60 protein-coding genes (1 of these 60 only partly in view) are annotated in these 55,740 nt (G+C 71.2%); 40 read left to right on the top strand and 20 right to left on the bottom strand.

What is annotated here, in order from left to right; translation table 11 throughout:
• Nucleotides 1-62 precede the first annotated feature (62 nt).
• Nucleotides 63-665, bottom strand: coding sequence for a DUF1992 domain-containing protein (locus M4960_RS16890; RefSeq protein ID WP_248704890.1), 603 nt, complete (start codon nt 663-665; stop codon nt 63-65).
• 13 nt (nt 666-678) lie between these two features.
• Complete coding sequence (locus tag M4960_RS16895) at nt 679-2,508, bottom strand: glycoside hydrolase family 15 protein (protein ID WP_248704891.1); 1,830 nt, start codon at nt 2,506-2,508, stop codon at nt 679-681.
• Nucleotides 2,509-3,047: 539 nt separating this feature from the next.
• Here M4960_RS16895 and M4960_RS16900 point away from each other — a divergent pair.
• From M4960_RS16900 to M4960_RS16915, 4 genes are all read left to right on the top strand, one after another.
• Nucleotides 3,048-4,214, top strand: coding sequence for an RtcB family protein (locus tag M4960_RS16900; protein ID WP_123937339.1), 1,167 nt, complete (start codon nt 3,048-3,050; stop codon nt 4,212-4,214).
• A 109-nt stretch (nt 4,215-4,323) separates the two neighbouring features.
• Nucleotides 4,324-5,157 (top strand): DUF1206 domain-containing protein, encoded by an 834-nt coding sequence (locus tag M4960_RS16905; protein ID WP_123293429.1) that lies wholly within the window; start codon nt 4,324-4,326, stop codon nt 5,155-5,157.
• Nucleotides 5,158-5,296: 139 nt separating this feature from the next.
• Complete coding sequence (locus M4960_RS16910; protein ID WP_248704892.1) at nt 5,297-6,172, top strand: SMP-30/gluconolactonase/LRE family protein; 876 nt, start codon at nt 5,297-5,299, stop codon at nt 6,170-6,172.
• 71 nt (nt 6,173-6,243) lie between these two features.
• On the top strand, nt 6,244-7,323 hold the full coding sequence (locus tag M4960_RS16915; RefSeq protein WP_248704893.1) for an alpha/beta fold hydrolase: 1,080 nt from the start codon (nt 6,244-6,246) through the stop codon (nt 7,321-7,323).
• Nucleotides 7,324-7,422: 99 nt separating this feature from the next.
• Here the strand turns inward: M4960_RS16915 and M4960_RS16920 are convergent, their stop codons facing one another.
• The 5 genes from M4960_RS16920 to M4960_RS16940 all read right to left on the bottom strand — a co-directional run bounded on the left by M4960_RS16920 (nt 7,423) and on the right by M4960_RS16940 (nt 11,288).
• Nucleotides 7,423-8,616, bottom strand: coding sequence for an FAD-dependent oxidoreductase (locus tag M4960_RS16920; RefSeq protein WP_248704894.1), 1,194 nt, complete (start codon nt 8,614-8,616; stop codon nt 7,423-7,425).
• Between the two features lie 14 nt (nt 8,617-8,630).
• Complete coding sequence (locus M4960_RS16925; protein WP_248704895.1) at nt 8,631-9,431, bottom strand: SDR family NAD(P)-dependent oxidoreductase; 801 nt, start codon at nt 9,429-9,431, stop codon at nt 8,631-8,633.
• 8 nt (nt 9,432-9,439) lie between these two features.
• Nucleotides 9,440-9,946, bottom strand: coding sequence for a Dps family protein (locus M4960_RS16930; RefSeq protein WP_123339938.1), 507 nt, complete (start codon nt 9,944-9,946; stop codon nt 9,440-9,442).
• 119 nt (nt 9,947-10,065) lie between these two features.
• Nucleotides 10,066-10,578 (bottom strand): MarR family winged helix-turn-helix transcriptional regulator, encoded by a 513-nt coding sequence (locus M4960_RS16935; protein WP_123293435.1) that lies wholly within the window; start codon nt 10,576-10,578, stop codon nt 10,066-10,068.
• A 152-nt stretch (nt 10,579-10,730) separates the two neighbouring features.
• The gene (locus tag M4960_RS16940; RefSeq protein WP_248704896.1) at nt 10,731-11,288 is read right to left on the bottom strand and encodes an NADPH-dependent FMN reductase; all 558 of its coding nucleotides are present in this window, start codon (nt 11,286-11,288) and stop codon (nt 10,731-10,733) included.
• A gap of 121 nt (nt 11,289-11,409) precedes the next feature.
• Between M4960_RS16940 and M4960_RS16945 the strand changes: the two genes are divergently transcribed.
• The 6 genes from M4960_RS16945 (at nt 11,410) to M4960_RS16970 (ending at nt 17,625) form a co-directional block, all read left to right on the top strand.
• Complete coding sequence (locus tag M4960_RS16945) at nt 11,410-13,065, top strand: glycoside hydrolase family 13 protein (protein ID WP_248704897.1); 1,656 nt, start codon at nt 11,410-11,412, stop codon at nt 13,063-13,065.
• A gap of 109 nt (nt 13,066-13,174) precedes the next feature.
• The gene (locus tag M4960_RS16950) at nt 13,175-15,139 is read left to right on the top strand and encodes a hypothetical protein (RefSeq protein WP_248704898.1); all 1,965 of its coding nucleotides are present in this window, start codon (nt 13,175-13,177) and stop codon (nt 15,137-15,139) included.
• Nucleotides 15,140-15,285: 146 nt separating this feature from the next.
• Nucleotides 15,286-15,945 carry a DUF308 domain-containing protein gene (locus tag M4960_RS16955; protein ID WP_123293438.1) on the top strand — a complete coding sequence of 220 codons (660 nt, stop codon included), beginning with the start codon at nt 15,286-15,288 and terminating at the stop codon, nt 15,943-15,945.
• Entirely contained in the window at nt 15,942-16,205 is a 264-nt protein-coding gene (locus M4960_RS16960; RefSeq protein WP_111086912.1) for a hypothetical protein, read from the top strand. The genes M4960_RS16955 and M4960_RS16960 overlap by 4 nt, the downstream gene beginning before the upstream one ends.
• Nucleotides 16,206-16,328: 123 nt before the next feature.
• Entirely contained in the window at nt 16,329-16,868 is a 540-nt protein-coding gene (locus M4960_RS16965) for an RNA polymerase sigma factor (protein ID WP_173169957.1), read from the top strand.
• A complete protein-coding gene (locus tag M4960_RS16970) occupies nt 16,858-17,625 on the top strand; it encodes a hypothetical protein (RefSeq protein WP_173169955.1) in 768 nt (255 codons plus the stop codon). The genes M4960_RS16965 and M4960_RS16970 overlap by 11 nt, the downstream gene beginning before the upstream one ends.
• A gap of 72 nt (nt 17,626-17,697) precedes the next feature.
• On the opposite strand, the gene M4960_RS16975 is transcribed toward M4960_RS16970, so the two are convergent.
• Complete coding sequence (locus M4960_RS16975; protein WP_248704899.1) at nt 17,698-18,576, bottom strand: LysR family transcriptional regulator; 879 nt, start codon at nt 18,574-18,576, stop codon at nt 17,698-17,700.
• Between the two features lie 81 nt (nt 18,577-18,657).
• Here M4960_RS16975 and M4960_RS16980 point away from each other — a divergent pair, with 81 nt between their 5' ends.
• A complete protein-coding gene (locus M4960_RS16980) occupies nt 18,658-19,941 on the top strand; it encodes an MFS transporter (protein ID WP_248704900.1) in 1,284 nt (427 codons plus the stop codon).
• A 131-nt stretch (nt 19,942-20,072) separates the two neighbouring features.
• Nucleotides 20,073-20,678 carry a hypothetical protein gene (locus M4960_RS16985; protein WP_248704901.1) on the top strand — a complete coding sequence of 202 codons (606 nt, stop codon included), beginning with the start codon at nt 20,073-20,075 and terminating at the stop codon, nt 20,676-20,678.
• 172 nt (nt 20,679-20,850) lie between these two features.
• Here the strand turns inward: M4960_RS16985 and M4960_RS16990 are convergent, their stop codons facing one another.
• Nucleotides 20,851-21,771 (bottom strand): cation diffusion facilitator family transporter, encoded by a 921-nt coding sequence (locus tag M4960_RS16990; protein WP_248704902.1) that lies wholly within the window; start codon nt 21,769-21,771, stop codon nt 20,851-20,853.
• Nucleotides 21,772-21,818: 47 nt separating this feature from the next.
• Here M4960_RS16990 and M4960_RS16995 point away from each other — a divergent pair, with 47 nt between their 5' ends.
• From M4960_RS16995 to M4960_RS17000, 3 genes are read left to right on the top strand one after another with little or no spacing between them, the layout of a single operon-like run.
• Nucleotides 21,819-22,373 (top strand): DUF4166 domain-containing protein, encoded by a 555-nt coding sequence (locus M4960_RS16995; protein ID WP_308222026.1) that lies wholly within the window; start codon nt 21,819-21,821, stop codon nt 22,371-22,373.
• 41 nt (nt 22,374-22,414) lie between these two features.
• On the top strand, nt 22,415-22,546 hold the full coding sequence (locus tag M4960_RS19490; protein WP_374203002.1) for a hypothetical protein: 132 nt from the start codon (nt 22,415-22,417) through the stop codon (nt 22,544-22,546).
• Nucleotide 22,547: 1 nt separating this feature from the next.
• Nucleotides 22,548-23,525 (top strand): epimerase, encoded by a 978-nt coding sequence (locus tag M4960_RS17000; protein ID WP_248704903.1) that lies wholly within the window; start codon nt 22,548-22,550, stop codon nt 23,523-23,525.
• On the opposite strand, the gene M4960_RS17005 is transcribed toward M4960_RS17000, so the two are convergent.
• The gene (locus M4960_RS17005) at nt 23,494-24,483 is read right to left on the bottom strand and encodes an EamA family transporter (RefSeq protein ID WP_248704904.1); all 990 of its coding nucleotides are present in this window, start codon (nt 24,481-24,483) and stop codon (nt 23,494-23,496) included. The genes M4960_RS17000 and M4960_RS17005 overlap by 32 nt on opposite strands.
• A gap of 71 nt (nt 24,484-24,554) precedes the next feature.
• Between M4960_RS17005 and M4960_RS17010 the strand changes: the two genes are divergently transcribed.
• A complete protein-coding gene (locus tag M4960_RS17010; protein WP_248704905.1) occupies nt 24,555-25,469 on the top strand; it encodes a LysR family transcriptional regulator in 915 nt (304 codons plus the stop codon).
• Between the two features lie 86 nt (nt 25,470-25,555).
• On the opposite strand, the gene M4960_RS17015 is transcribed toward M4960_RS17010, so the two are convergent.
• The 5 genes from M4960_RS17015 to M4960_RS17035 all read right to left on the bottom strand — a co-directional run bounded on the left by M4960_RS17015 (nt 25,556) and on the right by M4960_RS17035 (nt 30,111).
• Nucleotides 25,556-26,365 carry a L,D-transpeptidase family protein gene (locus M4960_RS17015; RefSeq protein ID WP_243692355.1) on the bottom strand — a complete coding sequence of 270 codons (810 nt, stop codon included), beginning with the start codon at nt 26,363-26,365 and terminating at the stop codon, nt 25,556-25,558.
• A 2-nt stretch (nt 26,366-26,367) separates the two neighbouring features.
• Nucleotides 26,368-27,636, bottom strand: coding sequence for a hypothetical protein (locus M4960_RS17020; protein WP_248704906.1), 1,269 nt, complete (start codon nt 27,634-27,636; stop codon nt 26,368-26,370).
• 134 nt (nt 27,637-27,770) lie between these two features.
• Nucleotides 27,771-29,156 (bottom strand): adenylosuccinate lyase, encoded by a 1,386-nt coding sequence (purB, locus tag M4960_RS17025; protein WP_123672158.1) that lies wholly within the window; start codon nt 29,154-29,156, stop codon nt 27,771-27,773.
• On the bottom strand, nt 29,153-29,665 hold the full coding sequence (locus M4960_RS17030; protein WP_123293449.1) for a low molecular weight protein-tyrosine-phosphatase: 513 nt from the start codon (nt 29,663-29,665) through the stop codon (nt 29,153-29,155). Before M4960_RS17030 ends, purB begins: the two co-directional genes overlap by 4 nt.
• A gap of 47 nt (nt 29,666-29,712) precedes the next feature.
• The gene (locus M4960_RS17035) at nt 29,713-30,111 is read right to left on the bottom strand and encodes a phage holin family protein (protein ID WP_111087052.1); all 399 of its coding nucleotides are present in this window, start codon (nt 30,109-30,111) and stop codon (nt 29,713-29,715) included.
• A gap of 72 nt (nt 30,112-30,183) precedes the next feature.
• Between M4960_RS17035 and M4960_RS17040 the strand changes: the two genes are divergently transcribed.
• From M4960_RS17040 to M4960_RS17065, 6 genes are all read left to right on the top strand, one after another.
• Nucleotides 30,184-31,263 (top strand): histidinol-phosphate transaminase, encoded by a 1,080-nt coding sequence (locus M4960_RS17040; protein ID WP_248704907.1) that lies wholly within the window; start codon nt 30,184-30,186, stop codon nt 31,261-31,263.
• 23 nt (nt 31,264-31,286) lie between these two features.
• Nucleotides 31,287-32,423 (top strand): thiamine pyrophosphate-dependent dehydrogenase E1 component subunit alpha, encoded by a 1,137-nt coding sequence (locus M4960_RS17045; RefSeq protein ID WP_111087051.1) that lies wholly within the window; start codon nt 31,287-31,289, stop codon nt 32,421-32,423.
• A gap of 86 nt (nt 32,424-32,509) precedes the next feature.
• The gene (locus M4960_RS17050; protein ID WP_111087054.1) at nt 32,510-33,469 is read left to right on the top strand and encodes an alpha-ketoacid dehydrogenase subunit beta; all 960 of its coding nucleotides are present in this window, start codon (nt 32,510-32,512) and stop codon (nt 33,467-33,469) included.
• A 46-nt stretch (nt 33,470-33,515) separates the two neighbouring features.
• Nucleotides 33,516-35,126: a dihydrolipoamide acetyltransferase family protein gene (locus tag M4960_RS17055; RefSeq protein ID WP_248704908.1), complete on the top strand. Its 1,611-nt coding sequence runs from the start codon at nt 33,516-33,518 to the stop codon at nt 35,124-35,126.
• Nucleotides 35,127-35,197: 71 nt separating this feature from the next.
• Nucleotides 35,198-35,779, top strand: coding sequence for a GNAT family N-acetyltransferase (locus tag M4960_RS17060; protein WP_123293452.1), 582 nt, complete (start codon nt 35,198-35,200; stop codon nt 35,777-35,779).
• Between the two features lie 129 nt (nt 35,780-35,908).
• The gene (locus M4960_RS17065) at nt 35,909-36,643 is read left to right on the top strand and encodes a GntR family transcriptional regulator (protein WP_123293453.1); all 735 of its coding nucleotides are present in this window, start codon (nt 35,909-35,911) and stop codon (nt 36,641-36,643) included.
• Between the two features lie 88 nt (nt 36,644-36,731).
• Here the strand turns inward: M4960_RS17065 and M4960_RS17070 are convergent, their stop codons facing one another.
• Together M4960_RS17070 and M4960_RS17075 are read right to left on the bottom strand one after the other, a co-directional pair.
• Nucleotides 36,732-37,184, bottom strand: a complete 453-nt coding sequence (locus tag M4960_RS17070; protein WP_123293454.1) for a glucose PTS transporter subunit IIA — start codon at nt 37,182-37,184, stop codon at nt 36,732-36,734.
• Complete coding sequence (locus M4960_RS17075) at nt 37,181-37,417, bottom strand: PTS transporter subunit EIIB (protein WP_071293232.1); 237 nt, start codon at nt 37,415-37,417, stop codon at nt 37,181-37,183. The genes M4960_RS17070 and M4960_RS17075 overlap by 4 nt, the downstream gene beginning before the upstream one ends.
• A 178-nt stretch (nt 37,418-37,595) precedes the next feature.
• Here M4960_RS17075 and M4960_RS17080 point away from each other — a divergent pair, with 178 nt between their 5' ends.
• The 12 genes from M4960_RS17080 (at nt 37,596) to M4960_RS17135 (ending at nt 47,955) form a co-directional block, all read left to right on the top strand.
• A complete protein-coding gene (locus M4960_RS17080) occupies nt 37,596-38,861 on the top strand; it encodes a PTS transporter subunit EIIC (RefSeq protein WP_123672150.1) in 1,266 nt (421 codons plus the stop codon).
• 187 nt (nt 38,862-39,048) lie between these two features.
• A complete protein-coding gene (locus M4960_RS17085) occupies nt 39,049-39,960 on the top strand; it encodes a metal ABC transporter solute-binding protein, Zn/Mn family (RefSeq protein ID WP_248704909.1) in 912 nt (303 codons plus the stop codon).
• A gap of 47 nt (nt 39,961-40,007) precedes the next feature.
• Nucleotides 40,008-40,853: a metal ABC transporter ATP-binding protein gene (locus M4960_RS17090; protein WP_123937638.1), complete on the top strand. Its 846-nt coding sequence runs from the start codon at nt 40,008-40,010 to the stop codon at nt 40,851-40,853.
• The gene (locus M4960_RS17095; protein WP_248704910.1) at nt 40,853-41,824 is read left to right on the top strand and encodes a metal ABC transporter permease; all 972 of its coding nucleotides are present in this window, start codon (nt 40,853-40,855) and stop codon (nt 41,822-41,824) included. The genes M4960_RS17090 and M4960_RS17095 overlap by 1 nt, the downstream gene beginning before the upstream one ends.
• Nucleotides 41,821-42,264, top strand: a complete 444-nt coding sequence (locus M4960_RS17100; protein ID WP_123293457.1) for a Fur family transcriptional regulator — start codon at nt 41,821-41,823, stop codon at nt 42,262-42,264. The genes M4960_RS17095 and M4960_RS17100 overlap by 4 nt, the downstream gene beginning before the upstream one ends.
• A gap of 10 nt (nt 42,265-42,274) precedes the next feature.
• Nucleotides 42,275-42,967, top strand: coding sequence for an alpha/beta fold hydrolase (locus M4960_RS17105; protein WP_134195459.1), 693 nt, complete (start codon nt 42,275-42,277; stop codon nt 42,965-42,967).
• A 230-nt stretch (nt 42,968-43,197) separates the two neighbouring features.
• A complete protein-coding gene (rpmB, locus tag M4960_RS17110) occupies nt 43,198-43,434 on the top strand; it encodes a 50S ribosomal protein L28 (protein ID WP_111085377.1) in 237 nt (78 codons plus the stop codon).
• Nucleotides 43,434-43,604, top strand: coding sequence for a 50S ribosomal protein L33 (gene rpmG, locus M4960_RS17115; protein ID WP_017886456.1), 171 nt, complete (start codon nt 43,434-43,436; stop codon nt 43,602-43,604). Before rpmB ends, rpmG begins: the two co-directional genes overlap by 1 nt.
• A gap of 2 nt (nt 43,605-43,606) precedes the next feature.
• A complete protein-coding gene (gene rpsN, locus M4960_RS17120; RefSeq protein ID WP_111085378.1) occupies nt 43,607-43,912 on the top strand; it encodes a 30S ribosomal protein S14 in 306 nt (101 codons plus the stop codon).
• A 278-nt stretch (nt 43,913-44,190) separates the two neighbouring features.
• A complete protein-coding gene (locus tag M4960_RS17125; RefSeq protein ID WP_111085379.1) occupies nt 44,191-44,478 on the top strand; it encodes an HU family DNA-binding protein in 288 nt (95 codons plus the stop codon).
• A 208-nt stretch (nt 44,479-44,686) separates the two neighbouring features.
• Nucleotides 44,687-46,624, top strand: coding sequence for a cytochrome c oxidase assembly protein (locus M4960_RS17130; RefSeq protein ID WP_248704911.1), 1,938 nt, complete (start codon nt 44,687-44,689; stop codon nt 46,622-46,624).
• Nucleotides 46,621-47,955, top strand: coding sequence for an ATP-dependent RecD-like DNA helicase (locus M4960_RS17135; RefSeq protein ID WP_131844769.1), 1,335 nt, complete (start codon nt 46,621-46,623; stop codon nt 47,953-47,955). The genes M4960_RS17130 and M4960_RS17135 overlap by 4 nt, the downstream gene beginning before the upstream one ends.
• A gap of 63 nt (nt 47,956-48,018) precedes the next feature.
• On the opposite strand, the gene M4960_RS17140 is transcribed toward M4960_RS17135, so the two are convergent.
• Nucleotides 48,019-48,468, bottom strand: coding sequence for a DUF4383 domain-containing protein (locus M4960_RS17140; protein WP_165901145.1), 450 nt, complete (start codon nt 48,466-48,468; stop codon nt 48,019-48,021).
• A gap of 238 nt (nt 48,469-48,706) precedes the next feature.
• On the opposite strand from M4960_RS17140, the gene M4960_RS17145 reads away from it, so the two are divergent.
• Complete coding sequence (locus tag M4960_RS17145) at nt 48,707-49,606, top strand: phosphatase PAP2 family protein (protein WP_131844768.1); 900 nt, start codon at nt 48,707-48,709, stop codon at nt 49,604-49,606.
• 85 nt (nt 49,607-49,691) lie between these two features.
• On the top strand, nt 49,692-50,831 hold the full coding sequence (locus M4960_RS17150; RefSeq protein WP_123339972.1) for a CE1758 family FMN-dependent luciferase-like monooxygenase: 1,140 nt from the start codon (nt 49,692-49,694) through the stop codon (nt 50,829-50,831).
• Between the two features lie 218 nt (nt 50,832-51,049).
• Here M4960_RS17150 and M4960_RS17155 read toward each other — a convergent pair whose 3' ends face one another.
• Nucleotides 51,050-51,409 (bottom strand): multidrug efflux SMR transporter, encoded by a 360-nt coding sequence (locus M4960_RS17155; RefSeq protein ID WP_248704912.1) that lies wholly within the window; start codon nt 51,407-51,409, stop codon nt 51,050-51,052.
• A gap of 1 nt (nt 51,410) precedes the next feature.
• On the bottom strand, nt 51,411-51,725 hold the full coding sequence (locus M4960_RS17160) for a multidrug efflux SMR transporter (RefSeq protein ID WP_248704913.1): 315 nt from the start codon (nt 51,723-51,725) through the stop codon (nt 51,411-51,413).
• A 96-nt stretch (nt 51,726-51,821) separates the two neighbouring features.
• Between M4960_RS17160 and M4960_RS17165 the strand changes: the two genes are divergently transcribed.
• The 4 genes from M4960_RS17165 to M4960_RS17180 form a co-directional block, all read left to right on the top strand.
• Nucleotides 51,822-52,400 carry a TetR/AcrR family transcriptional regulator gene (locus tag M4960_RS17165; protein WP_248704914.1) on the top strand — a complete coding sequence of 193 codons (579 nt, stop codon included), beginning with the start codon at nt 51,822-51,824 and terminating at the stop codon, nt 52,398-52,400.
• A 166-nt stretch (nt 52,401-52,566) separates the two neighbouring features.
• The gene (locus M4960_RS17170) at nt 52,567-53,586 is read left to right on the top strand and encodes a permease (RefSeq protein ID WP_123672144.1); all 1,020 of its coding nucleotides are present in this window, start codon (nt 52,567-52,569) and stop codon (nt 53,584-53,586) included.
• The gene (locus M4960_RS17175) at nt 53,573-54,409 is read left to right on the top strand and encodes a TIGR03943 family protein (protein ID WP_133937529.1); all 837 of its coding nucleotides are present in this window, start codon (nt 53,573-53,575) and stop codon (nt 54,407-54,409) included. The genes M4960_RS17170 and M4960_RS17175 overlap by 14 nt, the downstream gene beginning before the upstream one ends.
• A protein-coding gene (locus M4960_RS17180) for a hypothetical protein (RefSeq protein WP_248704915.1) crosses the window boundary here: on the top strand, nt 54,399-55,740 show its 5' portion. 116 nt of this gene lie beyond the right edge of the window; only the first 1,342 of its 1,458 coding nucleotides appear in the window; its start codon is at nt 54,399-54,401; its stop codon lies beyond the right edge, outside the window. The genes M4960_RS17175 and M4960_RS17180 overlap by 11 nt, the downstream gene beginning before the upstream one ends.

Consider the following 55,740-nt stretch of genomic DNA (forward strand, 5'->3'; position numbering starts at 1 on the left):
ACGCACCACCGCACCACTCGTGAAGGGCCGCCCCGGGCAACCGGGACGGCCCTTCACCACGTTCAGTGACGCCGGCGCCACCACCGACGAGGTCGGTCGTCAGACCCGGCCGCCAGTGCGGCCGCAGCCGCTGCGGCCGCGGCGAGACGGGCCTCCCGGCGGTCACGCCACGCGGTGACCTCGTCATCGACGTCCCGCAGCGGCGTCACGACCGGCGGCCCACCGAGCAGCTGACGTCGGGCTTCCTTCACCCGGGCGTTGAAGTCCACCAGGACATCGCGCACGTCGGCCTCCGTCGACAGTGCGTCGAGGGCATCGTCGAGTTCCGCGTCCTCGGTGCGGAGTGCGAGGGCAGGCGGAGCGATACCGCGGATGTCCTCGCGTTCGATCTTCGAGCGAATCCACCAGTCCGGGTCGTGCTGCCCGTCGTTCCCGGGCAGGGGCTTGCCGTGGTACGGATTGCCCTCGAAGACGCCGCGACGCTCGGCCTCCTCGATCTGCGCCCGAGCGTGGGCGGCGACGTCGGCCGCCTTCAGCAGGCGGCGTTCCTCACGCACCTCGTCCGGATCGAGCGACCCCCGCTCGATCTCACTGTCGACCAGCTGCTGGTAACGGTAGCGAGCGGCCCTGCGGAGCCGGTCCATCCGTGCATCGACGTCGTTCATGACCCCTCCATGATCACTCCGAGTGGTCGTCCTCGCCAGTCAGCTCCTCGATGGTCAGCGCTGCCTGGATGAGCGCCAGGTGCGACAGCCCCTGGGGGAGGTTGCCCATGAACGAGCCGTCCTCGCTGATCATCTCGCTGAACAGCCCGACGTCGTTCGCCTGGCCGACCATCTCGTCCATCAGGGTCCGTGCGTCGTCGATCCGGCCCGTGCAGGCCATCGCGGCAGCGAGCCAGAACGAGCACGCGACGAAGGGCGACTCCTCGTCCTCGATGCCCGAGTAGCGGTACACCAGCGGTCCGCGCTGCAGCTGCTCCTCGATCGCCCGGATGGTCGACGCCATGCGTGGACCGCGGTCGAAGGAGCTCATCGCGTGCAGCAGGATCGACGTGTCGAGCGCGTCCGAACCCGGGTACATCACGTAGTGACCGCGTTCCTCGTCCCAGCCGTGTTCCGCGACCCACTGCGTGATCAGTTCGCGGTTCTCGACCCACTTGGCGCGCGGCCCGTCGATCATGCCAGCATCGTGGAGGTCCACCGCGGCGTCGAGGGCCTGCCAGCAGCCGATCTTGCTCGTGACGTAGTGCTGGGTGTCCTCGAGCTCCCACATGCCGGAGTCCGGTTCCTCCCACCGGTGGCAGGCGTCGTCGGCGAGTTGTTGCAAAACGGCCGCGGTCTTCCGGTCCAGGACGTTGCCGGCGTTCACGTACTGACGCAGGATCTCGAAGACGTCACCCCAGACCCCGAGCTGCAGCTGGTCGCCGGCGCGGTTGCCCACCGTGACCGGGCCGATGCCGTTCCACCCGGGGACGTCGCGCTCCTCGACGTCGTCGCTCTTCGTGCCGTCCAGCTCGTAGAAGATCGGCATGTCCTCGTCGTGCTCGGCGATGGTGCGCATCACCCACGACACCGCCGCGTGGGTCTCCTCGCGCAGGCCGAACCGGGTCAGGGCGTGCACGGTGTACGACAGGTCGCGCACCCAGGCGAACCGGTAGTCCCAGTTCTTGCCGCCGGTCCGGTCCTCGGGCAGGCTCGTGGTCGGCGCCGCCGCGATCGCACCGGTCGGCGAGAAGATGAGCAGCTTCAGGGCGAGGGCGCTGCGCTGCACCGCCTCGGCCCAGGGGCCGTCGTAGGAGAACTCCTCCGACCACGTCGCCCAGTTGTCGATCGTGCGGTCCATCGCGGCGAGTGCACTCTCCGGCCGCGGCATGAAGATCGGCTCGTCGTGCGTGCCCACGATGGTCAGGATGTGCTTCGATCCGTCGCCGGTGGTGAACCGGCCGGAGAAGCGCGGGCGGTCGTCGTCCACCGGATCGAACCCCTGCTCGACGATCGCGATCGTGATGCCGTCGATGCCGATGACGGCGCCGTTCGCGGTGTCGAGGCGCTTCGGCTCAGCGGTCCCCAGCAGGGTGCCGGGCACGACGGCCCACTCGAACTCCACGGACCCGTTGACCCCCTGGACACAGCGCGCGACCTCGGCCCACGGCAGGCGGCCGGCGACCCCGGTGACCATCGCGTCCGTCACCGTCGCCCGCCCGGACGGTGTCGTCCACGTGGTGACGAGCACGTTGGTGCCGGGCAGGTACTCGCGGGTGACCTCGGCCGATCGGTCCACCGGGCGGAGCGCCACGTGGCCGCCGTGTTCGGCGTCGAGGATCTCCGCGAACACGGGCGGCGAGTCCATCGAGGGGATCGGCAGCCAGTCGATCTGTCCGTCGCGGGCGATGAGCGCGACGGTCCGACCATCGCCGATCGCTCCGTAGGTGCGGAGCGGGGCGTAGCCGTCGGTGCGTGCGTGGGTGTCGACCGCGTCGAGGGTGTCTTCGGTGCGCTCCGTCATGCACCTAGACTGCCCGCGCCCGAGGCGCGACCATCAGGCGGACGTACCCCGCTGTGGAGGACGCGGGACGGACCTCCCGACTGTGGACGACCGCGACACGCCCGGGTGAGTTGCGCATCCCGGGCGTGTCGCACTACTGTGGCTCTCCTGCCCAACGGCAGGAACGCCAGCGGCACCAACGCCGCCGGCAGGAACGCCAGCGGCACCAACGCCGCCGGCAGGAACGCCCGCCCCGGGCACACCGGAAGGACCGCGCATGCGCGCCGTGCAGCACAACGAGGAACGCGTCGAGCTCCAGCTCGACGCGACCGCCGTGCTGCCCGAACCGCAGCAGCAGTGGTCCCTCCGCTATCCCGCGTAGGCACGGAACGTCCCACGACGCCCCGTGCCCGCCCGGCCCGGGGCGTTCGTCGTCCTGCTCATCCTCGCCACGTCGCGCTCGACGTCGCCCGGAGCGCAGGCCGGACACCGTCCCGGACCGTCATCGAAGACCGTCCAGACGACCGTCCAGACGACCGTCCTGAAAGCGAGACGAAGCAATGAAGAAGATCAACGACCGGCTGCTGAGTTGGGCCTCGATGCTCGAGGACAACACCGAGCAGCAGGCCCGCACGACCGCACGCATGCCGTTCGTGTTCCCGCACCTGGCCCTGATGCCGGACGCCCACCTCGGCCTCGGCGCCACCGTCGGTTCCGTCATCCCGACCCTCGGCGCGGTCATGCCGGCGGCCGTCGGCGTCGACATCGGCTGCGGCATGATCGCGGTCCGGACCCAGTTCACCGAGGCCGACCTGCCCGACGACCTGCAGGAGCTGCGCGAGCAGATCGAGCGCGCGATCCCGCTGTCGGCCGGCGCGTCGAACCGCAAGATCGTCGCGACCGCCGAGCCGCGGATCGCCGAGCTCGAGGCGATGGCCGACGCCGCCGGGTTCGACCCCGCGCAGGCGCACGGCGGCTGGCGCAACCAGCTCGGCACGCTCGGCTCCGGGAACCACTTCATCGAGGTCTCCCTCGACGAGCAGGACCGGGTCTGGCTCTTCCTGCACTCCGGATCGCGGGGCGTCGGCAACAAGATCGCACAGCGGCACATCACGGTCGCCAAGCGGCTGATGGAGCGCTGGTGGATCCAGCTGGCGGACCCCGACCTCGCCTACCTGGTCGAGGGCACGCCGGAGTTCGACCGGTACATCGCCGAGCTGCGGTGGGCACAGCACTTCGCCCTGCTCAACCGCGAGGAGATGATGGACCGCGTCGTGCGACAGCTGTCCGAGGTCGTCGGTACCCCCGTCGACGAGCAGGAGCGGATCAACTGCCACCACAACTTCACGCAGCGCGAGACGCACTGGGGGAAGTCCGTGTGGGTGTCCCGCAAGGGCGCGATCCAGGCGACGGCAGGTCAGGCCGGCCTGATCCCCGGGTCCATGGGCACGGCGTCGTACGTCGTCGAGGGCCTCGGCAACAAGCCGTCGCTCGAGTCGTCGCCGCACGGAGCCGGCCGGCTGTTCTCGCGGAGCGCGGCACGGCGGACCTTCACCCACGACCAGCTGCGGGAGGCGATGGTCGGCATCGAGTACCGCGACACCGACGCGTTCCTCGACGAGATCCCGGGCGCGTACAAGCCGATCGACCAGGTCATGGCGGATGCGTCGGACCTCGTGTCGATCCGGCACACGCTGCGGCAGGTCGTCAACGTGAAGGGCGACTGACGGGAGGCGCGGGTGCAGCCCGCCCCCGCGCCGCCCGTCCGACGTCGGTCCGCGTCCACTGCCCGGCGCGGCCCGGACAGACCGGCCCGCGTCGGGCACGCTTGACCGGATGAGCGACACAGCAGAGCACGCAGCACGGGAGACCGGACGACAGGTCCGACGAGCGGCGGACAGCCGCTGGTTCGAGCTGACCGCTCGCGCCGGCTTCGTCGGCAGCGGCATCGTCCACCTGCTGATCGGGTACCTCGCGATCCTGCTCGGCATCGGCAACGCGTCCTCCGGCGGTGAGACCGACCAGTCCGGAGCACTGCAGCAGATCGCTGCCGTGCCGGGCGGGGTCTTCCTGCTCTGGCTGATCGCGATCGGTACGGCCGCACTCACCGTGCGGCTGATCGTCGAGGCCGTCGTCGGCGGCCGGTCGGACAGCACGCGTGGGTGGCTCGCCCGGGCGAAGGACGTCGCGAAGGCCGTGGTCTACGGCATCATCGCGTACTCGTCGGCGTCGTACGCCCTCGGCGCCGGGTCGAGTTCCAGCAGCTCGTCGCAGAGTGCCGCGGCGAAGACCCTCGCGACGCCCGGAGGGGTGTTCGTGCTGCTCCTCGCCGGCGCGATCGCGGTCGCGGTCGGCATCGGGCTCGTGGTCATCGGGTGTCGGCGGACGTTCCGGAAGCAGATCACCCGACCGTCCGGGACGCTCGACCGGGTGGTCACGGTGCTCGGGGTCGTCGGGTACGTCGGCAAGGGCATCGCCGTGGTCATCGTCGGTGTGCTCATCGGTGTGGCCGGACTGCGGAGCGACCCGGAGCAGGCGACGGGCCTCGACGCGGCGTTCGACGCGGTGCGCTCGATGCCCGGTGGCGTGTTCGTCCTGGTCGCGATCGGCATCGGGTTCCTCGCCTTCGGCGTCTACAGCTTCTTCCGCGCGCGGTACGCCCGCCTCTGATCGAAGCGGGGCCTGCGGACTTTCGTGCCAGGCGACACTCCACGCGACCGCGGTCCCGTGAGGTGTCGCCCAGCGCGTGAGCTGGTGGGCAGCGCGCCCGACTGAGGGAGCACGGAGCCGGCGCCGGTAGACCGGTCCGATGAACACCAGCGCGACGACCGGGCCCGTGACCGTCTTCTCCGACGCCCGGGCGGTCCTCGCCGAGAGCATCGTGTGGGACCCGTCGGCGCAGCTGCTCCGCTGGACCGACATCACCCTCGGCACCCTCGTCACCGCGCAGTCCGACGGCGCCGTGGTGTCGACGGTCCCGCTCCCGCCGCCGCTCGCGAGCTTCCAGCCGCGGGCCTCTGGCGGCTTCGTCGCGGCGCTCGGGGACACCGTCGTCGTGACGGACGAGCACGGGGTGGTCGAGCGTGAACTCACCCGCGTCGAGCACGCCACGGCCGGGCTCCGGTTCAACGAGGGCAAGTGCGACCCGTTCGGCCGGTTCCTGGTCGGCAGCATGAACCTGACGACGGGCGAGCCGGACGGTGCGCTGTACTCGGTCGAGGCGGACGGCACGACGCGACTGCTCCGTGGCGGCTTCGGCGTGACGAACGGCTTCGAGTGGTCGGACGACGGCACCGTGATGTACGTCACCGACACGAGTGTGTCGACGATCTACCGTGGGTCGTACGGTCCGGACGGCGAACTCGGCGAGCTCGAACCGTTCGTCGTCGGCCACGCCCACGACGGTCTGGTCCGCGACGACGAGGGCTGCTCGTGGAGTGCGGTCTACGGCGGCGGCCGGGTGGAGCGGTACGGCCCTGACGGATCGCACCTCGAGACCGTGGAGCTGCCCACCCCGAACGTGACGTCGGTGGCCTTCGGCGGCCCCGACATGTCGACGCTGTTCGTCGCCTCGGCACGGGAGAACCTCACCGAGGAACAGCTCGAGCAGCACCCGTCCTCGGGGGCGATCCTGGCGGTGCCGACGCGGGTGCACGGGTTCCCCGCGAACACCTTCAGCGGCTGACCGGGCGGGAGCGCACGCTGCGGCGGTGTCCGCGGGTATCGTGGGCGCTCGCCCGACCCGAGGAGACCCACGTGAACGACGAGCGCACGGCAGCCACCCCGGACCCGGCCAGCGAACTCGTGGAGGCCGAGAACGCCGACGTCACCGTGGAGGTGGACCGGGTTGCGGTCGACGGCACGTACGTCCGCGTGAGTTCGATCGGCGCGCCGGGGGAGCGCGCCTTCCTGCTCGTCGCCGGCCTCGGCATCGCGGCCACCTACTACGAGCGGCTCGCCCCGCACCTCAACGAGAACGGCCCGGTGCACGCCCTCGACCTGCCCGGCTTCGCGGGCGTTCCCCGGTTCCGCGGGAAGGTCTCGATCGAGCGCTACGCCGACGCCGTCGAGAAGGTCATCGACGACCTCGGCCTGGTCGACCCGGTCCTGGTCGGCCACTCGATGGGCACCCAGGTCGTGACCGAGGTCGCGGCGCGTCACCCGGAGATCTCGGACCTCGTGCTCATCAGCCCGGTCGTCGACTCGCACGCGCGCACGGTCCGCCAGTCCGCGTTCCGGTTCCTGCGGTCGACCCTGCACGAGCCCTCGGCGGTCCGGTGGCACGGCATCACGGCGTACGCGCTGTGCGGATGGCACTGGTTCTCGAAGGTGCTGCCACGGATGATCGCCTTCCCGATCGAGGAGCGTGCGGCCCACGTGCAGGCGCGCACCCTCATCGTCCGCGGCGAGCACGACGCGATGGTCCCGCGGGACTGGATCCGACGGCTCGCGCGGGTGTTCCCCTACGCGGTGCTGCGCGAGGTCGTCGACGGCGCCCACTCCGTGATGCACGCCCAGGCCGACGCGGTCGCGCAGCTGGCAGTCGCGCACGTCGACCACCGGCTGCCGGACCGCGGGGTCGGTTCGCTGCAGCGGGTGCGCGACGACTCGACGGCGTCCGACCTGTCGCGTCTGAGCCCGAGTGAGGCGTGGATGCTCGTGAAGTCGCGCTTCGTCGAACTGGTCGGAATGGCGAAGAACGACGACGAGACGCTCGAGGCGGCGAAGTCCGCCCACGCGGTCGCGATGGCCGACGGGGACGACCTGCCGGTCGACCCCGCCGACCGCAAGGCGGTCGTCGACGCCGTCGCACCCGAGGCCGACCCGAACCGCTGACACCGGGCACTGCACGCGACGGACAGGAGGCCCGGTGCCGGTTCTCGGAACCGGCACCGGGCCTCCCGTCGGTCGCGTCCAGGGCGACCCGTGCGCCGGTCAGGCCGTGATGCGGCCCGGCAGCATGTCCGACGTCAGGGAGTTCGCCTCGGCGAGGACCTTGCGGGCCTCGTCGGTCTTGTCCCACACGTTCCAGAGCAGCACGCCGCGCACCGTGTCGTCGTCGTCCAGGTAGTAGACGACGCCGGTGACGGTCGGGTCCTGCCAGTCCTCGACGGTGCGGAGCTTCGTGGAGACCTGCCCCACCGCTTCGTACCCCATGTCGAAGACGTCGGAGTAGAACATCGGCGTGTGGTCGTAGGTCTCGTCGGCGTCGGCGAGGTTTCGGCCGACCTGTCGACCCTGCTGCTGCGCGTTGTCGACGTGCTCGACCCGGCGGGTCCCGAGGATCCGGTCCGGGTACTCGGCGACGTCGCCGGCGGCGAAGACCGAGTCGTCGTCGGTGAGCAGCGTCGACGAGACGACGATGCCGTCGCGCACGGTCAGGCCGGCGTCGGCGGCGAGCTGGGTGGCGGGCTCGATGCCGAGTCCGGCGACCACGGCGTCTGCCTCGAGCACGGAGCCGTCGTCGAGCGTGAGCGTGACCCCGTCGGCCGTCTGCGTGCCGGACTCGACCCGACGTCCGAGTCGGAGGTCCACGCCGGCGTCGACGAAGCGCTGTTGGAACGCGCGCGCGAGGTCGTCCGGGAACATCCGGCCGCCCACGATGTCGTCGGGGTCGACCAGGGTGACGCGGGCGCCGTTCTGCACGACCCCCGCGGTGATCTCCTGGCCGATGTAGCCGCCACCGACGACGACCACGTGCGCACCGGCGTCGGCGAGCTCGCGGAGCTTCCGGTAGTCGTCGGCGCTGCGGTAGTCGAGCACGCGGTCCGAGGGCTCCAGGCCCGGCAACCCGCGGGGCTTGCCGCCGGTCGCGATGAGCAGCCGCTCGTAGCCGTGGGTCTGGCCGTCGGCCGTGGTCACGGTCTTCGCGGCACGGTCGATCCCCGTCACCGCGGTGCCGAGGACGAACGACGCCCCGGTCTCCTCGGTGTGCAGGTCGACCTTCTCGTCCCAGCTGAAGTCCGGGTCGGTCCACAGCTTCTTCGACAGGGCCGGGCGGGCGTAGGGCCGGTCGACGTCCTCGCTGAGGATGCCGATCGTGCCGTCGGCGTCGAGCTCGCGGACACCGCGGGCGGCGGCGTCGGCGACCATCCCGCCGCCGATGATGAGGTATCGGTAGTCGGTCACGGTGCCTCCCGGCGTCAGATCGTGGCGACCGAGCCGGAGTCGACCCGGTAGTTGGAGCCGTTGACGAAGCTCGCGAGGTCGGAGCAGAGGAACGCGATGACGTTCGCGACCTCTTCCGGCTCACCGCGGCGCTTCAGCTCCATGTAGGGACGTTCCTCGTCGAGGAAGCTCGTGATCGCGTCGTCGAAGCTCTGGTTCGTCTCCTTGGCGCGCTTGTTCATCATCGCGTCCGTCATGGGCGTGTGGATGAACGCGGGGCTGACGGTGTTCACGAGCACGCCCTCCTTCGCGTAGGTGCGCGACAGGCCCTTCGCGAACGACAGGACCCCGGCCTTCGCGGCGCAGTAGGGCAGTTCGTCGTCGTAGGGCTGCGAGGCGTCCTCGGACACGAGGTACACGATCCGGCCCCAACCGCCCTGCCGCAGGTCGCCGATGAACTCGCGCGTGATGCGGACAGGACCCATCAGGTCCACGTCGATGGTGTCGGCCCAACCCTGCTCGTCGATCTCGTGGAACAGCCCCTGGGCGCCGGTGACGCCCGAGGACTGCACCAGGATGTCGATCGCGCCGACGGCGTCCCGCACCTTGCCGTGCAGGTCCGCCAGGCTCGCCGCGCTCGTGACGTCCGCGGCGAACGCGTGCAGTCTGCCGAGCGGCGCCTCGAGCTGGTCGGCGCTGTTGTCGAGCTGCGCCTGGTCGAGGTCGCTCACGACCACGGTCGCACCCTCCGCCAGGAGGATGCGAGCCGTGTTCCAGCCGATGCCGGAGTCGGCACCGAAGACGAGCGCGGTCTTGCCCTGGATGCCGAGGTCCACTCGGTCCCCTAGGCGTGCGCCGACGCGTCGGCGACGGCAGGCGTCGTGGCGGAGGCCAGCGGCGTGCTCGGCGCGCGGTTCTCGGCGGAGACCATCCACGCGAGCTGCTCGAGGCGCTCGATGAAGCCGTGGAGCAGGTCCGCGGTCGTCGGGTCCTCTTCGTCGACCTCGTCGTGCACGTCGCGCATGGTGCCGGTCGCCTGGTAGAGGCGGAGCGTCACCTGGTCGATGGCGTCGTGCGTCGTGATCTCGCCCTCGGGGAACTGGTCGAGGTGGCTCGACGCAGCGACCGTGCTCGAGCGTCCGTCCGGCACGGCGTACAGGGCGCGCATGCGCTCCGCCGTGTCGTCGGCGAACTCGCGTGCGGCGTCGACGATCTCGTCGAGCTGCAGGTGCAGGTCGCGGAAGTTCGTGCCGAGGATGTTCCAATGGGCCTGCTTGCCCTGGAGGTGCAGGTCGATGAGGTCCACGAGGACCGCCTGGAGGTTCTTGGCCATCTTGTCCGAAGCGTGCATGGTGGTGGCTCCTTTCGCGTCGGTGACCCTTCCGGTCTACGCGGTGCGGCCGAGACCACTCTCAGTGCGCACGGAACCGCACTGTCCCCCGGGCGTTCCACCGGGTGTGTTCGCGCCGGTCAGTGGGCCGGTGCCGGGTCGACCTGGTCGACGGCGCCGCGCATCTGCTCGAGGAACGACGCGACGATGCGCGCCTCGTCCGCTGGCAGTCCCTCGGCGATCGACATCATCCGGCGGTGCATGATGCCGAGGGTCGCGCGGACCTCGTCGTCGGTCTCGGTCGTCGGGGTGATCACGAGCGCTCGACGGTCGGTGGGGTGCGGGTCGCGACGTACGTGGTTCGACTTCACCAGGCGGTCGATCAGGATCGTGGTCGAGGCCGACGAGATCTTGAGGTAGGCGGCGAGGTCCTTCGGGCTGACGCTGCGGCCCGAGCGCTGCGACTGCAGCAGGAAGCGCACGGCGAGCAGGTCGGTCTCGCCCATGCCCATCGAGTCGCGGGTGCGACGGCGCATCGCGGTCTCGGCGGCCCGGTAGCGTCGCAGGGCGTTGAGCACGGCGACCCCGCGCTGGGTCGCGTCGTCGTCGGGGAACCAGTACCCGGACGCCTCGGTGATCTCCTGCGTTGCCATTGCCACAGGCTAGTCCGTCTCGTATGGAGGCCGTCTAGCGACTTCCTGTGGGTGTGCCTGCTTCGTTCCCGCGTGCAGGACGGGAGGCCCGTGGCGGGGTCGCCACGGGCCTCCCGTCCGTCCTGTGGTGCGGTCGACCGCACCCGTTCGCTCTACGCGGCGGCCTGCTCGGTCGAGGCGTCGGCGAGTGCGTTCAGCGCGCCCTGGACGAGCGAGGTGACCTCGGCGTCCTCGCGCGGGTGCGTCTCCGCGAAGCGGACGACCGACTGCGGGATCGCGACCTTGACGTCCTCGAGGACCTTCGCGCCGGCGATGCCGGCGACCTTGCGGGCGTCGTCGTGGGCCCACACGCCGCCGTACTGCCCGAACGCGGAACCGATGGCGGCGAGCGGCTTGCCGGACAGCGGCGAGGCGCCGAACGGACGCGATGCCCAGTCGAGGGCGTTCTTCAGCACGGCCGGGATCGTGCCGTTGTACTCGGGGGTGACGAGCAGGACGGCGTCCGCGGCGGCGATCGCGTCGCGGAAGGCGACCGCTGCGGCCGGCGGGGTGTCGCCGTCGATGTCCTCGTTGTAGAACGGCAGGTCGACGATGCCGTCGAACGTGGCGACCTCGATGCCCTCCGGCGCGTGGTGCGCCGCGGCCTCGGCGAGCTTGCGGTTGATGGAGTCGGCGCGGAGGCTGCCGACGAGTGCGAGGACGTTCGTCATGGTGATCCTTCTGGTTCGAGACGTTGTTCTGGGACGGAAAGGTGTCTGCGACAACCAATCCGAGCGTACGGCGTGCTATTCCCAGACCGCTGGGTACGGTGGCGATGGGTACGGTGGCGACGTGAGCACGCTTCGGACGCCGGCCAGCACGCCCCGCACGACGAACCCGGACTGGTGGCGCGACGCCGTCGTCTACCAGGTCTACCCACGCAGCTTCGCGGACTCGAACGCCGACGGCCTGGGCGACGTCGCGGGCATCACCAGCCGCGTGCCCTACCTGGCCGCGCTCGGCGTCGACGCGATCTGGCTCTCGCCGTTCTTCCCGTCGCCCCTCGCCGACGGCGGGTACGACGTGGCCGACTACCGGGCGGTCGATCCACGACTCGGCTCGCTCGAGGACCTGGACGCCCTGCTCCGGTCCGCGCACGAGCACGACCTGCGGGTGATCGTGGACATCGTGCCGAACCACACCTCGGACGAGCACGAGTGGTTCCGGGCGGCGCTCGCATCCGCGCCCGGCTCGCCGGAACGGGCGCGGTACGTGTTCCGCGACGGAAGCGGCCCCGCCGGGGAACTGCCGCCGAGCGACTGGGTGTCGAACTTCGGCGGAAGCGCCTGGACGAGGGTCCCCGACGGCCAGTGGTACCTGCACCTGTTCGCGCCCGAGCAGCCGGACCTGGACTGGTCCAACCCTGAGGTCCGTGCGGATTTCGAGGACACGCTGCGCTTCTGGTCGGACCGCGGGGTCGACGGGTTCCGGGTCGACGTCGCACACGGCCTGGCGAAGGACCTGTCGACGCCGTACCGCCCGTCGAACGAGCACGCGCTGCCGCTCGACGGCTCCGACCCGCTGTACGACCGCGACGAGGTGCACGAGGTCTTCGCGTCCTGGCGCACCGTGCTCGACGAGTACGATCCGCCCCGTGCCGCCGTCGCCGAGGCCTGGGCACCGGCACCGCGACGCGTCCTGTACGCCCGGCCCACCGAACTCGGGCAGGCGTTCAACTTCGACCTGCTCGAGGCGCCGTTCGAATCTGCTGCGTTCCGGAGCATCATCGAGCGGAACCTGGCGGCGTCCGAGCAGTCCGGTGCGTCGAGCACCTGGGTGCTGTCGAACCACGACGTCGTGCGGCACGCCAGCCGGTACGGCCTGCCGGACGACACCGACACCGACGCCTGGCTGCTGACGGACGGCACCACGCCCGAGCTCGACCGCGAGCGGGGCCTCCGCCGTGCCCGCGCCGCGACCCTGCTGATGCTCGCGCTGCCCGGGTCGTCGTACGTCTACCAGGGCGAGGAACTCGGCCTGCACGAAGCCGCCGCGATCCCGCGTGACCAGCTGCAGGACCCGAAGTGGCTCCGCTCGGGACACACCGTGAAGGGACGGGACGGCTGCCGCGTGCCGATCCCGTGGACGACCTCCGGGCCGTCGTTCGGCTTCGGCGACGTCGCGCCGCTGCTGCCGCAGCCGGCGGACTTCGGAGCGTCGTCGGTGCAGGCGGAGGACGGCGATCCCACGTCCACCCTGACGCTGTACCGGGCAGCGCTGGACGCGCGTCGCCGGTTGCAGCAGGGCGAGGAGCTCACCTGGTTGGAATCCGACGACGGCGTCGTGGCCTTCGCCCGGCACGACGGGTGGCGGTCGGTCACGAACTTCGGCACGACGCCGGTGCCGATGCCGTCGGGTGACGTCGTGGTCGCGTCCGGGCCGCTCGGTGACGCGGCCGGCGTGCTGCCGGGTGTCCTCCCCGGCGAGACGACGGTCTGGTTGGCCTGAGCGGACCAGCTCCGTCCGTTCTCCTCCACAGCCAGGAGGCCCGCGGCCGCGTTCCACAGATCGGTTCCGGCCCGCCGTCCGGTGACGCCCGGATCGCGACGATCGGGGCATGACAGAACCCACTGCTCCAGCATCCGTCCCACGTCCGGCCCGGTCGCGGGTGGCCCGTCGCCTCGCAGCGGCGTGCACCGCGCTGACCGCGCTCGCCGTGCTCGCGGCACCGACGATCCTGCCCACGGGGTCGAGTGCGGCGACGCTCGACTTCCCCTACGTCAACCAGTTCTCCAGTGCGTCCGGCGGCGCCCTGCACGGTGACGCCGCGGTCTCCGGCGGGCGACTCCGGCTGACCACGGACGTCCGCAACCAGGCCGGCGCCTGGTCGACGAACGACACGTTCCCCTCGGACACCGGGCTCGAGATCGAGTTCACCTACGCGATGCACACCGCGAAGGACGACCCCGGGGCCGACGGCCTGCTGCTGTACCTCGCCGACGGTGCAGCGGCGCAGGGCGTGGGGTCGTTCGGCGCCGGGCTCGGGTACGCCTGCCGCAAGGAGGCCACCGAGGGCGGCGGGCGGCTGTGCGACCTGCCGGGGGTGCCCGGTGGCTTCGCCGGGATCGCGATCGACCACTACGGCAACTTCTCGTCGCGCATCAACGCCTCCGGACCGGGAGCCCAGCCGGACCACGTCGTCGTCCGCGGCTCCGGCAACGGGCTCGAGGGCTACCGGTACGTCGCCGGGGCTCCCGCTCCCGGCGGCACGGTGACGAACGGGTCGACGCCGCGCACGGTGCGCATCACTCTGCTGCCGGGGGACGCCGGCGAGCTCTCGATGACCGTCCGGCTGCAGGTCGGTTCGACGATGCGCACCGTGCTCGACGCGGTCCCCCTGCACGGGGACGACCAGGCGCCGCTGCCGAGCACCCTCCGCCTCGGGTTCGCCGGCGCCACCGGCAGCCACGTGAACAACCACGAGGTCGACGCCCTCAGGGTGTGGAAGCCTGCCGACCTGTCCGTCGAGCACGACCTGCCCGCCACCGCCGTCGCCGGGGAACCCGTCCGGTACACCGTCACGGCGCGCAACCCCGGACCGAACGCCGCCGACCCCAGCCCGCTGCAGGTGGACGTCCCGGACACGATCGAGGGCGCTTCCTGGACGTGCGAGGCGGCGGAGGGCTCTGGCTGCGCCACCCCGTCCGGGCAGGGCGACGTGGCGACCGACCTCGACCTGCCCCGCGGTGGTTCGGCGGTGGTGACGGTCGAGGGGCGGATCGCCGACGGCGTCGAGGGGCCGGTCGAGAGCGTCGCCACCATCGCACCACCGACGTCGTTGTCCGACACGAACAAGTCCGACAACACCTCGCGGGCGAGCACGACCGTCACCACGCCGCCGGTCGTCGCCCACGTCGAGACGGACAAGACGGTGTCGCCGTCCACCGTCGAACCCGGCGACGAGGTGGAGTACACCGTGACCGCACGGAACCGCGGACCGTCGGTCGCCCAGCAGGTCGGCGCGGTGGACGACCTGCCCGAGGCGATGCGCTTCGTCGGGTCCGACGACGGCTGCACGGCCGAGGGGCAGCGGGTGACCTGCCGGTCCGACGTGGCGCTCGCCGTGGGGGAGACCCACGACTTCCGGCTCCGTGCCGTCCTCGACCCGGAGTACCAGGGGGACGGGTCCGACGTGGTGAACGTGGCCACAGCGACCTCCCCGACGGACCCGGACGGCGGCGACCCGTCGACCGAGGTCGCGATCGTCGTCGAGCAGGACGACGACGGGCCCGCGCCGAGCCCGTCCCCGTCCCCGGCGCCCGGACCCGACGACGACGACGAGGCAACAGTGCCGGATGCGCCCCGCAGCGACGACGGCGACGGCGACCGGGATCCCCGTAGCCCGGTCGCCGACGCGGGACCGCAGGCTGCACGCGGCGCCCTCGCCTACACCGGCGTCGACGACCTCGGGCTGCTCGCCGCGCTCGCCGCGGTGGTCGTCGCGGCCGGTTCGACCTGCTGGTGGCTCGCTCGTCGGCGTGCACGGCGGTCGGTGGTGCCGGACGACCAGCAGCGGTCCTGATCCAGCGACCGGGGTGGCGTCGCTCGGGCGGCGCCACCCCACCGGGCATTCGAGCATCCTCAGTGCTGCGGAACCCCCGGCGGTCGGTCGGCTGCCACCGCGGCGGTAGGATCGATCTCACGATCCGCATGCCTGAAAGAGGTCCCGTGTCCGACACCGTGGACGACGCCACCACCGTGAACGAGGCGACCCAACGCGCGCGGTACTGGCCGATCCCGATCCTCCGGGCCGTGCCCGCCGCGGTCGTCGCGCTCGTCATCACCTTCTCGACGAACCACGCCGCCGGCTACGGCCTGCTGCTGTTCGCCGGCTTCGCCCTGGTCGAGGGACTCGTGCTCCTGTGGGCGGGCGTCGCGCGGCTCCCGCTCGACGGTCGGTCCCGCCGCACCACGTTGCTGCAGGCCGTCATCACCCTGCTCGCCGCCGTCGCCGGGTTCGCCGGCAACGGTCTCGGGCTGCCGGCGTTCATCTCGGTCATCGTCGCCTTCGCGGTGCTCACCGGGGCCCTCGAGCTGGCACAGGGGCTGCGGGCACGTCGTCGTTCCCCCTTCGCGCGGGACTGGACCACGATCGGCGCACTCACCCTGCTGCTCGCGATCGCGTTCCTCATCACCCCGCCGGACTACTCGCAGCAGCTCGGTGGTGTGGAGCAGGTCACCGGCACGCTGGACGCCTCGATCGTCCTGGTCGGCCTGCTCGGCGCCTACCTCGCCATCACGGCGGTCTTCCACGTGATCGCCGGCCTCTCGCACAAGTGGGGCACGGCCACGCCGGCCGTCGCCCCGGACGGAGCACCACACGCATGACCACCCCCAGCCGTCGTGACCGTCTGCGCCCGGTCGAGCTCCTCGGGATCTCCGCGATCATCGCGGTGTTCACCGGGCTCGTCGTGCTGTTCTCGACGCGGGAACTGCAGCTGGCCGTGATCTTCCTCGGCGTCGCGTTCATCGTGGTGGTCGTCGTGCTCGCGATGCTCCAGCTCGCGTCGACCAGCGACCAGGACGACAACGACATGCTCGGCGGGCACAAGACGCCCGGCGACGGCGAGGGCGACGACTTCCACTGATCCACTGCGGGCGCCGTCGCGCGCATCGCTGTGCGGACACGCCCGGGATCACGTTTCCGCCACGGTCCTGTCAGGATCGCGCATCCTGCCGACACCTCTGGGTGAAGGAGGTGGGATGTGGACGTGACGACCGGCACCGACACGGACGAAGGACTCGTCCGTGCGATCGCGCAGGGGGACACCGGTGCGCTCGCACGGGTGTTCGACCGCTACGCCGCCACGCTCACCCGGTACGCCTGGGCACTCGTCGACGACCGGTCCGACGTCGAGGAGATCGTGCAGGACTCGTTCCTGACCCTCTGGCAGCGGGCGGTGACGCTCGAGCTCCCGGCGGACACCGTGCTGCCGTGGCTGCTCGTCGTCTGCCGGAACCACGCCTTCAACACCGGCCGGAAGCAGGCGCGTCGGCGCGCTGACGAGCTGCCCGAACACCTGGCCGCTCCCACCGACCAGGACGAGGCCCGTGACCTCCTGCGCTGGGTCCGCGACGAGATCGCCGCACTCCCCGCCATCGACCGCCGCATCTGCGAGCTCTGCCTGCTCGAGGGGTACTCGTACGCCGAGGCCGCCGAGATGCTCGGACTCAGTGTCGGAGCGGTCACGCAGCGGGTCTCCCGCAGCCGACGCCGACTCAAGAAGGTGGTGACGCACGATGAACACTGAACCTCCCGAGGGAGACGACCTGCAGCGCATGCTCGTCTCGATGAAGCAGAACGTCCTCGAGCGCGCCACCCCGCGGGCGAGGCGGGGTCGTGGCCGATCCGGCATCGTCATCGGTGTCGTGGCGCTCCTGGCCGTGGGCACCGCGACCGGAGCCGTCGCCCTGACGCTCTCCCAGCAGGACACCCCGGTCGCCGCGCCCACCCAGACGCAGGCGCCCGAGCCCTCGCCCACCGCGACGACCCCGAGCTCCGCGCCGATCACCGGCGCACCGACCCCGACGTCGACCCCGAGCGCCCCGGTGGACGTGGCGACGATACCGACGGACTGTCGCGCGCTCGTCTCGGCAGCGGACTACGACCGCTTCTTCGGGGACACTCCGTTGACGCAGGCCGATCCGCCGTCGGGAACCGATCGGGTCCCCGACGGCCAGGACCCGGCAGGCGTCGAGTCGAAGGTCTCCTGCACGTGGCGTGACCCGCGCGCGGACGTCTCGGGGATCGAGGTCCGGGTCGGGACCGCCACCGAGGCCGCCATCCAGCAGGAGATCGACGAGTTCCCGGCGCACGACGGCGGGGGGACGTGCACCGAGCGCGACGGCGGGACGTTCTGCCAGTCCCGCGGGATCGTGGAGCCCTACGGCGTGGAGAAGGCGTACACGTACTTCGCCCGAGGTGACACCTGGATCACCATCGAGCAGACCAACGTCCCGACCGACGGGCTCCTGCCCGCTCTCATCGCGACGATCTGGGGGGACTGACGGCCGGGAGGCCCGTGGCGGACCCGCCCCGCGCCTCCCGTCCGTCGGTGGGACCCACCAACCGGCGCCGCGTCACACGACGCGCGCGGCGACGAGGTCGCGCGCGAGCGTCCGGACGGCACGGTTCGGCTCCGGACTCGTGCGGATCGCCAGGCCGATGCGGAGCGGTTCGACCGCGTCCTCGAGCTCGAAGACCGCGCCGTCGTGCCGCACCCCGGAGTCCGGCACGACCCCGACCCCCAGCCCCGCCGAAGCGAACCGGATCACCGCGGGCATGTCGTTCATCTCGGCGACGATCCGCCGCCGGATCCCGAGCCGTTCGAGTGCGCCGTCCAGGATGATCCGGTTGCCGAACCCGTGCGCGGTGTCGACGAAGGGCTCGTCCGCGAGCTCGGCGAGCGACACCGAGGCGCGCCCCGCCAACGGGTGGTCCGACGCCGTGAAGACCCGGAACGGCATCTCGCGCAATGGTTCGACCACCACACCGGCCGGCACCGTCGGCAGCCCCGTGTACGCGAGGTCGAGGCGCCCGGCGACGAGGTCCTGCACGAGCCCGGTCGTGCCGGACGGCGAGGTCATGAGCTCCACGGTGACGAGTGGGTGCCGCCGCCGGAACCGCTGCAGCACGCCGGTCAGGTCGACGATGTCCATGCTCGTGAAGATGCCGAGCCGCACCCGTCCGCGCAGGTCGGCGTCGTCCACGATCGCCAGGTCGCGCATCCGGTCGAGCGACTCCAGCACGGCGCGGGCGTGTGGGAGCAGGTCCTCGCCGGCGGTCGTGAGGACGAGGTGCCGTCCGGTGCGGTCGAACAGCCGCACGCCGAAGGTCCGCTCGAGCGAGGCGATCCCGGCCGACACCGTGGACTGCGCCGCCCAGAGGCGCTCGGCCGCCCGGGTCACGCTGCCCTCGGCGGCGACGGTCACGAACTGTTCGAGCAGGCGGGTCTCCATCACCCCATCATCGATCCGATCGATGGACGGCATCAACAGCGTCCGTTGGACTCGATGTGTTGTGCGCGCGATCATCGGAGCATGTCAACCGTGACCGACACCCCGACGGGCGCTCTCCCCGCCACTGCATCCGCTCCCGCGAGCGACCGCGTCCCGGCCCCGCGTGGCCGTCGAGCGCACACCCGTCGGCGCCACGGCTTCGGCTTCTGGGCCGTCGCCTTCGCGTTCCTGTCGGTGATGGCCTTCGCGACCGTCCCCGCACCGCTCTACGTCATCTACCAGGCACGAGACGGCTTCCCGACGTTCACCACCACGATCATCTTCGCCGCGTACGGCGTCGGGGTCGTCGGGTCCCTGTACCTGGCCGGGCACCTCAGCGACGTGCACGGGCGGAAGCCGCTCATCCTCGTGTCGATCGCGCTCGAGCTCGTCGCCGCCGTGCTGTTCCTGGTCTGGAACGACGTCACCGGCCTGATCGTCGCGCGGCTCGTGACTGGCCTCGGCGTCGGCACGCTCACCGCCACGGCGACCGCCCACCTCGGTGAGCTGCGGGTCCGTGCGACCGGTTCGTCCGACTCGGCGAAGGGCGCGAGCGTCGCCGCCGGTGCCGTGAACCTCGGCGGGCTGTCGCTCGGCGCCCTCGTCGGGGGTGCGCTCGCCGAGTTCGTCGGAGCGCCGCTCATGGTGCCGTACGTCGTGTTCGTCGTCGCGCTGACCGTGGCCTTCGTGCTCGTCCTCGTCGTGCCGGAGACCGTCGCCCGCCCCGAGACCCGTGTGCGCTACCGCCCGCAGCGCATGCAGGCGCCGGAGGGCAAGGCCGCCGCGTTCTGGGCAGCCGGTGCCGCAGCGTTCGCGGCCCTCGCGGTCCAGGGGCTCTTCACCTCGGTCGCCCCGACGTTCCTCGGCACCACCTTCCACGTCACCGACCGACTGGCGGCCGGTGCGACGACCTTCGGGGTGTTCGCCGCGAGCGCCGTCTCGCAGATTGTGTTCGCCCGACTGACGCAGCGCACGCAGATCCGACTCGGCATGGTGCTCCTGGTCGGCGGTCTGGCGGTGCTGGCCGTCGCCGCGGTCCTGCTGCAGGTCGCCGGCTTCATCGGCGGTGGCGTCGTGGCGGGCGCCGGGGTCGGGCTGCTCTTCCGGGCCAGCATCGCGAGTGCCGGAGCCCTGGTCGGTCCCGAGCGTCGCGGCGGGGTGCTCGCGGCCACGTTCCTCATCGCGTACGCCGGGCTGACGGTGCCGGTCGTGGCCGTCGGGGCGGCGCTCCTGGTGATCCCGACCCTGCCCGTCCTGATCGGGTACGTGGTGCTCGTCGCCGTCCTGGCCGTCGTCGCCGGCACCCGACTGGCCGCGCGCGCCTGACGCGGGGCGGGCCTCCCGTCCGCCCGTCGCATCCCGGAACCAGGTTCCGGACACCGCAGCACGCGATCGCGCGGTGTCGTGTCCGGAACCTTGTTCCGTCGTGCGGGTCGCACTCCCGGCATACTGGGCGCGTGCCCCAGAACCGCAACCGTCCCGTGATCACGGGGATCGCGGCCGTGGTGGCCGCCGGTCTCCTCGCCGGCGGGCTGTTCCTGACGGCGCGGCAGGGCGCGGACGACCCGACCATCGGCGCCGGATCGAGTTCCGGGACGCCGAGCGACGCTGCGACCGCCTCCGGCGACGGCACCGTCACGATCACCCGCGCCGGGCCGGACCTGCCCGGCGACACCACCCTGGCGCGGTGCGACTCCACGACCCAGGCGGCCGTCGCCCAGTACGACACCGCGGCGCTCGGGCGGGTCACGCTGCAGTGCGGCACGTCGGCGCAGGGCTACGAGCACATTCGGCAGCGACACACCGCCGACTGGCAGGAGGTCGTCGCGGGCCACGGCTCCCGCGACTGGGACGACGCGATGCTCACGGCCGTGCAGACGGCGCTGGTCGCACCGCGAGCGGGGTTCCCGGTCGACGCCGGCGACGGCAAGGTCTGCTACGCGGCGCCGGTGCGGTTCGACGACGGGTCGCGCCCGGATGCGGACCCGTTCGTGAAGGTCATCGTCTCCGCCACCACCGACCGCGTCATCACGGCGTACCCGACGCGCACCGACGACTGCTGACGCGGGCGGGGCGAACGCCGACCCCGAACGACACTCTCGATGTCGTACGACGTCGAGGATGTCGTCTCCGGGCACCGGCAACAGTGCGCGCGTGCAACGAACGACGAAGCCGATGTCGTACGACGTCGACGAAGTCGTTCCGCGTCGACACGCACAACGCCCGCCAGCACCGCTACGCGTGCACCTCGTGCTCGTGCCGCCGGTGCGACGCGGGCTCCAGCTGGAAGGTCGAGTGCTCCACGGGCACGTCGAAGTGCTCCGCCACGCACTGCTGCAGCTCGTCGAGGATCCGCGGAGCGTGCGCCGTCGAGAAGCACTCGTCGTCCACCACCACGTGGGCGGTCAGGTTCGGGACCCCCGTCGCCACCAGGGTCGCGTGCAGGTCGTGCACGGCGATGACGTGCTCGAGCTCGAGGATGTGGCCCCGCACGTCGTCGAGGTCGAGCCCCGGCGGCGTGGACTCGAGCAGCACGTTCGCGGTCTCGCGCAGCAGCCGGATCGCCCGCGGCAGGATGAGCAGGCCGATGAGGATCGCAGCGACCGAGTCGGCACGCTCCCACCCGGTGAGCATGAGCACGACCGCGGCGGCGATGACGGCGACCGAGCCGAGGGTGTCGTTGAGGACCTCGAGCCGGGCGGCGCGCGAGGTGAAGCCCTCGCCGGAGGCCCGCAGCAGCACGCCGTAGGCCACCAGGTTGCCGACGAGGCCGATGATCCCGAACACGAGGAGCGGTCCGGAGTGGATCTCGGCGGGCACGAACAGCCGTTGGATCGCGGAGATGATCACGAAGACGCCGACCGCGAGCAGGATCGCCGCCTGCGCCGTGGCGCTGAGCACCTCGGCACGTTGGAAGCCCCACGTGCGCTGCGTCGTCGGGCTGCGGCGGGCGAGCCGCGTCGCGACGAGTCCGATGCCGAGCCCACCGGTGTCGACGACCATGTGCCCGGCGTCGACCAGCAGCGCGAGGGAACCCGTGACGACGGCACCGACGACCTCGGCCAGCAGGATCGTCGCCGAGATGCAGAACGCGATGAGCAGTGCGCGCTCGGACGCGTGCCCGTGCGAGTGCCCTGCTCCGTGGTCGTGACCCATGTGCCACATCGTAGGGATCGGCACCGACGACATGCCAGGATCGGGACGTGACCCGGTCGCCCTACGAGCTGTCCACACCATCCGACGTGCTGGCTCGGTTGCACCCGCGACTGTCGACGTACTTCGGCGCGATCCCGCCCGGCCACGTCGGCCGTGGTGAAGGGGTGTTCGACGTCGTCGGCACACCGCGCCGGTGGCTCTGGCCGCTCCTCGCCTGGTTCGCCCGCGATTCCGTCATGTTCCCGGTCTGGGAACGGGACGTCCCCTTCACGGTCGAGAACCACCCGGCTCGCGTCCGTCGTGGTCGTGCCGGACGGGAGGCCCGCCCCGCGGTCCGCGCGCACCGCACCTTCCGGTTCCGCTCCGGCAGCCGCACGATGGTGGACGCCATCACCGCCGAACCGGACGGCCTGGTCGACCACCTCGGTCGCCACGGGCGCGTCAGCGCCCGGCTCCGGGCGGAGGTCGACGCGGACGGGCCGGACGCGGGCGCCCTGCGCCTGGTCTCCACGCGCGTGACGTTCCGTGCGCTGGGACGCGAGGTGACCGGGCTCGCAGGCTCGCTCGGCGCGGCCCGCGCGCCGCTGGCGCGTCGCCGCTGAGCGGGCCGCGCCCGGCCGCCCTGTCACCACGTGTGACGCTGATGGAACGATTCGATGACGAAGCGGCCCTCCAGCGCGTGTCCCTGGTGCTCTCGGCGCCGGTGCTCGGCACGCTGTACCGGTACGAGGGGGCGTTCCGGTACGAGATCGCGCCGGACACAGAACGGGGATGAGATGAGCGACCAGAAGGGCCGCGTCGTGATCGCGGGCGCGAGCGGGTTCGTGGGGCAGTACCTGCGGGACGCCTTCACCGAAGAGGGCTACCAGGTCGTCACGGTCGGCCGGACCGGTGACGCGGTGTGGGGCAACACCCTGCGCATCCGCGAGCTCGTCGACGGTGCAGCCCTCGTCGTGAACATGGCGGGCAAGAGCGTCAACTGCCGGTACGGCCGCCGGAACCGTGCCGAAATCACGCGCTCGCGGGTGGACACCACGCTCGAGCTCGCCGAGGCGATCCGCACCGCCGAGCAGCCGCCACCGCTGTGGCTGAACGCCTCGACCGCGACGATCTACCGGCACGCCGACGACCGCGCACAGGACGAACTGACCGGCGAGCTCGGCGAGGGCTTCTCGGTCTCGGTGGCGCGCGCGTGGGAGGACGCCTTCTTCGGCGCGGACCTGCCGTCGACCCGCCGGGTGGCACTCCGGATGGCGATCGTGTTCGGCGACGGCAGCGCACTCGTGCCGCTCCTCCGGCTGGCGCAGACGGGCCTCGGCGGGCCACAGTACGACGGCGCCTGGGTGCCGACCCGGTCCCGGCTGCGGGCGGGGACGTACCACCACCACCGACCGACCCGCGGCCGACAGCGGTTCAGCTGGGTGCACATCGCCGACGTCCTCGGCTCGATCCGGTTCGTCCGCGACCACCCGGAGCTCGAGGGGCCGGTGAACGTGTCGAGCCCGAACCCGTCCGACAACCGGACCGTGATGGCGACGATCCGCGACGCCGTGGGCCGCCGGTTCGGACTGCCGACGCCGCGGTGGATGCTCGAGGTCGGCTCCTTCGCGATCCGCACCGAGACCGAACTGGTGCTCAAGAGCCGGTGGGTGGTGCCGACGCGGTTGACCCAGGCGGGTTACGAGTTCCGCTACCCGCACCTGCGCGGTGCGCTCGCCGGGATCATCGCGGAGCGTCGCCAGCACCGGGGCTGAGCACCGGCACCGGGACTCCGTCGACCGGCGTCGGCACCGGGACCTCGGAAGGCGACGAGTGCGACGGACCCGACGCGCGTGCCGGTCGCGACGCGCGCGCCGGTCGCGACGACCACAGCACCGCCCCGACCACGACGGCGCCGGCGAGCACCTCGACCAGGTCGGGCACCTCGCCGAAGGCCGCCCACGATGCGAGCACGCCGACGACCGGCACGAGCATCGAGAACGGGGCGACCGTGCTCGACGGGTAGGTCGCCATCAGCCGCGACCAGATCCCGTAGCCGACCAGGGTCGCGACCAGCACGATGTAGAGCAGGCCGAGGTCCGCTGGCAGGGCGTCCGCGGTGAAGGCCGTGCCGAGTGCGGCACCGATGCGGTCCGGCCCCTCGACCACGAACGACAGCACGGCCATCGGGATCGGCGGCACGACCGACCACCAGAGCGTCAGGTGCAGCGGGTTCGCGGCTCCGGCTCGTCGTGTCGCGACGTTGCCGATCGCCCACCCGAGGGCACCGCACAGCGCCAGCACCACCGGCAGCAGGGCCGCCGTCTGCGACCGGTGCAGGGCGATCAGGCCGAGGGCGGCGACCGCGATCGTCACGCCGATGACCTGTCGTCCGGTGAGCCGTTCGCGCAGGAACACGCCGGCGAGCACCACCGTGAACGGCGCCGAGGCCTGCAGCACGAGCGAGGCGAGCCCGGACGGCATCCCCGATGCCATGCTCAGGTACAGGAACGAGAACTGCAGCACCCCGAGCCCGAACCCGACGAGCAGCAGCCGCCCGAACGGGATCTTCGGCCGCGGCACGAACAGCAGCGTCGGGATCGCCAGGATCGTGAACCGCAGGGCCGCGAGCAGGAACGGCGGGAAGTGCTCGAGGGCGAGCGCGGTCGCGGGGAAGTTCAGGCCCCAGACGACGGCGACGACCAGGGCGAGGAGGCGGTCACGGTTGGTCATGCTCCGATCGTGGTGGCTCCGAAGGTGTAGGACCAGCGAATTGTTCGCAACCGACGTTGTAGCCTCCCTGCATGGTCGACTTCGACGTGCACCTGCTCGCCGTCCTCCGCGAACTCGCCGAGCGCGGCAGCGTCACCGCCGTCGCCGAGGCCACGCACCGCACGCCCAGCGCGGTGTCGCAGCAACTGCAGACGCTGCAGCGGCAGGTGGGCGTTCCGCTCGTCGAGCGCATCGGACGCGGCGTCCGGCTCACCGCCCACGGCGAGGTGCTGGCCGGCCTGTCGGCCGGCGTCGCCACGGCGATCGCCCGGGTCGACGCCGCGTGGCAGGAGTACCTGGGTGGCGCGACGGGCCGCGTCGACCTCGCGATCTTCCCGTCGGTGGCCGAACTGCTGCTGCCCGGAGTCCTCACCCGGATGCGCGCGCACCCCGGCATCGAGTTGGCCCTCGTCGACGTGGACGTCAGCGAGGGGGAGTTCGCACCCCTGGCCGCCGACCACGACGTCGTCGTCGGACACCGGTCGGACGGGGTGCGGCTGGCGGACCAGGGATCGGTCGAGACGGTGCCGCTCCTGCGCGAACCGCTCGACGTCGCGGTGCCGCCGGGGCACCGGCTCGCCGGTCGCGAGCGGGTCGGGATCGACGAGGTCGTCGGCGAGACCTGGATCGGCGTGCCCGAGGGCTACCCGATCGACCGGGTCCTGCAGGCGATGGCGGCGGCGTCGGACGCCCCGCCGAGCGTCGCCTTCCGGACGATCCACCTGCCCGTCATCGAGAACCTGGTCGCAGCGGGCCACGGCGTCGCGCTCGTGCCGCGGTACACCTCGGGCACCCGGGCGTCCGGCCGGTTCCACCTGGCCGAGCTGGCCGACGTGCGTGCGGGGCGCCGGATCGAGGCGCTGGTCCGCCCCGACCGTGCGGTCCGCCCCGTGGTGCGCACCGTCCTGGAGGCGCTGGTCGCCGAGGCCCTGGACGTCACCACCTGAGACGGTCGCGCCCACTGCCGGGCGCACGCCGTGCCTCCAGTCCGGGTGTGCGCCACGGCAGACCCGCTTCGTGCGCGGAAACGCGCTCAGCGCACCTGGAACGGTGTGCCGAGCGGCAGGAGCTCGGCCAGGGCGCTGATGTCGGCGTTGTGCATGCGGATGCAGCCGTGCGAGGCAGCGGTCCCGATGCTCGAGCTGTCGTCGGTGCCGTGCAGACCGATCTGGCCCGGGCCGCCGCCGAACGAGTTGAGGACGTCCGAGAACGCCGTCGTGCCGTACGCGTACGGGCCGTAGCCGCTGTTCGTCGGGGCGAGCAGCTCGGTCAGGGCGAAGCGGCCGGTCGGCGACGGGGTGCCGCCGGTGCCGGTCGCGACGGGGTAGCTGTCGACGACCTTGCCGTCCTTGTACAGGTCGAGCGTGTTCTCCGCGCGGGTGACCACGATGGCGTACGGGTCCTCGGTGAGGGTGACCGCGCTCGTCGGGACCCACCCGGTGCTGCCGTTCGGACGCTGTGCGAGCTGTACCTGCGCCCAGCCGTCCCGCTGGTCGACCACACGGAAGACGAGTGGTGCGCCGGACTGCTGCGGGTTCGACAGGGTGGTCGTGGCCGCGCCGCCGGGCGTACGGCTGACCGGCACGCTGTCACCGCGGACGGCCGCGACGGTCGTGCTCGCGGGCGCGTCGACCGCATCGGTGGGGCCTGCGGAGCGCGTCGGGCCCGGTGTCGCCGTGGGGGTCGGCGTCGCGCTCGCGGCGACGGACCGTGTCGGGGTCGGCGCGGGGGCCGCCGACAGGGGGCCGAAGGCGACGAACGCCACCGCCCCGGCGCAGACGACGGCCACGGCGGCGGCGATCAGTGTCGCGCGCCGCCGTGGCTCGGTCGGGAGGATCGGCAAGATCAGCCCGTGAAGGTCGCCGTTCCGGGCACCGGCACGGCGACCGGCGCCGTGGCGGCGTCAGCCGTCACGGTGAGCGTCGTCGCGGCCGTCTGCCCCGACGACAGGCCGACGAGACCGAGCACGTAGGTGCCGGCCGAGTCGACGAGGTCGGCGGGCAGGACGATGGTCCCGGAGACGTTGCCGTCAGCGTCGGCGCGGAACTGGACGCCGGGGATCGCGACGGCGTCGGCTGCGTCGCCGACGGCAGCGGTGACGACCTCGTTCGGGGCGAAGCCCGAGCCCTGCACGCGGACACCGGTGGTGGTGGCCTCGGTCAGCGTGGCGGAGGTGGTGAGCAGACGTGCTGCCGCGGTGGGCTGCGGCGTGAAGTACGTCGTGGTGTCGTCGATGCGCAGGGCCGAGATCGAACCGCTGGCGTCGGCGGCGAGGGCCTGGGCGTCGGACTCGAGCGGCGAGGCGAGGCTCTTCAGCTCGCCGCCGGGGGCTTCCTCGACCGGGGTGGTCGGGGCCGTGGTCGGCTCATCCGTCGGCTCGACCGTGGGCTCGTCCGTCGGGACGGGCGTCTCGGTCGGAGCCGGCGTCTCGGTCGGGGCGGGCGTCTCGGTCGGAGCGGGCGTCTCGGTCGGCTCGTCGGTCGCGGGCGGTGCGGGGACCTCGGCGGTGATGTCGATGCCGACGTAGACGACGTAGCCGACGACCTCGGCGTCAGCCGCCTTCAGGTCTGCAGCGAGGTCCGCGGTCGACTCGGTGGTCCCGGTGCTGGGGTCGATCCACTTGGTCGAGGTACCGCTGAGGCCGGCGTCGCCGTCGCCCGCGGCGAAGACGACGGTCTGCGCGCTGGTGTCACCGCCCTCCTGGATGGCGAGACCGAAGGTGGTCGCGCCGGTGGTCTCGGCGCCGGCACCGGCGACGAGCGCGCCGAGGTTGCTCGGGGCGACCGGGTTGTTGAGACCGCGGACCAGGCCGACGCCCTCGCCCTCGGAGACCGAGACGCCGTCCTCGTCGAGCGTGGCGAAGTCGGTGATCTTCCCGCCGGCGGTCGGGTCGGACAGTGCCGCCCAGTACCACTGGTCGGTCAGCGGGAACTCGCCCTCGGGCGCCGCCGTGAAGTCGGCGGCCGAGTCGGTCCAGGTGACGACGGCCGAAGCGGCGCCGTCGGACACGTCGGCGGTGGAGACGGTGGGGACGAGCGCAGCGGTGACGCCGAGCACGGTGGCGCCGACGGCGGCCGCGGTGATGCGGGAACGAAGCACGGTGTGGAGATCCATCCGGTCAGAGGACAGGGGTCGTCCTCTGTGACGCCCCCGTGCTGAGACGATGCTCAGCGGAACGAACCTACCGACTTCATGAGGATTCCGCACCCCTTTGGAGCACAGTGTTCACATCGTGCAGGTGAACAGCGTCAGACGTCGAGGTGGTCGACCAGCTCGTCCGCCAGGCCCGTGTACGTCGCCGGCGTCAGGTTCGTCAGCCGGGCCTTCGCACCGTCCGAGATGTCCAGACCGTTCACGAACACGATGAGGTCCTGCTGGGTCACCCGCTTGCCGCGGGTGAGGTCCTTGAGCATCGCGTAGGGGTCCTCGATGTTCGACTGCCCGGCGGTGACCTCGGCACGGATGACCGTCTGGATCGCCTCGGCGAGGACCTCCCAGTTGTGGTCGAGGTCGTCGGCGAGCTTGGCCTCGTTCACCGAGATCTCGCCCAGGCCGCGGCGCAGGTTGTCGAGCGCGAGCAGCGAGTGCCCGAACGCGACGCCGATGTTCCGCTGCGTGGTGGAGTCGGTCAGGTCGCGCTGCAGGCGGCTCGTCACCAGGGTCTCGGACAGGGTGGAGAACAGCGCCGACGAGATCTCGAGGTTCGCCTCGGCGTTCTCGAACTTGATCGGGTTGATCTTGTGCGGCATCGTCGACGACCCGGTGGCACCGGCGACCGGGATCTGCGTGAAGTACCCCATCGAGATGTAGGTCCACACGTCGGTCGCCAGGTTGTGCAGGATGCGGTTGGCGTGCCGGATCCGGTCGTACAGCTCGGCCTGCCAGTCGTGCGACTCGATCTGCGTGGTGAGCGGGTTCCAGGTGAGTCCGAGGCCCTCGACGAACTCGCGCGACAGCGTCGGCCAGTCGGCCTCGGGGTCGGCGGCGAGGTGGGCCGAGAAGGTGCCGGTCGCGCCGGAGAACTTGCCGAGGTACTCGCCGCCCTCGATCTGGGCCAGGACGCGCTCGAGCCGGTAGACGACGACCGCGAGCTCCTTGCCGAGCGTCGACGGGGTCGCGGGCTGCCCGTGCGTGTGGGAGAGCATCGGGACGGCGCGCAGCTCGACGGCGAGCGTCCGCAGCTTCTCGAGCACGGCACGGTACGCCGGCAGCCAGACCTGGTCGACGGTGTCGCGCACGGTCAGGGCGTACGACAGGTTGTTGACGTCCTCGCTCGTGGCGGCGAAGTGGGTCAGCTCGGCGATCGCGTCCAGCCCGAGCTCCGAGAGCCGGCGGCGGACGAAGTACTCGACGGCCTTGACGTCGTGGCGGGTCGTCGCCTCGATCTCGGCGAGTTCGGCGATCTGGTCGTGGCCGAAGGTCTCCACGATGCGCCGGAGCGCGGCCTTGTCGTCGACGCTGAGCGGCGAGGTGGTGAACATCGCGTGGTCGGTCAGGAAGACCAGCCACTCGACCTCGACCACGATGCGCGCGCGGTTGAGCCCGGCCTCGGAGAGGTGCTCGCCCACCGTGTGCACGATCGGGTAGTAGCGCCCGTCGAGCGGGCTGATCGGCTGCGGGGGAAGGGGGGTCATGGGGCTCCCTGACGGACGGCCGGCTCGAGCTGGTGGAAGAGCGCCCGGCAGGCCCGTTCGACGGTCGAGAGCACTCGGTCGAACTCGTGCCGGTCCGCGTAGTACGGGTCCGGCACGTCGGTCTGCTGGGGCCAGGCGTCGTCGTACCGCAGCAGGAGCGTCACCTTGGCGGAGTCGTCCATGGTCGGTGCCCACGATCGCAGGACGCGTTCGTGGGAGCGGTCGAGTGCGACCACCAGATCGAGGTCCGGGAACCGGTCCGGGTCGAACTGACGGGCGCGATGCCTGCTGCCATCGTATCCGCGTGCCGCGAGGGCTGCGATCGTGCGCTCGTCGGCCGGTTCGCCGACGTGCCAGTCACCGGTGCCGGCCGACTCGACGTGGAAGCGCTCGGCGAGCCCGGCGTCCGCGGCGATCTGCGCGAAGACGACGCCGGCCATCGGGGACCGGCAGATGTTGCCACTGCAGACGAACGAGACGCGGAACGGGGCGTCGACGTCCGGGGCCATGGTCACATCATGACGCAGGGAGGGTTCCTCCGCGAGGTCCGTCCGCGTCACGCCCGCTGGCGGTTCAGCACCGGACGGACGAACAGCCCGATCAGCCAGGCGAAGACGGCGAGCACGAAGGCGCCGACGATGCCCCAGCCGAACGACTCGACCTCGAGCCCGAAGCCGAACGCGTCCGAGATGCCCGCGACGATGAGCAGCAGGATCGCGTTCACGATGAAGGAGATGAGCCCGAGGGTCAGGATGTAGATCGGGAACGCCACGATCCGGATCAGCGTGCCGATCACGGCGTTGACGAGCCCGAACACGAAGGCCACGAGCAGGTAGGTGAGCACGGTCGCCGTGGTCCCGCCGTCGCCGAACGCGGTGACGGAGACGCCGCTGACGATGAGCGTGGTGAGCCAGAGGGCCACGGCGTTGACGACGAGGCGGACGAGGAATCGCATGCACCCATGATGCCCTCCGACACCCGCGCAGTCACCGACACTGCCCGCACGGCCGCGGGTTAGCCTGTGCAGGTGACTGACGAGCGTGTGCACATCCGGCCCGAGATCGCCGTCCTCCCCGCCTACAAGCAGGGATGCCAGGCCGCCGACGACGCCTTCAAGCTGTCCAGCAACGAGAACCCGTTCCCACCGCTCCCCGGGGTGGTCCAGGCCGTGCAGGCGCAGACCGCGTTCAACCGCTACCCGGACGCCACCGCCCTGGCCGTCCGTGCCGCGCTCGCGAACCGCTTCGGACTGACCGCCGACGAGGTGCACGTCGCACCCGGCAGCGTCGCGATCCTGCACGAGCTCGCCCGCGCGACCTCCGGCCCGGGCGACGAGATCGTCTACGCCTGGCGGTCGTTCGAGGCCTACCCCGGCGTCGTCACCGTCGCGGGTGCCACGAGCGTGCAGGTGCCGAACCGGCCGGACGGCGGCCACGACCTCGACGCGATGGCCGCCGCCGTCACCGACCGCACCCGCATGGTGATCGTGTGCACGCCGAACAACCCGACCGGCCCGATCGTGACCGAGTCCGAGTTCGCGTCCTTCATGGCCGCGGTGCCGCAGTCCGTGCTGGTCGTGCTCGACGAGGCATACGCCGAGTTCGCCACCGACGAGGCCGCCGTGCACGGACACCCGTTGCTGGCCCGCTACCCGAACCTGGTCGTCCTCCGGACATTCTCGAAGGCGTACGGTCTCGCCGGGCTGCGCGTCGGCTACGCCCTCGGCCCGGTGTACGTGCTCGAGGCGGTCCGCGCGTGCGCGATCCCCCTCTCCGTCACGGCCCAGGGGCAGGCGGCCGCACTGGCCAGCCTGGAACGCGAGGGCGAACTGCTCGAGCGGGTCTCCGAGATCGCCGCGCTGCGGGACCGCATCGTCACCGAGCTCCGCGAGCAGGGGTGGGCCGTGCCGGACGCCCAGGGCAACTTCGTCTGGCTGCCGACGGGGGACCGCACGGTCGCTGCGGTCGCCGCCTTCGAGGAGGCCGGCATCATCGTGCGGGCCTTCCCGCCGGAGGGCATCCGCATCTCGATCGGCGAGCACGAGGCTGTGGAAACGCTCCTCGAAACGGCCCGCTCGCTTGTGGGGGACCTCCAGGTGGCCGACTGATGCCTGCCGCTACGCTGGCCCGCATGTCATTCCGCGCCGCGGCTCCCGCGACGACCACCGTCCGGCTCCTCGACCCCGAGGGTCGGTTCGTGGAGTCCGACGAGAACGCCGAGTTCGCCGCCGCCGCGCGGGCGATCCCCGACGAGACCCTGCTGGCGATGCACCGCCGCATGGTCCTCACCCGACGGTTCGACCACGCCGGCCACAACCTGCAGCGCACCGGCCAGCTCGGCCTCTGGGTGCCCAGTCACGGGCAGGAAGCGGCGCAGACCGGTTCCGCGTTCGCCCTGCGCGCCCAGGACCACGTCTTCCCCTCGTACCGCGAGCACGCCGTCACGATGCAGCGCGGTGTCGAGCCGATGGAGATCATCGCGATGTACCGCGGGCAGACCCACGGTGGATGGGACCCGGACCAGCGCGGCAACACGCACATCTCCACCCTGGTGATCGGCTCGCAGACCCTGCACGCCACGGGCTACGCGCTCGGCCAGAAGCTCGACGGCGACGTCGGCACGGGCGACCCCGACCGTGACGCGTGCTCCATCGTCTACTTCGGCGACGGCGCGACGAGCCAGGGCGACGTGAACGAGGCGTACGTGTTCTCGGCGTCGACCAAGGCCCCCGTCGTCTTCTTCCTGCAGAACAACCACTGGGCCATCTCGGTACCGGTGTCGGTGCAGTCGCCGACGCCGCTCGTCGACCGTCCCCGCGGCTTCGGGATCCCGAGCGTGCTGATCGACGGCAACGACATCCTCGCCTCGTACACGGCCTCGGTCGTCGCCACCGACCACGCCCGCAGCGGCCAGGGTCCGGCCTTCATCGAGGCCGACACCTACCGCATCGGTGCGCACACCAGCTCGGACGACCCGAGCCGCTACCGCGCGGACGGCGAGCTCGAGGACTGGGTCCGCCGCGACCCGATCGTCCGCTCCGAGGCGTACCTGCGCTCGAAGGGCGCGACGGACGAGCAGTTCGCCGCGTTCGACGAAGAGGGCGAGGACATCGCCGCCGACGTCCGCCGCCGCACCGTGGCGCTGACCCCGCCGTCCGTCGACGTCATGTTCGACAACGTCTACCGCGAGCCGCACCCGCTGGTCGCCGAGCAGAAGGCCTGGCTCGAACAGTACGAGGCCGGCTTCGAAGGGGGCGCCCACGCATGAGCACCACCGAGCAGCTCTTCGACTACACGCTGCGCTCCCACCCGGGCGCCGGCGAGGTCCCGAGCGACCCCACCCCGACCCTGCCGATGGCGAAGGCCCTCAACGCCGGGCTCGCCGCGGCGATGCAGGCGGACGACAAGGTCCTGCTGATGGGCGAGGACATCGGCCAGCTCGGCGGCGTCTTCCGCATCACCGAGGGCCTGCAGGACCGGTTCGGCCCCGAGCGCGTGCGGGACACCCCGCTCGCCGAGGCCGGCATCATCGGCACCGCGATCGGCCTCGCCCTGCGCGGCTACCGCCCGGTCGTCGAGATCCAGTTCGACGGCTTCGTGTGGCCCGGCTTCGACCAGATCACCTCGCAGCTCGCGAAGATGGCGAACCGGCTGCCGGCGCACATGTCGCTGCCCGTCGTCATCCGCATCCCCTACGGCGGCCACATCGGCGCCGTGGAGCACCACCAGGAGTCGCCCGAGGCGTACTTCGCGCACACCCCCGGTCTGCGCGTGGTCAGCCCGAGCACCCCGAACGACGCCTACTGGATGATCCAAGAGGCCATCGCCTCGAAGGACCCGGTCGTCTTCCTCGAGCCGAAGTCGCGCTACTGGCCCAAGGGCCAGGTCGACCTCGTCGACGGGCACGTCCCGATGCACACCACGCGTGTGGCACGCACCGGCACCGAGGTCACCCTCGTCGGCCACGGTGCGATGGTCGCGACCCTCATGCAGGCCGCCGAGCTCGCCGAGTCCGAGGGCACGAGCTGCGAGGTCATCGACCTCCGCTCGATCTCGCCCATCGACTGGGACCCGATCCTCACCTCGGTCCGCAAGACCGGTCGCCTCGTCATCGCGCAAGAGGCGTCCGGCTTCGTCAGTGTCGGCAGCGAGATCGCCGCCACCGTCGCCGAGAAGGCGTTCTACACGATGCAGGCGCCGCCGCTGCGGGTGTCCGGGTTCGACATCCCGTTCCCGGTCTCGAAGCTGGAGCACCTGCACCTGCCGGACGCCGACCGCGTCCTCGAGGCCGTCGACCGCGCCCTCGCATACTGATCCAGCTCGACTGACCCAACTCGTCCGAACGCCGAAGGAGCCGTAAGTGGCCGTCGCCGAATTCCCCCTGCCCGACGTGGGCGAAGGCCTCACCGAGGCCGAGATCGTGCAGTGGCGCGTCGCGATCGGGGACGAGATCACCGTCGACCAGGTCCTGGTCGAGATCGAGACCGCGAAGTCGCTCGTCGAGCTGCCGTCGCCGTTCGCCGGAACCGTCACCGGGCTGCTCGTGTCGGAGGGTGACACGGTCGAGGTCGGCAAGCCGATCATCCGTGTCGAGTCCGACGCGTCGGTCGCGTCCGGTGCGCCGGTCGCGGCTCCGGCGGCGCCGGCGGTTCGGCCGGGAGGCCCGGCACCGGTCGCCGACAGCGTCCCGACCTCGCCCGTGGTCGCCCCGACCCCGCCGGCAGCGCCCGCCCCGGTGGCTCCGGTCGCGCAGACCCAGCCCGCCCCCGTGGCGGCCCCGGCACCTGCTGCTGCACCTGCTCCCGTCGTCGCTGCCGCGCCCACGGCTGCACCGGCAGCACCGGTGCAGCCCGTCGCCGACGGCGCCTCCGTCGTCGGGACGGACGAGTCCTCCGGCGCCGTCCTCGTCGGCTACGGCTCAGCGACCTCGTCGCCGTCCCGTCGCAAGCCGGGCGCCCGCCGGGCCGCAGCCCTGGCGGCCGAGGCGAGCCGTGCCTCCAGTGTGGATGCGCAAGCAGCGGCCGAAGCGGCCAGCGATCCCGGTGAGGACACCACAGCCGAGGCGATCGCCGGTCTGGCCTCCGCGCCCGCGCGGAAGCAGACCCTCGCGACCAACGTGCTCGCGAAGCCGCCGATCCGGAAGCTCGCGAAGGATCTCGGTGTCGAACTGACCGAGATCGTCGCGACCGGGTTCGCCGGCGAGGTCACCCGCGACGACGTCATCCGGCACGCGAAGCAGGCCAGCGTCTTCCGCAACATCGAGACGCCCGAGTGGGGCGAGGTGCGCAGCGAGACGATCCCGGTCAAGGGCGTCCGCAAGGCCATCGCGACCGCGATGACCACCTCGGCGTTCACCGCACCGCACGTGTCGCTGTTCGTCGACGTCGACGCGACCCACACGATGGAGTTCGTCAAGCGCCTCAAGGCCTCGCCGACGTTCGCCGGCGTCAAGGTCTCGCCGCTGCTCATCGTCGCGAAGGCGGTCATCTGGGCCGTCCGCCGCAACCGTTCGGTGAACTCGACCTGGACCGACCGCGAGATCATCGTCCACCACTTCGTGAACCTCGGCATCGCCGCGGCGACTCCTCGTGGGCTCATCGTGCCGAACATCAAGGACGCGCAGGACATGTCGCTGCTCGAGCTGGCGCAGGCGCTCGAGGAGCTCACCCTCACCGCCCGTGACGGCAAGACGACGCCGAAGCAGATGGCGAATGGCACCGTCTCGATCACGAACATCGGCGTGTTCGGCATGGACACCGGAACCCCCATCCTCAACCCGGGCGAGGTCGCCATCGTCGCAATGGGCACGATCAAGCCGAAGCCGTGGGTCGTCGACGGCGAGGTCCGCTCGCGCATGGTGACGACCATCGGCGCCTCGTTCGACCACCGCGTCGTCGACGGCGACGTGGCGTCGCGGTTCGTGCACGACGTGGCCTCGGTGCTCGAGGAGCCGGCGCTCCTGCTCGACTGAGTGCGTGTGGCCTTCCGCAATCGTCGCGTGGTGTTCACACGGATGTCGGTGGTGCGGGGGATGATCGGGGCATGGTCCACCAGCTCCTGACCCCCTCGCAGGAGATCCGAACGGATCGCCTCCTGCTCACCCCGCTCACGCCGGCCGACATCGACGACGTGCACGCGGTGTTCGCCGACGCCCGCACCTGGCAGCACCTGCCGAGCGGACGGCACGTCGCCCGGAGCTCGAGCGTGGACCTGGTGCAGCGGAAGATCGGTGGTCGGGCCCGACACGGACTCGGTTCGTGGGCCGTCCGCACGGCTGCAGACCACGCGTTCGTCGGGGTCGGCGGGGTCGACATGACCGCCGGTGGGGTCTGGAACCTCGGGTACCGGTTGGCTCCCGCGGCCTGGGGGCAGGGCTTCGCGTCCGAGATCGCCCTCGCTGCCGTGCGAGCCGCCGGCGAGACCGCGCCGGACGTCCCCGTGACGGGTCGCGTGCTCACGAACAACCCCGCGTCCGCCGCGGTGCTCCGTCGTGCCGGGCTGTCACTCGTGTGGCAGGGGGCTCCCGGGGTGCAGACGTCGTCCGCCGCGGGGGTCGAGGGGCAGGTCTGGACCGACCGGCTGCTCTCCGACGAACAGTTCGCCTGGCTCGTCCGCAACGCCTGAACCCTCCCGCCGGTCCACGCGGAACGTCACGCACGTTGGCGTTCCGAGGTCGACTCGCTACTGTGATGGGAACTGGTCATGTCCGCGCATGACCACCACCCAGGACCAGCAACGGAGCACGAGGGACGCATGACGAGCCGCATCACCGAGGGTGCCGAACCGAAGCACCAGCAGCTGCGGCGCATCCTGCTCGACCTCGCTACCGCCCGTCTGGCCCCCGGCGCCGCGATCCCGTCCGAACGCCAGCTCATCGCCGAGTACGGCGTCTCACGGATCACCGTGCGCGAGGCACTCGGGCAGCTCGTCAACGAGGGCTACCTCGAGCGTGTGCGCGGCAAGGGCACCTTCGTGGCGCACCGCCCCGTGCAGTCGACGCTGCACCTCGCCTCGTTCACCGAGGAGATGCGCGCGATGGGCCACGTCCCGACCACGGTGGTCCTGGTGCGCGAGGAACGTGTGCCGCCGAGTGACACCGTGGCGGCGCTGCGGCTCGACGCCGAGGTGTCGGCCTTCCACGTGAAGCGACTCCGGATGGCGGACGGCGCTCCGGTGTCGATCGACGACGCCTGGCTCGTGGCCGATGCGTTCCCGGGGCTGCTCGACCACGACCTGTCCGGGTCGGTGTACTCGATCATCGCGAACGAGTACGGCACGCCGATCGACCGGGCACAGCAGACGGTGGCCGCGAACCCGGCCGCCGACGACGTCGCGACCCTGCTCGGCACGAAGACCGGGGCCCCGGTGCTCGAGTTCGACCGGGTGTCGTACGCGGGGGAGCGCCCCGTGGAGCACACCCGCAGCTGGTACCGCTCGGACCGCTACCGGGTGCAGATGGAGGTCACCGCGACCCCGGCGGTCGCGTAGTCCGGCACGAACGCGAAAGCGACTCTGTGCTGCGAACGTTCCGCAGCACAGAGTCGCTTCGGCAAGGAAGAACCGGGGTGCGCCCGGGTCAGACCTCGAACAGGGTGTCGCCGTCGAGCACCGAGGTGCCCACCGTGCCCTGGTCGACGGTGTCCGGCGCGGAGCCGAGCACCACGACGGGGCAGATCGGCGAGTAGCCGGCGGCCGAGATCACCGACGGGGTGAACCGGACGACGGGGTCGCCGGCCGTGACCGTCGAGCCCTCGGTGGCGAGGAGCTCGAAGCCCTCGCCCGACAGCTTCACGGTGTCGATGCCGACGTGCACGAGGACGTCCGTGCCCGCCGAGCCCTGCAGCGCGAACGCGTGCGGGTGCAGCTTCACGATGGTGCCGTCGACCGGGGCCACCGCGGTGACCGCGCCCTCGACGCCCGTCGGGTCCACGGCCACACCGGCGCCGACGAGCTGGCCGGCGAACACCGGGTCCGGCACGTCAGCGAGGGCGACGACCGGGCCGGCGAACGGCGTGCGGACCGCCGTCACAGTTCGTCCTGGATGTCCTGCGCGAGGTTGTCGGCGATGGTGCCGACGATGACCTGCCAGCCGGTGCCGCCGCCGACGACGGCCTGGGCGCCCGCAGCCTGCAGCGCGGCCTTGTCGACGAGGTCGCCGTCCTCCACCTCGACACGGAGGCGCGTGATGCAGCCCTCGACCTCTTCGATGTTGTCGGCACCGCCGAGCGCGGCGATGATGTCGGCTGCCTTGATGTCGGCCATCGTTTCCTCCTCGTTAAGGGTTTTCGTACCAGGTTGACACGGGACCGGTCTCGGTTCAGACTACGGAACTGGTCATGACCGGACAGGACCGGACCTGGCGACACCGCCGAGGTTACCTGCGCTGGCTGCACGACTCAACTCACCCCGACAGCTCCACCCAATGACGAGAGGACCTCCGATGAGCGCCACCACTGCCACGGACGTGCCGGAGAAGAAGAAGCCGAAGAAGCAGTCCCGGCTGTTCGCGCAAGCTCAGCGCCTCGGACGGAGCCTGCTCCTGCCGATCGCGGTCATGCCCGCCGCGGGCATCCTGCTGCGCCTCGGCCAGTCCGACATGCTCGGCGCGATCCCCGGCTTCGAGCAGGGCGCGACGATCATCGCCGCCGCAGGCAACGGTGTGTTCACCTGGCTGCCGCTGCTCTTCGCGGTCGGCATCGCGATCGGGTGGGCGAAGAAGTCGGACGGCACGACCGCGCTCGCGGCCGTCGTCGGCTACATGGTCATGTACCAGGTGTTCGCGGCGATGTCGCCGATCGTCCTTGCCGGGGTGAAGGACGCCAACGGCGACCAGGCCACCATCAACTTCGGTGTCCTCGGCGGCATCGTGATGGGCCTCGTCTCGGCGGTCATGTGGGAGAAGTTCCACCGCACGAAGATGCCCGACTTCCTCGGGTTCTTCTCCGGCCGTCGCCTCGTCCCGATCCTGACCGCGGTCGCTGGTCTGGTCATCGCCGTCCTGATGTCCTTCGTGTACCGCTACTTCGACATCGCGCTGACCGCCGCCGGCCAGGCCGTGGCCGACAACGCCGTCATCGGTGGCGGCATCTTCGGGTTCGTCAACCGCATGCTCATCCCGATCGGGCTGCACCAGCTGCTCAACTTCTTCCCGTGGTTCCAGCTCGGCAGCTTCACTTCGGGCGGGGTCACCTACCACGGCGACATCGCGCGCTTCCTCGCCGGTGACCCGACCGCTGGCATCTTCCAGGCCGGGTTCTTCCCCATCATGATGTTCGCGCTACCGGCCGGTGCGCTCGCCATCTGGCGCAACGCCAAGCCGCAGAACCGCAAGCTCGTCGGCGGCATCATGCTCTCGGCCGCCCTGACCTCGTTCGTGACCGGCATCACCGAGCCGCTCGAGTACTCGTTCATGTTCGTGGCGTTCCCGCTGTACATCATCCACGCGGTGCTCACCGGGACCTCGCTGGCGCTGGTCAACGCCCTCGGGATCCACGACGGGTTCTCGTTCTCGGCCGGTGCGATCGACTACGTGCTGAACTTCGGCAAGGCGGACGGAGCGATCTGGCTCATCCCGATCGGCCTCGGCTACGCGGTCGTGTACTACTTCCTGTTCAGTTTCGTGATCAAGAAGTGGAACCTCCGCACGCCCGGGCGTGAAGAGGACACGATCGCCGAGAACACGATCGACGCGGCCACCAAGCCGTAGACGTCACCACGTGACGGACAGGCGCGCCCCGCTCAGCGGCAACGCGAAGCGTTGCGCGGGGCGCGCCGACCGAGCCTGCGAGGGAGGCGGTGCCAGCTGGCACCGCGCCTCCTGTCCGTCTGTCGTCACCACCAAAGCGCTGATACCGGTTTTGACAATCGTTATCAGCAAGCGCTACCGTCGGAGCATGCACAACCGCCTCCTCGCCCTCCCGCTCGTCGCCGGCGCCGCCGCGCTCGCCCTGACGGGCTGCGCGACCTCCTCGGCCTCGGGCAACGCCAGTAGCGACGGGAAGATCGCCGTCGTCGCCTCGACCAACGTCTACGGCTCGATCGTCCAGTCGATCGGCGGCGACCAGGTGTCGGTCACGAGCGTCCTGAACGACCCCTCGCAGGACCCGCACTCGTTCGAGTCGAGCGCCCGCACCCAGCTCGCGGTGTCGAAGGCCGACCTGCTCATCGAGAACGGCGGCGGGTACGACGACTTCATGACCACGCTCGCCGACGCCTCGGACACCAAGGCCGACACCATCAACGTCGTGAAGCTCTCGGGCTTGGACAAGGGTGGCGACGCCGAGTTCAACGAGCACGTGTTCTACAGCTACCCGACGATGGTGAAGCTGGTCGACGACGTCACGAAGCGCCTGTCCGCGCTCGACGCGGGCGACAAGACCACGTTCGAGCAGAACGCCGACGCGCTCACGACGAAACTCGAGGGCCTCGAGTCCCAGACCGCCGACCTGAAGAAGACGTACGACGGCGAGAAGGTGGCGTACACCGAGCCGGTGCCGGGCTACCTCTTCGACGCGATCGGTCTCGACAACGTCACCCCCGAAGCGTTCTCCGAGGCGATCGAGGAGGGCGACGACGTCCCGCCGGCAGCCCTCAAGGACACCCTCGCGCTGTTCAGTGGCAAGAGCGTGGCGCTGCTCGCCTACAACGACCAGACCTCGAGTGCCGAGACCGAACAGGTCAAGAAGGCCGCCGACCAGAACGACGTCCCGGTGGTCGGTGTCACGGAGACGCTCCCCAAGGGGCAGGATTACGTCTCGTGGCAGCAGGCGAACATCGACGCGGTGCAGGCGGCGCTCCAGAAGTGACGACCTCGACCGCAGCAGCGACGACCGACAGCCCGGCGACCACCTCGGTGGACGACCGGGCTGCGGCCCGTCCGGTCCTGGCCCTGCGCGACGCCGGGCTGTCCTTCGGCGAACGGAAGCTCTGGGGACACCTGGACCTGGACATCGCGCCGGGGGAGTTCGTCGCGGTCCTCGGCCCGAACGGCGCCGGGAAGACCTCGCTCCTGCGCACGGTGCTCGGGCAGCAGCGCCTGACGAGCGGCACAATGTCGTTCCTCGGCCAGCCCGTCCGTCGTGGGCACCGGAAGATCGGCTACATCCCGCAGCAGCGGCTCATGGAGGCCGGCACCCCCCTGCGCGCGCGGGACATGATCGCGCAGGGCGTGACGGGGCACCGGTGGGGCGTCCTGCCGACGTCGAAGGCCGACCGCGCCCGCATCGACCGGATCCTCGACGAGGTCGGCGCCACCGCGTTCGCGGACGCCCCGGTGGCCGAGCTGTCCGGCGGCGAGCAGCAGCGCACCCGCGTCGGTCAGGCCATCGCCGCCGACCCGGCACTGCTGCTGTGCGACGAGCCCCTCATCTCGCTCGACCTGCGGCACCAGCGCGGCGTCACCGAGCTCATCGACCGGCAGCGTCGGCAGCACGATGCAGCCGTGCTCTTCGTGACGCACGACGTGAACCCGATCCTCGACGTCGTCGACCGTGTCCTGTACATCGCCGGTGGCCGGTTCCGGATCGGTTCCCCCGACGAGGTCCTGCGTGCCGACGTCCTGAGCGACCTGTACGGCACCCCCGTCGACGTCGTCCGCACGATGGGCCGCATCGTCATCGTCGGCGCGAACGACGCGCACGACCACCACCACGGCGAGGTCGACCCGCACGCCCCGGCGTCGGACGAAGGGCGGATCTGATGGACGTCCTGTCGACGGTCTTCTCGTTCCAGGACTACGGCGAGCTCGTCTCCCTGGTGCAGAACTCGATCTGGGCCGGCGCGGTGCTCGGCATCGTCGGCGGGCTCATCGGCCCGTTCGTCGTCGCCCGGAACATGCCCTTCGCGGTGCACGGCATCTCGGAGCTGTCCTTCGCCGGAGCGAGCGCGTCCCTGCTGCTCGGTGTCAACGTCGTCACGGGCTCGCTCGTCGGGTCGGTGATCGCGGCGCTGCTCATCGGGGTGCTCGGCTCGAGAGCGCGCGACCGCAACTCGATCATCGCCGTGCTCATGCCGTTCGGTCTCGGGCTCGGCATCCTGTGCCTGGCGCTCTACAAGGGGCGTGCGGCCAACAAGTTCGGGCTGCTCACCGGCCAGATCGTGTCGGTGGACAACCCGCAGCTGACGTTCCTCATCATCATCGCCGCCATCGTCGTGGCCACCCTGCTCGTCATCTGGCGGCCGCTCATGTTCGCGTCGGTCGACCCCGACGTGGCCGCGGCCGCCGGCATCCCGGTGCGGACGCTCGCGATCGTGTTCATGCTCGTCCTCGGCCTGGCCACCGCGGTGTCGGTGCAGATCGTCGGCGCCCTGCTCGTGCTGTCGCTGCTCGTCACCCCGGCTGCCGCGGCACTGCGGCTCAGCTCGCACCCGGTCGTCGTGCCGGTGCTGTCCACGGTGTTCGCCGTGGTGTCGGTCGTCGGTGGCATCCTGCTGGCACTCGGCGGCGGCCTGCCGATCAGCCCCTACGTGACGACCATCTCGTTCGCGATCTGGGTGGTCTGCCGGATCGTCGGGGCCCGGCGCGACCGCCGTGGACGCGATCGGGTCGTCCGCCGCGACCAGCGTGGCGGGGGCACACCGGGCCTCCCGTCCGGAACGAACGGAACCGGAACCGGAGCCGGAACCGGCTCTGGAACGTCAGCCGAAACGAAGGTGGGTGCACCAGCATGAACGCCGTGCAGAAGGTCAAGCGGAACACGTGGCAGCGCGAAGCGGTGCGCGGTGCCCTCGACTCCACCGAGGGGTTCGTCAGCGCGCAGGCGCTGCACCAGCACCTGCGTGACGAGGGCTCGACCATCGGCCTCGCCACCGTCTACCGGGCGCTCGCCGACCTGGCGACCGAGGGTGACGCCGACTCGTTGCAGCAGGACGGCGAATCGCTGTACCGGGCGTGCACGACGGACGCGCACCACCACCATCTGATCTGCCGGAACTGCGGCCGGACCGTCGAGATCGAGGCGGACCCCGTCGAGCAGTGGGCGCAGGACGTCGCCGCCGCCAACGGGTTCACGAACGCCAGCCACGTCGTCGACATCTTCGGCGAGTGCGCGGTGTGCACGGCATCTGCCGCCGCAGCCGGACCGCGGACCGGCGACGCCGACGGCGAGTAGCGTCCGCGCCATGCACGTCATCCTGGTCCCCGGGTTCTGGCTCGATGCGAGCGCGTGGGACGACGTCGCCCCGGTGCTGCTGCAGGCGGGCCACACGGTCGAGGCGATCACCCGCGACGGCGACACGCTCGACGAGCAGGTCGCGGCGCTCGTGGAGCGCCTGGACGACGTCGCCAGCCCGGACGAGCCCGTCGTGATCGCCGGACACTCCGGTGCCGGACCGATCGCGTACATGGCCGCCGACCAGCGGCCCTCGCTCGTCGCACACCTGCTCTACGTCGACACGTTCCCCGGTCCCGCCGGCGGCTGCGTGAACGACGAACTGCCCGTGGTGGACGGTGTGGTGCCGCTGCCGTCGTGGGACGTCTGGGAGCCGGCCACGGTGCGCGGGATGACCCCGGCGTTGCGGGAGTCCTTCGAGCATCGCGCGATCCCGGAGCCGGCCGCCGTGCCGTCCGACCGGTTCCACTACGCCGACGCCGCCCGCCACACGATCCCGGCGACGGTGATCACCTGCGAGATCCCGGCGACCGAGCTCGCGACGATGGTGGCCGACCACCAGACCTGGGCCGCGGAACTCGTCGAGACCGAGGAACTCAGCATCGTCGGACTCGAGACCGGACACTGGCCGATGTTCACGGCGCCGCGCGAACTCGGCGAGCTCATGGTGCGTGCGCTTGCGACACGCCCGGAGCTCGCGTAAGCTCTTCCCTTGGTCCTCCACGTCCGCGTGGTGGACCCGTTGTTCCAAGCCCTCCGACCGTCGCGAACGCCGCGGTCGCGTGGTGTCCGTTCCCCCTTCGACAGGGGCTGCGGGCCTGGGCGGTGTGCACAACCCCCTCGCATGCACCACTCCGGTGGTCCTGCGCGTGCGCACCAGGCAAGTGAACTTGGGTGCGGCCGTCCGGTCGCACGGTACCTCAGGAGGAAACCATGGCAGCAGTGTGCCAGGTGACCGGCGCCGTTCCCGGCTTCGGTCACAACATCTCGCACTCGCACCGCCGGACGAAGCGCCGCTTCGACCCGAACGTGCAGAAGAAGACGTACTACGTGCCGTCGCTGCGTCGCAACGTGACGCTCAACGTCAGCGCTAAGGGCATCAAGGTCATCGACGCGCGGGGCATCGAGTCCGTCGTCAAGGACGTCCTCGCCCGTGGGGAGAAGATCTGATGGCGAAAAAGGGTCAGGACATCCGTCCGATCATCAAGCTCCGCTCGACGGCGGGCACCGGGTTCACGTACGTGACCAAGAAGAACCGTCGGAACAACCCCGACCGTCTCGTGCTGAAGAAGTACGACCCGGTGATCCGCAAGCACGTCGACTTCCGTGAGGAGCGCTAAGCATGGCGAAGAAGAGCAAGATCGCGAAGAACAACCAGCGTGCCGTCATCATCGCGCGCTACGCCGAGCGTCGTCTCGAGCTGAAGAAGGCCCTCGTGGACCCGAACGGCTCCGACGAGTCGCGTGAGGCCGCTCGCGTGGGCCTGCAGAAGCTGCCCCGCGACGCATCCCCGATCCGCTACCGCAACCGCGACGCGATCGACGGCCGCCCCCGTGGCCACCTGGGTGAGTTCGGCATCAGCCGTGTCCGCTTCCGCGACATGGCCCACCGTGGAGAGCTCCCCGGCATCACGAAGAGCTCCTGGTAAGCACTCGCAGTACCCGACGCCCCGTCACCTCCTGGTGGCGGGGCGTTCGCTGTGTCCGGGGTACAAGGGCGCCTCAGGGGTCACATCTGCCCCGTTGGACCCGCGACAAGCCCGGAAATCCGGGCGAGTCGGCTGAAAACGTCCGATGTGGCTGGTAGGTTCAACTCCGGTTCCGCCGGGCCCTCGGCCCACTGGCACCGTGGCACGGGGCAACCGCTCCGGGCGCCGGACGGCACGTCCGTCCGACCGATACTGCAAGAAGTCCGAGGAGGACATCCATGGCTGACAAGTCACTGAACCGCACCGAGCTCGTCGCTGCCGTCGCCGCCGAGTCCGGCCAGAGCCAGGCCACCGTCAACGGCGTCGTCGACGCGCTCTTCAGCGTCGTCTCGTCGTCCGTCGCGGACGGCACGAAGGTCACGATCCCCGGTTGGATCGCCTTCGAGAAGACGCACCGCGCCGCCCGCACCGGCCGCAACCCGCAGACGGGTGAGGCCATCGAGATCGCCGCGAGCGACTCGGTCAAGGTCAGCGCCGGCTCGAAGCTCAAGGCTGCGGTCAAGTAAGACTGTTCCGCGCATCGGGAGGGACGGCTTCGGCCGTCCCTTTCGTCGTTTCCAGGGTGCGTTCGGTGCGTCGGGTCGCGTTCGTCGGGTCGCGTTCGTCGTGTCGGGTCGCGTTCGTCGCGCTGCGTCGACCGGGAGGCCCGTGCCGGTTCCCACAGGTCGGCCCGGCCGGTTCGGTGGCCGGGTGGGCACCGCCTAGGCTTGACGGGTGAATCGGATCGCGCGCATCGCCGGTCCCGCCGTGCTCCTGCTCGTCGGGTTCGTGGCGCTGCTCACGGCACTCGTCATCGGCGGTGGTGCGAACGCAGCGCTGATCGCGGACCCCGGTGCCCTGGTCCGGTTCGGCCTGCCGATCTCCCGGCTGGTCGTGGACCTGTCCGCCGCTGCGACGATCGGCGGCCTCGCGTTGGCCACCGTCGGACTCTCGCGCTCCGGCCCGGAGTGGAACCGCGCCATCGACGTCGCGGCCGCCGCCAGCGGGCTCTGGACGGTGTCGTCCGCGGTCACCACCTTCTTCACGTTCCTGAGCGTCGCCGGCTCGAAGATCAGCATCGACGAGCAGTTCGGCCAGTCGATGGGCGTGTTCCTCACCGGCACGGACCTCGGGCTCGCCTGGCTCGTGACGGTGCTCGTCGCCGCCGCCGTCACGGTGCTCTGCTTCGCCGTCCGTTCCCGGGGCATGGTCGCCCTGACCGCCGGTGTCTCGATGATCGGCCTCATCCCGCTCGCGCAGCAGGGCCACGCCGCCGGCACCGCGAGCCACGACGCCGCCGTGACCGCGCTCGGGCTGCACCTGGTCGGCGCCGCGCTCTGGGTCGGTGGCCTGACCATGCTCGTGCTCCTGCGCGGCGTGCTGCCCGGTGACCGCCTGGCCGTGGTCGTGGCGCGGTACTCGAGCATCGCGCTCGGGTGCTTCGTGCTCGTGGCGGTGTCGGGTGTCGCCTCGGCGCAGATCCGCGTGGGTGCCCTGTCGAACCTGTTCACGCCGTACGGCACCCTCGTGCTGGTCAAGATCGGCGCGATCGTCGCCATCGGGGTCCTCGGTGCCGTGCAGCGTCGACGTGCGATCCGCTCCCTGACCGAGGCGCCGGCACGGCACCGCCCGTTCTGGACCCTGATCGTGGTCGAGCTCGCCGTGATGGGTGTCGCATCGGGCTTCGCCGCGGCGCTCGGCCGAACGGCCACCCCGGTCGACCAGATCGCGCTGAGCAAGACGACCGACCCGAGCCCCGCCGAGCTGCTCACCGACGACCTGCTGCCGCACGCGCCCGGGGCCTGGGGCTGGCTGACGCAGTGGAACATCGACCTGTTCTGGCTGATGGCCGCCGTGCTGCTCGCTGCGACCTACGCGGCCGGTGTCGTGCGCCTGCGCCGCGCCGGGGTCCACTGGCCGGTGCGCCGTTCGGTGGCGGCGGCCCTCGCGATCATCTCGCTCGTGGTCGCGACGTCCGGTTCGCTGCACCAGTACGACCGGTTCCTGGTGTCGGCGAACGTCGGCGCGCACGTGCTGCTCGGCCTGGTGGTGCCGGCGCTGGTGTGGGCGGCGGCTCCCGTCGTGCTCATCCGGGCCGCGGTGCACCCGCGCGACGACGACAGCACCGGCGTGCGCGAGTGGACCGGTGTGCTGGTCGACAACGCCGCGGTCCGCTACCTGGTGCAGCCCTTCCCGGCGTTCCTGCTCGCCGCAGCGGTGTGGTGGGCGTACTTCGCCACCGATGCCGTCCGCTGGTCGGTGAGCGACTCCACGGGGCGCACGGTCATCGACGTGGGTTTCCTGCTCGTCGGGCTCCTGGCGATGCCGACGCTGTTCACCCCGATCGCGGCCGGCCAGCAGTACCCGACCCGCGCAGCAGCGATCGTCCGGATCGTCGGGGCCGCGGTCGTCGCCGCCGGAGCGGTGTCGCTCGGCGTCGCGATGCGCGGGCCGCTCGGACTGCTGCAGGCGTCGTGGTTCGGGGCGATGGGGCGGACCTGGGGGCCCGATCCGCTCGTCGACCAGGCCCGTGGTGGGCTCGTGCTCGTGGCCGCCGGGGTGCTGCTCCTGGTGGCGGTCGTCGTGGTGGTGCTCGTGCAGCTGCGGCGGGCTGGATCGCCTGCGCGCACGCTCGGAGCGGACGCGCGCACCCTCGTGCAGGACGCACGATGAGCGTCGAGCTCAGCGACGAGCAGCGGGCCGTCTTCGAGTACATCGAGCACACCCGCGACCACGTCTTCATCACCGGTCGTGCCGGCACGGGCAAGTCGACCCTGCTCAACCACCTGTCGTGGAACACCGAGAAGCAGGTCGTGATCTGCGCACCGACCGGGGTCGCGGCCCTGAACGTCGGTGGCCAGACGATCCACTCGTTGTTCCGCCTGCCGATCGGGCTCATCGCCGATGCCGAGCTGCGCCAGGGACCGGACACCCGCAAGCTCCTCAACACCATCGACACCCTGGTGATCGACGAGGTCTCGATGGTGAACGCCGACCTGCTCGACGGGATGGACCGCTCGCTCCGCAAGGCCCGCGGGCGGCAGTTCGAGGCGTTCGGCGGAGTGCAGGTGGTCATGTTCGGCGACCCGTACCAGTTGCCGCCGGTCCCGGGCGGTGCCGACGAACGCGCCTACTTCACCGACCACTACCGGTCGATGTGGTTCTTCGACGCCAAGGTGTGGCTCGAGGCGAAGCTGAACATCATCGAGCTCGCCACCGTGCACCGCCAGCGCGACGACGCCTTCGCCGCCATGCTCACGGCGGTGCGGCACGGCCGGGTGACCGCCGAGATCGCCGACCAGCTGAACACCGCGGGCGCACGGCCCTCGCCCGACGACGCCATCACCCTCGCCACCCGGAACGACACCGTCGCGCGCATCAACAAGGCGGCGCTCGAACGGTTGCCCGGCAAGGTGAAGACCGCGAAGGCCGACGTCAACGGCGACTTCGGCGGGCGGAACTTCCCGGCCGACGAAGCCCTCGAGCTCAAGCCCGGCGCGCACGTGATGTTCCTGCGCAACGACGCCGACCAGCGATGGGTGAACGGGACGCTCGGCATCGTCACGGCGATCCGCGACACGGTGTGGGTCGACGTCGACGGAGAGTCGTTCGAGGTCCAGCCGTCGGTGTGGGAGAAGTTCAAGTACTCCTACGACGCCGACAAGAAGGAACTCAAGAAGGACACCGTCGGTGAGTTCCAGCAGTTCCCGTTGCGGCTCGCCTGGGCGGTGACGATCCACAAGTCGCAGGGCAGTACCTACGACCGCGCGGTGGTCGACCTGGGCAACCGGGTGTTCAGCGCGGGACAGACGTACGTCGCGCTGTCACGCCTGACCTCGCTCGAGGGGCTGTACCTGACCCGGCCGCTGCGGCCGCAGGACATCATCGTCGACACGGACGTCCGACGCTTCATGTCTGAGGCGCCGCGCATCGTCGCGACGGCACTCGAAGCCCGGAAGCCGGAGCCGGACGACGACCCCGACGACTCCGACGACGACGCCTGACGCACACACGACGACGCCCGCCTGCCGGAGCGGCAGACGGGCGTCGGGGATCGTGTCGGTGCGTCAGGCGCGAGCCGCCGCACGCAGCGCGCGGAGGTTCTCCTTGTCGGCACCGAGCGCCGTCAGCAGCAGGATGACCCCGACGATCGCGTGGAACACGTTGTCGGTGGTGTTCAGCGCGAAGATGTTCGCCGAGGTGTTGACGAAGACGAAGCCGTAGACGGCCAGCACCACGAGCACGGCGCCGACGACCAGGTTGCCGTTCCGCGAACCGATGGTGGTGCCGAGCCCGGTGATGAGCAGGACCGCGGCGAGCAGCACCCAGATGAGGGCGAGCGGCGGGTTCACCCCGAAGGCGTTCCAGAGCATCCCGCCCTGGCGGCTGAAGAAGCCGGGGTCGCCGTCGGCGGCGAAGAAGAAGCCCAGGATGCCCCAGAGTGCGAGGACGCCACCGACCGTGAGCGCGAGCCCGCGGTTCGGTGAGGCGGTGATGCCCGGTTCCTTGATGGCCACTTCGGTCTCCTCCTCGTACACTGCCGACGCGACGTGCGTCAGTCCGGCGGTGCCCGCCGGACTGAGCGGCGCGGCACTGAGCGGCACAGCGCGGGATCCGCGGGTGACGGCCGCGCGGTTCCCAGCCTCCGGCCGGTGAGCCAACGGTATCGTGTCCGACCCCGACCGTCCGAATCGCAGCGCCGTCACCAGGCGTGCGACGAGACCGACGACGACCACTCCGAGGAGGACCAGCCCGGTGACCTTGACACCCGAGCGCAATGCACCGGAGTCGCGTGGACCGAGCGTCTCGCGGCGGTTGCGGTGGGGTGTGCTGGCGGCTCTGGGGTTCGTGATCGTGCCTTCCGTCTACGCGGCCGCGGTGCTGACGCCGGTGGGGCAGCGCATGGAGGACGCCGCGCTCGGCGGGGTCCGTGAGTCCGACCTGTTCAGCTCGGACACTGCGCTCAACGTCATCTCGGTGCCGGTGATCCTGTTGCTCGTTGTCGTGATCGTCGCGGTGGCATTCGCCAGGCGACGGCTCTCGGTGGGGCTCGGCGCGGGTGCAGTGGTGCTCGCGTCGGCGGCCACCTCGACGCTCGTCAAGCGTATCGCCGAGCGCCCGGAGATCGCCCAGTCGACGACGCCGAACTCGTTCCCCTCAGGCCACGCGACCATCGCGCTGGCCGCGCTGTTCGCCGTCCTGATGGTCACGCCCCGTCGCTTCCGGCCGATCGTCACCCTGCTCGGTGCCGCCTACGCGGTCTTCGTCGCCAACCAGACGGTCGTCTACGGCTGGCACCGGGTGAGCGACATCATCGGGGCGTGCGCGATCGCGATGTTCTGGCTCGGCGTCGTCCGGGCGTTCGGTCCGAGGGTCGACCGGGGCCTCCGAGGTGACCGGGACGGCCGTCGGGGTCCGCGCCGGGTGGTCAGCGTCGTCCTGCTCGTCGCCACCGGGGTCACGCTGGCCGTCGGCGTCGCCGCGCTCGTCGTCGGCCTGACGGGGGACGGCGCTCACGACCACGCCGCGATCCTGATGGCCGGACGACTGGCCTCGAGCGCGAGCGTCCTGGCGGTGGTGACCGCGGTGTGGTTCCTCGACGGCATGCACCACGCGGCCCGGACCGACCCCGCAGCACTGCCCGCAGCGCGCTGACGCCTGGTGGGAATGCACCGGCGTACGCTACGTTGTACCCAGCAAGTCGATGCAAACGCATCGATATCGCGAAAGGCGGCGCATCATGCAGTTCGGCATCTTCACGGTCAGTGACGTCACGACCGACCCCACGACCGGCACCACGCCGGACGACACGCAGCGCGTCCGTGACATCCTCACGATCGCGCAGCACGCCGACCAGGCCGGACTCGACGTCTTCGCCACCGGCGAGCACCACAACCCGCCGTTCGTCGCCTCGTCGCCGACCACGTTGCTGGCCTACCTCGCGGCGAAGACGAAGGACATCACGCTCTCGACGAGCACCACGCTCATCACCACGAACGACCCGGTGCGCATCGCTGAGGAGTACGCGATGCTCCAGGTGATCTCCGACGGCCGCATGGACCTCATGATGGGTCGCGGCAACACCGGCCCGGTCTACCCGTGGTTCGGCCAGGACATCCGCCAGGGCGTCAACCTGGCGATCGAGAACTACGCGCTCGTCCGCCAGCTCTGGGAGAACGACGTCGTCAACTGGCAGGGCAAGTTCCGCACGCCGCTGCAGGGCTTCACCTCGACGCCGCGCCCCCTCGACGGCGTGCCCCCGTTCGTCTGGCACGGCTCGATCCGCACGCCCGAGATCGCGGAGCAGGCCGCGTACTACGGTGACGGCTTCTTCCACAACAACATCTTCTGGCCGATCCAGCACACCGAGCAGATGGTCGGGCTGTACCGCCAGCGCTTCGAGCACTACGGTCACGGCCGTGCGGACCAGGCGATCGTCGGTCTGGGCGGGCAGTTCTTCGCCCGGAAGAACTCGCAGGACGCGGTCAACGAGTTCCGGCCCTACTTCGACAACGCCCCGGTCTACGGGCACGGCCCCTCGATGGAGGACTTCGCCGCCCAGACCCCGCTCACGGTCGGTTCGCCGCAGCAGGTCATCGACCGGTACGCGGCCATGAAGGACCACGTCGGCCACTACCAGCGCCAGCTGTTCCTGGTCGACCACGCCGGGCTGCCGCTCAAGACGGTGCTCGAGCAGATCGACATCCTGGCCACGGACATCGTCCCCGAGCTCCGCAAGCTGAACGACGAGGGCCGTCCGTCCGACGTGCCGTCGAACCCGCCGAGCCACACGGAGCGCGCCGCCGCGGCGCTCGCCGCCGGCACGGTCGGCAGCGACCACGTCGCCGCCGAGGACGAGTGGACGGGCGCCTCCGTCTGACGCTCCCAGCGCTCGGTTCGTGAGCAGGAACGGTCGGGTCCCGCGAGGTGACCCGACCTTTTCTGCTCACCATGCGGGGTGGGCGCGACCACAGGCGGACGGGAGGCACGGCGCCAGCTGGCACCGGGCCTCCCGTCCGTCCCGGCGCGCGTCCACGGCGCGAGTCGGCTTTCGGGGTCAGCGACAGATCACGGGGCCGGCGGCGCGTGAGCTGTCGCTCAGCGCGAGAGCTCGGCGGGGGCGGTGGGCTCGGTGACCGGACGGGCCGGCACGAGCTTCAGGCCGACGACGCAGCCGACGATCCCGGCGATGAACAGCACGCGCAGCAGGGTGACGGGCTCGGCGCCGGTGGCCATGCCCCACAGCACCGTCAGGGCTGCACCGGTGCCGGTCCACACGGCGTACGCGGTGCTGATCGGGATGTGCTTGAGGACGTAGCCGAACGCGCCCAGGCTGACCACGATCGTGATCGCGAACACGAGCGTCGGGCCGGGTCGGGTGAAGCCGTCGCTCTCGCCGAGGGCGGTCGCCCACACGGTCTCGAGCGTGGCGCTGAGGAACAGGACGATCCAGGCCACCTCAGTTCACCACCTTGAGGCCGACGACGCAGGCGACCAGGCCGAACACGAGGCCGAGGCGTGCGAGCGACGCGGCTTCCTGCCGGCGCAGGATCGACACGACGACCGTCAGCGAGGCGCCGATGCCGACCCAGACGGCGTAGGCGGTGCCCACCGGGATCGACTTCATCGCGAACGCGAGCCCCACCATGCTCAGCGCCATTCCGGCGATGAACACGATCGTCGGCACGACCTTCTTGAAGCCGTTCGAGGCGCTCAGTGCGGTGGCCCAGACGGCCTCGAGCACGCCGCTCAGCACGAGGATGACCCATGCCATGACGATGTTCCCTTCGTTCGGTCGCATAGTCGCACGACTGTGCGACAACGACCTCGACGGTAGCACGAGTTCGTACGACTGTGCGAGTATGGCGTCGTGGCCAGGAGCATGGACGTCGAGCAGCGGCGCCGCACCGTGTCCGAAGCGGCGTGCCGGGTGCTCGCCCGCGACGGACTCGGGGCGCTCAGCGTCCGGAACGTCGCGGCGGAGGCCGGACTGGCGCCGAGCACCGTCCGCTACACCTTCCCGACGCAGGCGAGCGTCCGCTCGCACGCGCTCGAGCTCGTGTTCGACGCGACCGCGGCCCGGATCGACGCCGTGCCCGCGGACCTGCGGGGCACGGCGTACGCGCACGCGGTCCTGCTCGAGCTCCTGCCCCTCGACGAGGAGCGACGCATCGAGCTCGACGTCTACCTGGGCCTCGGCACGGCGGCGCTGACCGACGCCGAGCTTCGGCCGTTCCACGACCGGGTCGTCGACGAGATGCGGGAGTGGTGCGGGCGGATCCTGCGGGCGCTCGGGGTGCCGGACGCCGACGTGCCCTACGAGACCCGGCGGCTGCACGCCCTGGTGGACGGGCTCGCGATGCACATCGTGCGGGTCGATCCCGGGGGTGACGCCTCGTGGGCGATCGACACCCTCGATCGGCACGTGGCGGGCATCACGCGGGTCTGACTGCGGCACGGTGCTGGGTTCGCGGGCCGGTGCGGCGTTGGTGGCTCCGTGCGGCGCTCCAGGCCTGCACCGAGCGAGCAACCCTGCACGGGGTGAACGAACTCGCACGGTGCGCAGGCGGCCGCGCGCGGACCGCCACGCAGCACGCGTCGCCTATCCTTTCCGGGTGACGACGACCACGCCGCCGCAGCAGCGCTCCCGCTCCCGTTCCCTGACGGGCCCGGGCCTCGTGCTGCTCGCCGTCGTCGTGCTCCTGGGGATCCGGCTGCTGTCCCCGAGCATCGGGACCGCCGGCCTGCCGGACGTCGTGCAGGACTTCCTGACGCTGGCGATCAGCGTGGTGGTCGAGTCGCTGCCGTTCGTGGTGCTCGGCATCGTGCTGTCGATCGTCGTCGAGGTGTGGGTGCCCGTCGGCGCGCTCGAGAAGGTCCTGCCGCAGAACGCCTTCGGCCGCCGCGCCGTGATCTCGCTGATCGGCATGCTGTTCCCGGTGTGCGAGTGCGGGAACGTGCCGCTCGCCCGCGGCCTGATGATGCGCGGGTTCACCCCTGCCGAGGCCGTCACGTTCCTGGTCGCCGCCCCCATCCTCAACCCGCTCGTGATCATCAGCACCGCGCAGGCGTTCGGCTGGTCCGGCTGGATCCTGCCGGTCCGGATCGTCGGCGGCTTCGTGATCGCGAACCTGGTCGGCTGGATCGTCGCCGCGCACCGCCGCCCGGCCGACCTGCTGCTGCCCGCGTTCGAGGCCCGCTGCCGCGCTGCGATCGGCGCACCACGGAGCCGGAACCGCTGGCGGGAGAGCGCCGCGCAGTTCGGCGGCGAGACCGCAACCATGATGCCGGCCCTGTTCGTCGGCGCCGGCCTGGCTGCGGCGATCCAGGTCGCCGTGCCCCGCTCCACGCTCGTCGCGATCGGCTCGAACCCGGTGCTGTCCGTCGCGGCGATGATGCTGCTCGCGATGACGGTGTCGCTCTGCTCGAACGTCGACGCGTTCTTCGCACTGTCGTTCGCCTCGACGTTCCTGCCCGGGTCGATCACGGCCTTCCTGATCATCGGGCCGATCATCGACGTCAAGATGATCGCCCTGCTCCGCACGACGTTCCGGGTCCGGTTCCTGGTGCTGCTCGCCGTCGTGTGCGTCCTGTTCGCCGGCGCCGTGGGATTGGTGATGAATGTCCTCGTCTGACGCACGCAGCAGCAACGCTCCGGCCTACCTCGGGCTCGGGTCCGTGCTGGCGGTCGCCCTGTGCACGCTCTGGCTCGCACTGGTGGGCCACCTCGACCTGTACATCAACCCGCGGTACTCGGTGTTCACGATCGTGCTCGCCGCCGTCGCGGTACCCGCCTCGATCGCGGGCCTGGTGGTCATCGCACGCGGCCACGGCCACACGCACGGTGACGACGCGGACGAGCACGAGCACGAGCCGGACCACGACCACGGGCGGCGCGGGCCCGGCCGTGGTCGCGCCGTCCGCCTTGCCCTCGGCGGAGCGGCCGCGATCGTCACGGTCGGGGTCACCGTGTCGATGCTGGTCCTGCCCCCGACGACGCTGTCCGCCCGCACCGCGCAGCAGCGGAGCGTGGACTCGGCGACCCTGTCGAACGCGACGGGCTCCGAGGCGGCGGTCTCCCTGCTCGGCAGCGAGGGCGTCGACACCTCGGAGTACGGCGTCAAGGACTGGGCGGCGCTGATCCGGCAGACCACCGACACCACGGCCCTGGTCGGCAAGCAGGTGCGGCTGTCCGGCTTCGTCGTGCCCGGCCAGGACGGCTCGTTCACCCTGACCCGGTTCGTGATCAGCTGCTGCGCCGTGGACGCCCAGCCAGTCGGCCTCGGCGTGGTGACCGAGGGCGGCGACCGTACCGAGGCGGAGCCCGACGAAGGGCAGTGGGTCACGGTGACCGGCGCACTCGCGGCGAACCCGGACCAGTCCGCCGACGCCCGCATCGTCATCAAGGCCGCGAAGGTCACCGAGATCGCGCAGCCGAAGGACCCGTATGAGTACTGAGACGGGCACGAGTACTGAGACGGGCACGAGTACTGAGGGGCGCCGCGGCCAGCGCGACGCGAGCCGCCCGGTCACGCGCCGGTTCCACCGCCGGTACCTCGCCGTCGTGCTCGTCCTGGCGGTCGTCGCCGCGCTCGCCGCGGTTGTCGGGTCGCAGCAGGGGCCGCGCCTGCGCGACGTGTCGTACGACGCCACCGGTCTGGTGTCGCGCCCGGCGCAGCGGGTGATCCTGACGGCGAACCAGGCGCTGCAGCAGGTGTCCGCCGCCGACGTCCGGGTCAGCCCCGCGGCCGCGCACACCGTGACCTCGAGCGGCAACACGATCGCGGTCGAGTTCGCCGGACCCCTGGCCTACGACCGCGACTACACGGTGACGGTCGCGAACGTCCGGGCTCCGGGGCAGCGTGCCACCGCGGACCTGACCGCCGCGATCCGCACCGGCAGCACCGACGTCCTCGCCCTCGTGCCGGGAGCCGACGGCGCGAAGGACCGCATCGTGCGCCGCTCCCTCGACGCCGGCGGTGCGACGACGGTGTACCAGGGCGCCGACATCTCGGAGTACGCCCGGCTCGGACGGTCGCTGGTGGTGGTCAGCGGCAGCGATGCGAGCTCCTCGGTCGACGTGGTCGCGCTGTCCGGCGGGGTGCAGGACCCGGACGCCCCCGTCGAGCACCTCACCCTGCCGTCCTCGCAGGGTCGGGTCACCGCGCTGCACGTCGCCGACGACGCGGCGTCGTTCGGGTTCGAGTACGCCGACACGTCCACCGGGCAGTCGCGGAACACCGGTCTGTACGTGGTCGACATGACGGGCACGCACCTGCCCACCGCGATCGCCGAGGACGGGAAGCCGCAGACGGGCGCCGTGCCGATGACGGTCGGGCAGTGGGCCTACGTGCCCCGGACCGAGAGCGCCCTGGTGCGGACGGGCAGCGACGACCTGGTGCTCGTCGACATGAGCGGCCGCGCCGACCCCGTCCGGCTCGGCAGCGCCACGTACCTGCACGGCTTCGTCGGCTCGGGCACCACGGCCGTCGTCGAGACCGGCACGGGCATCGAGCGCCTCGACCTGACCGACGGCGCGAAGACGGCGTTGCGGGCGCCGGCCGCGAGCACCGACGCGGCGGTGCTCGGCAGGATCGCCCCGCTGACGGACGACACGTACCTGCGCGTGCTGGGGGACGTGCGGTCGGACGGGACCGTCTCGGCACGGATCGTGCGTGTGGACGGTGGGCGGGCCTCCCGGCTGCCGGTGACCATCCCCGACGACGCGAGCGTCACGGCGGTCTGCCCGTCCCCGAACGGGCAGTTCGTGGCGGTCGCGACGAAGTCGG

Origin of the sequence: Curtobacterium sp. MWU13-2055 (assembly GCF_023242305.1) — a bacterium.
Classification (GTDB): Bacteria; Actinomycetota; Actinomycetes; order Actinomycetales; family Microbacteriaceae; genus Curtobacterium.

Coding starts and splice junctions, on each gene's coding strand:
- M4960_RS16890 (WP_248704890.1), bottom strand. CDS start 665: ATGAACGACGTCGATGCACGGATGGACCGGCTCCGCAGGGCCGCTCGC.
- M4960_RS16895 (WP_248704891.1), bottom strand. CDS start 2,508: ATGACGGAGCGCACCGAAGACACCCTCGACGCGGTCGACACCCACGCA.
- M4960_RS16900 (WP_123937339.1), top strand. CDS start 3,048: ATGAAGAAGATCAACGACCGGCTGCTGAGTTGGGCCTCGATGCTCGAG.
- M4960_RS16905 (WP_123293429.1), top strand. CDS start 4,324: ATGAGCGACACAGCAGAGCACGCAGCACGGGAGACCGGACGACAGGTC.
- M4960_RS16910 (WP_248704892.1), top strand. CDS start 5,297: ATGAACACCAGCGCGACGACCGGGCCCGTGACCGTCTTCTCCGACGCC.
- M4960_RS16930 (WP_123339938.1), bottom strand. CDS start 9,946: ATGCACGCTTCGGACAAGATGGCCAAGAACCTCCAGGCGGTCCTCGTG.
- M4960_RS16935 (WP_123293435.1), bottom strand. CDS start 10,578: ATGGCAACGCAGGAGATCACCGAGGCGTCCGGGTACTGGTTCCCCGAC.
- M4960_RS16940 (WP_248704896.1), bottom strand. CDS start 11,288: ATGACGAACGTCCTCGCACTCGTCGGCAGCCTCCGCGCCGACTCCATC.
- M4960_RS16950 (WP_248704898.1), top strand. CDS start 13,175: ATGACAGAACCCACTGCTCCAGCATCCGTCCCACGTCCGGCCCGGTCG.
- M4960_RS16960 (WP_111086912.1), top strand. CDS start 15,942: ATGACCACCCCCAGCCGTCGTGACCGTCTGCGCCCGGTCGAGCTCCTC.
- M4960_RS16970 (WP_173169955.1), top strand. CDS start 16,858: ATGAACACTGAACCTCCCGAGGGAGACGACCTGCAGCGCATGCTCGTC.
- M4960_RS16975 (WP_248704899.1), bottom strand. CDS start 18,576: ATGGAGACCCGCCTGCTCGAACAGTTCGTGACCGTCGCCGCCGAGGGC.
- M4960_RS16980 (WP_248704900.1), top strand. CDS start 18,658: ATGTCAACCGTGACCGACACCCCGACGGGCGCTCTCCCCGCCACTGCA.
- M4960_RS16990 (WP_248704902.1), bottom strand. CDS start 21,771: ATGGGTCACGACCACGGAGCAGGGCACTCGCACGGGCACGCGTCCGAG.
- M4960_RS19490 (WP_374203002.1), top strand. CDS start 22,415: ATGGAACGATTCGATGACGAAGCGGCCCTCCAGCGCGTGTCCCTGGTG.
- M4960_RS17000 (WP_248704903.1), top strand. CDS start 22,548: ATGAGCGACCAGAAGGGCCGCGTCGTGATCGCGGGCGCGAGCGGGTTC.
- M4960_RS17005 (WP_248704904.1), bottom strand. CDS start 24,483: ATGACCAACCGTGACCGCCTCCTCGCCCTGGTCGTCGCCGTCGTCTGG.
- M4960_RS17010 (WP_248704905.1), top strand. CDS start 24,555: ATGGTCGACTTCGACGTGCACCTGCTCGCCGTCCTCCGCGAACTCGCC.
- M4960_RS17020 (WP_248704906.1), bottom strand. CDS start 27,636: ATGGATCTCCACACCGTGCTTCGTTCCCGCATCACCGCGGCCGCCGTC.
- purB (WP_123672158.1), bottom strand. CDS start 29,156: ATGACCCCCCTTCCCCCGCAGCCGATCAGCCCGCTCGACGGGCGCTAC.
- M4960_RS17030 (WP_123293449.1), bottom strand. CDS start 29,665: ATGGCCCCGGACGTCGACGCCCCGTTCCGCGTCTCGTTCGTCTGCAGT.
- M4960_RS17035 (WP_111087052.1), bottom strand. CDS start 30,111: ATGCGATTCCTCGTCCGCCTCGTCGTCAACGCCGTGGCCCTCTGGCTC.
- M4960_RS17045 (WP_111087051.1), top strand. CDS start 31,287: ATGTCATTCCGCGCCGCGGCTCCCGCGACGACCACCGTCCGGCTCCTC.
- M4960_RS17050 (WP_111087054.1), top strand. CDS start 32,510: ATGGCGAAGGCCCTCAACGCCGGGCTCGCCGCGGCGATGCAGGCGGAC.
- M4960_RS17060 (WP_123293452.1), top strand. CDS start 35,198: ATGGTCCACCAGCTCCTGACCCCCTCGCAGGAGATCCGAACGGATCGC.
- M4960_RS17065 (WP_123293453.1), top strand. CDS start 35,909: ATGACGAGCCGCATCACCGAGGGTGCCGAACCGAAGCACCAGCAGCTG.
- M4960_RS17075 (WP_071293232.1), bottom strand. CDS start 37,417: ATGGCCGACATCAAGGCAGCCGACATCATCGCCGCGCTCGGCGGTGCC.
- M4960_RS17080 (WP_123672150.1), top strand. CDS start 37,596: ATGAGCGCCACCACTGCCACGGACGTGCCGGAGAAGAAGAAGCCGAAG.
- M4960_RS17085 (WP_248704909.1), top strand. CDS start 39,049: ATGCACAACCGCCTCCTCGCCCTCCCGCTCGTCGCCGGCGCCGCCGCG.
- M4960_RS17095 (WP_248704910.1), top strand. CDS start 40,853: ATGGACGTCCTGTCGACGGTCTTCTCGTTCCAGGACTACGGCGAGCTC.
- M4960_RS17100 (WP_123293457.1), top strand. CDS start 41,821: ATGAACGCCGTGCAGAAGGTCAAGCGGAACACGTGGCAGCGCGAAGCG.
- M4960_RS17105 (WP_134195459.1), top strand. CDS start 42,275: ATGCACGTCATCCTGGTCCCCGGGTTCTGGCTCGATGCGAGCGCGTGG.
- rpmB (WP_111085377.1), top strand. CDS start 43,198: ATGGCAGCAGTGTGCCAGGTGACCGGCGCCGTTCCCGGCTTCGGTCAC.
- rpmG (WP_017886456.1), top strand. CDS start 43,434: ATGGCGAAAAAGGGTCAGGACATCCGTCCGATCATCAAGCTCCGCTCG.
- rpsN (WP_111085378.1), top strand. CDS start 43,607: ATGGCGAAGAAGAGCAAGATCGCGAAGAACAACCAGCGTGCCGTCATC.
- M4960_RS17125 (WP_111085379.1), top strand. CDS start 44,191: ATGGCTGACAAGTCACTGAACCGCACCGAGCTCGTCGCTGCCGTCGCC.
- M4960_RS17135 (WP_131844769.1), top strand. CDS start 46,621: ATGAGCGTCGAGCTCAGCGACGAGCAGCGGGCCGTCTTCGAGTACATC.
- M4960_RS17150 (WP_123339972.1), top strand. CDS start 49,692: ATGCAGTTCGGCATCTTCACGGTCAGTGACGTCACGACCGACCCCACG.
- M4960_RS17160 (WP_248704913.1), bottom strand. CDS start 51,725: ATGGCATGGGTCATCCTCGTGCTGAGCGGCGTGCTCGAGGCCGTCTGG.
- M4960_RS17175 (WP_133937529.1), top strand. CDS start 53,573: ATGTCCTCGTCTGACGCACGCAGCAGCAACGCTCCGGCCTACCTCGGG.